This is a genomic window from Roseobacter sp. TSBP12, assembly GCF_009129705.1.
In the GTDB taxonomy this organism is placed as follows: domain Bacteria; phylum Pseudomonadota; class Alphaproteobacteria; order Rhodobacterales; family Rhodobacteraceae; genus Celeribacter; species Celeribacter baekdonensis_A.
Genome location: NZ_PYIB01000053.1, coordinates 1 through 52,301, shown reverse-complemented (window position 1 = coordinate 52,301; position 52,301 = coordinate 1). Strand labels below are relative to the sequence as shown.

Genomic DNA, 52,301 nt, shown 5'->3' with positions numbered 1-52,301 from the left:
ACCTACTGATTACAAATCAGTAGTGTCCCTAGTAAAGTCAAAGACTTGAATAAGATAAAGTTGCGAAAAACGCAAAAACGCGTTGACAGCACACCAAATAAGGTAGTAAAAAGTAAGCGCTGCACACTAGGTTGAGGATTTTTTCTCCCGTTGTGCCTTTTCTCTATTGACGCACAATAACTTGTACAGCATCCTCCATTTGTCATTTGGGTTTATAAGTTGCGCCGCCTCGGTCTGCAAACCAAGACGGCGCCTTAGAAGCTCAATCCGCCACCTGTCTGAAAGGCTGCGGTGGAAGTTCTCTGATAATCCGATCTGAATCAGTTCGGTGGAATTTGTCAAGCGGCCTTTCGCATTTTGCTAATCGGAGGGCTGAAACTTGCCCAATTTCAAAGTAAACAACCACGCACAGGCAAATGGTGATCATGAAGTTCATCAAGAAGGCTGTCGCTGGTTGGCTCTGACTTCATCGACAACAGACCTTGGCCACCACACAACTTGCTCAGGGGCCGTTGCTAAGGCAAAGACCATTTACAGACAGTCAAATGGTTGTGCTACCTGCGCGCCCGCGTGCCACACGCAATAAGGAGTGGAAACAATGGCTACAAACCCTCCCTCTGGCGACGGACATCGCAATGGTGCCGTTAAAGGACGCTCACAAACCAAAACCCCATCGGGGCATTACGTAAAGCGCGATACGAAAACGGGACAGTTCATGGACGTGAAAACATCCAGCAAGACACCGTTTAAGGGCGTCCGCAAAGAGAAATAATTAAGGCCGCCTTCGGGCGGCCTTTTTACAAACGATCGCCAAAATTAAACCCATCACCCAAGCTCCACGGAGTGGGTACGCGCATTTTGTTCCAAAATACACTGCCACCCACCGCCTCTTAAAATGAACGACCTTAGTCGTCCATTTTAAGAGCATTAATAAACGCTTCCTGTGGAATCTCCACTTTCCCGAACTGGCGCATCTTCTTCTTACCCGCCTTCTGCTTCTCCAGAAGTTTCTTCTTCCGGGTCGCATCGCCGCCGTAACATTTCGCGGTCACGTCTTTGCGCATCGCGGAGAGGGTTTCACGGGCGATGACTTTGCCGCCGATGGCCGCTTGGATCGGGATTTTGAACATGTGGCGCGGGATCAGGTCTTTGAGTTTTTCACACATCGCGCGGCCACGGGCATCGGCGCGGTCGCGGTGGACCATTGTGGACAGCGCATCCACCGGTTCGTCGTTCACAAGGATCGACATTTTGACAAGGTTATCCTCGCGGTAGCCCATCATTTGATAGTCGAAGGACGCATAGCCTTTGGTGATGGATTTCAGGCGATCGTAGAAATCAAACACCACCTCGTTGAGCGGCAGGTCATAGACGACCATGGCGCGCGAGCCCGCATAGGTCAGGTCCATCTGGATGCCCCGGCGGTCTTGGCAGAGTTTCAACACATCACCCAGATACTCGTCCGGCACCATGATCGTCGCCTTGATGCGCGGCTCTTCGATGTGATCGAGGAAGGTCAGATCGGGCATGTCGGCGGGGTTGTGCAGCTCTTGGATCGAGCCATCGCGCATGTGGAGTTTGTAGATCACCGAAGGCGCGGTGGTGATCAGGTTGATGTCATATTCGCGCTCAAGCCGGTCGCGGATCACTTCGAGGTGCAAAAGCCCCAAGAAGCCGCAGCGAAAACCAAAGCCCAAAGCGGCGGATGTTTCCATTTCAGACGAGAAGGAGGCATCGTTGAGTTGCAGTTTCTCAATGGCATTGCGCAGATCGTCAAAGTCGTTGGCATCGACCGGGAAAAGGCCACAGAACACCACAGGGATCGAGGGTTTAAAGCCCGGAAGTGCTGTGGCACAGGGCTTTTTCTCATGGGTGATGGTGTCGCCGACCTTGGTGTCGCGGACCTGTTTGATCGAGGCGGTGAAAATACCGATCTCACCCGGGCCAAGCTCGGCGATATCGACCATCTGCGGTTTGAGCACCGAGAGCTTGTCGACGCCATATGCGGCACCGGTTTTCATCATCTTGATCTTGTCGCCCTTTTTGATCACGCCGTCGATGACGCGGATCAGAACGACAACGCCGAGGTAGCTGTCATACCAACTGTCGACCAGCATCGCTTTGAGCGGCGCATCGCGAGTGCCTTTGGGCGCGGGCAGACGGGTGACGATGGCTTCCAAAACGTCGGGGATGCCGATGCCGGTCTTGGCGGAAATCTCAATCGCCTCAGAGGCGTCAATGCCGATCACATCCTCGATCTGCTCACAGACGCGTTCCGGCTCGGCGGCCGGCAGGTCGATTTTATTCAACACCGGGACGATTTCGTGATCCGCATCAATGGCTTGATACACGTTGGCCAAGGTTTGCGCCTCAACGCCCTGAGTGGCGTCCACGACCAACAAAGACCCCTCAACGGCCTGCATCGAGCGCGACACTTCGTAGGCGAAATCGACGTGACCGGGGGTGTCGATCAGGTTGAGGATATACAGCTCACCGTCTTTGGCGGTGTATTCGATACGCACCGAGTTGGCCTTGATCGTGATCCCGCGCTCGCGTTCGATGTCCATACTGTCCAACATCTGCGCCTTCATATCCCGGTCCGCCACCGTGTGGGTGGACTGGATCAGCCGGTCAGCAAGGGTCGATTTCCCGTGGTCGATGTGAGCGACGATGGAGAAGTTACGGATGTTTTTCAGCTCGGTCATGGAAGGCCTGCGCAGGTTGAGAATTAGCCTGTTTCTATGGGGGGAAATGGGAGGAATGGCAATAGGGAACGGCCTTCTGCCTTACCCCATTTGCCCGGCAATCATCGCATGGACCCGAACAGCATACCGATCCGTCATCCCGGATACGAAATCAGCCAGGCTGTGGAGCGCAGTGTATTCATCCACCACATCGCGCAGGTCGATATCGGCAGCTGCAGCCAGTTGACGATGATAGGCCGAAAGCGCCAAGACATCCCAATTCTGCGCACCCAGCTCTTCGTAAATGGGCAGCAACCCCGTCAGCACAGCATGCAAAATATTGCGCCCCGTCACTTCGAGTTTGGTTTTGCGCGGTGCCGTGAAAATTTGACTGTGCGCAGTGGCTTCGATTTTTGCGAATTGAGCGGACACATCAGATTTCGAGATCAAAGAGGCCGAAAAATGCCCCGTCATGATCGCTTCGTAGTTTTGCTTAAACGCCGCGACACAGGCATGAATCGCGGCCCCAATCGCGCGGGCTCGGTAATAGGTGACGTCCTTGCCAGACAGGTCCTGATTGTCGCCCGCAAAAAGTGCGCCAAGCAACTCTTTGACCCGCATTTCAGACAAATCGCCCGTCACATAGGCATCTTCAAGGTCCAGAATATTATAGCAAATATCATCGGCGGCTTCGACAAGGAACACAGCCGGGTGACGTCGCCACCACCGACCCTCATCGCCTTGCTCTACGAGCAAACCACACCGCTCTGCAACACGTTCAAAAAGGTCATATTCAGACCGAAACAGACCGAACTTCGTCAAGCCTTTGTAGGTTTTCTCCTTGTCACGCGCCTTCGCCTTCTCGCTGACCTCAGCCAGTGCGGGATATTTTGTGAAGGCTCCAAGCACAGCATGACTCAATCGCATACCGCCCTCGTTTCGATACATTTCCAATCTGGAAATCAAGCGAAAGCCCTGTGCGTTGCCCTCAAATTTCTCAAATTCTGTCCGATCCGCGACTTGGACCGCATCGAAAAATGAATGCCCCTCGGTAAACCGCGCAGCGAACCAAGCCCCCATCGCGTCTTCGCCAGAGTGACCGAAAGGGGGATTCCCTATATCGTGAGCAATGCAGGCAGCCTGAACCACACCAGACAGAACATGTCTCTGCCCTTCTGCGATCTCGCCCTGTGTCTCAAGCCAATGCCCGACTTCGATGCCAAGCGAACGGCCAACACTGCTTGTTTCTATACTGTGAATCAGCCGATGATGAATGTGATCATGTGCATAGAGCGGATGCACCTGCGTCTTGTTCGCAAGCCGCCGAAACGGCAAGGAAAACACAAGTCGGTCGTAATCCTGAGCGTAATTGGGGCGGTTCGGATTGATCTCGCGCACTTCATCATGGAGCAATGACATCTCCAAAAGATTTTCCCAATTCATCCGCATCTAAAATATCCTCTCAATCTCAGTCCTGATCATATCCAGCAGCATGACAAGATGCTACTCCCCCTCAGCAACCCTCCGCCTCCCTTCTCCCACGCGACAAACTCTGCAATTGCGCAAAACGACAGACTCAGGATAGTCTTATGTCATTATTCACCAAGACGGCGGACCCTGCGGGCGTGTGGCAGTGCCATGAAAGCGCAAAAAGACGGGGCCTCGTGGTTTGGATTGAGAGGCAGGACTATGAAAAAAACCGTCAAGAAAACCGCAATCGCAGTCGCAACTTTTGCCACGATCAGCAGTGCAACCTTTGCTCCGATCCCGGCGCAAGCGGGTGCGATTGAGCGGGCGTGCATGTCGTCGGATCGGGCCGCGAACAACCGCAATCTTTGCGGCTGTATTCAACAGGTAGCCGATATGACCCTGACAAACGGGGATCAGCGCCAAGCCGCGAAGTTCTTTAAGAACCCGCAAAAGGCGCAGGATGTACGCCAGTCGGACAACAGTTCGCACGAAAGTTTCTGGCAGCGCTACAAAGCCTTTGGCGCGGCGGCAGAACAATACTGTGGCTGAACAGAAGCTTTACGAACCGCTGAACACACTCAAACCTGTCGGCCCCGAGATATGGATCGCGGACGGGCCGCCTGTGCCGTTTTATGGCATCGGGTTTCCGACTCGCATGACGGTGGTGCGCATCAACGGGCGGCTTTGGGTGCATTCGCCGATTACACTTGATGAAGGCCTGTTGAATGAACTGGCGGATTTGGGGCCGATCGGCTGGTTGATCGCGCCTAATCCGATCCATTATGTTTCAGTGCATCTGTGGCACGAACGCTTTCCGCAAGCGCAGGTTCTGGCCGCGCCCGGCGTCAAAGAGCGCGCAGCGAAATACAACATTCCCTTTCCGAAACATGATGTTATGGGCGATGACGTACCCGAAGGCACCGAAGATGTCCTGCGCCAAAGACTTGTGAAAGGGCATCGGTTCTTGCACGAGGTGGTGTTTTATCACATCCCATCCAAGACCCTGATCCTCACCGATTTGATCGAGAATTTCGAGGCCGAAAAGGTCGGGCGATTTAAGGCTATTTTGATGCGTCTGGCGGGGATTTTGGACCCGGATGGCAAGGCCCCGGCTGATATGCGCGGCACATTCAAATCCAAGGCCAAAGCGCGCAAAGCGATCCGCGAAGTGATCGGATGGGCGCCCGAAAAGGTGATCCTAAGCCACGGGCGTTGGTATGATCACAACGGCACGGCGGAGTTGAAACGCGCCTTTCGCTGGCTACGGATCGAGAACGGCAAGTAGCCCTTCGGCGGCAACTTCGATCAGGTCCAAAGCCTCGTCAAAATTGCGGGTGTAATAGGGGTCCGGCACGGCGGTAACGCCGATGTCGGGCACATAGGACATCATCAGGCGCACGGGCGTTGTGTTGCCTTGGGGGCGGAGCGTCTCGACAGCGCGCTGGTTGGCCTCATCCATCACCACAATCACATCGAAGGCCTCGAAATCCCCGGCGGAGACTTGACGCGCGCGCAAGCCTGAAAGGTCATAGCCGCGCCGGGCAGCGGCGGTTTGCATCGGACCGTAGGGCGGCTCACCGACATGCCAATCACCGGTTCCGGCGCTATCGACCAGAATCGCCTGAGACCTCGCGCGCGCCTTGGTGGCCACGACCGCCTCGGCGGTGGGAGAACGGCAGATATTACCGAGACAGACAAAGACGATTTTCTGCATGTGGACCTCCTGTGCGTTCAGGCTACCCTTGTCAGGCCGGGCGGAGCAAGGCAGGGTTTGGAAAAAGGAGAGGCGTCGAATGGCGGGTGGAATTTTTATACTCTCAGGCGCAGGTCTGTCGGCAGAAAGCGGATTGCGGACCTTTCGTGCGGCGGACGGGTTGTGGGAAGATCATCGGGTGGAAGACGTGGCCACACCTGAGGCCTTTGAGCGCGACCCAGAGTTGGTGCAACGGTTTTACAATATGCGCCGGGCACAGGCCGCAGCCGCAATGCCGAACGCAGCCCACGAGGCGCTAGCAAAGTTGCAGGCCGATTATGACGGCCCGGTTACTTTGGTGACGCAAAATGTCGATGACCTGTTGGAACGCAGCGGAGCGCGCGAGGTGATCCATATGCATGGCTCGGTCATGGGCGCCCTCTGTAGCGCCTGCGACCATCGTTGGGCGGCCCCGATGGAGATGCGCGTCTCTGATCCCTGCCCGTCCTGCGGCATGTCCCACACCCGCCCCGACATCGTGTGGTTTGGCGAAATTCCCTATCACATGGACGCGATCCAGAACGCCTTGGAAAACAGCGATCTGTTCGTCTCCATCGGCACCTCGGGCATGGTCTACCCGGCGGCGGGATTTTCGCAAATGGCACGGCAATTGGGACTCAAAACGTTGGAACTGAACCTCGAAGCCTCCGGCGCAATGTTTGATGCGGTGATCGAGGGTCCCGCGACACAGGTGGTGCCCGATTGGGTATCACGAGTGTTAAGTGGCAAAGAAATTTGAGTATTTTTGCCAAAAAGAAACGGGCACATCTATGATAACCGCATATTAACTTTCAGCCCAGTAGGATTGTGTTGCGGTACAGGCGGGAGCGCCGATGACCGCCCAAGAAGAAGACGCGCCGGTCCGTGGGACACCCCCTTCCGAAGGTCCGTCACAGAGCGGAGGATCGGCGACCGGCGCGCGCCCCTTTGTTTCTTCTTGGAGAAATACTCAAAGCCACCCTACCGGAACGCCGGGCCATGCACCCATGTGGTGAGGGAATAGCGTTCGCCTTGTGTGACCGGAGTGACCCGATGCAGCACGAAGGACGGAAACAACACGGCCGAACCTCGCGCGCGATCTGAGGGGCGTAGGTTGGCATCGGCTTGCAGCTCGAGCACGCCGCCCAGATAGTCCGCCGCCTCAGACAATTGCACCACAAGCGTCAGTTTGCGCCGGGAGGCAAGTGGACCTTCGCCAATATCGGAATGCCAGACGAAATGCCCCTCGCGCTCGGCCCCATAACGGGCGACCTGCGGGCTCTCGCCAAACTCAGTGAGGGCAAAATCGAAATGCGCCCGGTTGGCCTCCGCCACAAGCGCCATGATCCGATCCATCACCCAGCCACCACCATCGCGGTCATCCAGCCAGGCGAGTTCAGCACGGCGCAGGTTGTGGTCAGAGCGATTTCCGACCAACCCCGCATCCGCGAGGTCTTTTTCATGAGACAGGGCAATGATCGCATCACATTCGGCAGGCGAGAAGGCCTCCGGGACCGCATAAGCGCTCAGCATGATCCGGGGTTCACTTTCAAAAGGGGGAAGGCGCGGCCCAAAATTTGCCGCGTCCATACCCGCCATTTAACCTCTTTTGAAAACGGATCAAGAGGGATCAGAGCCCCCACCGAAACGGAGGCTCTGAGAGGCGATCAATTGCCCATTTTACCGTTCTGCATCCCGGTGCCATCCATCGGCATGGTCATGGCGGCTGGGGCGTCTTGGCGCTCCAGATCGACAGGGATTTCAACGGTGATGTCGCCCGCTTGTTCAAAGGTCAGGGTCACTGTGACCACATCGCCCTGCCCCATCGGTTTGAGCAGCCCCATCATCATGACGTGATCGCCGCCCCGCGCCAAAGCATGGGTGCCTTGCGCCGGGACCGGAAAGCCCTCGTCCACGCGCATCATTTTCATCACGCCATCAGCCATGGCTTTGTGAGTATGCAACTCGGTGAGCTTGGCGATGTCAGAGGTCGCCGCGATCAAACGATCATCGGTGTCACCCGTGTTGTGGATGACAAAAAACGCCGCACCGGATTTGGCCGTCATACCGGAGGAGCGCGCATAGGCGTCCTCAATGGTGATGTCGGCCATGGCCGGAAGCGCGAAAGACAGGGCGGCTGCGCCCGCGAGAAGGGTGGTTTTGAAAAACATGATTTTATCCTTGGTCTGAGTGTTTGAAAGAGAAACAGATTAGACCAAAGGCGGATCGCGGGCCTTGCGGTTGGGCAGGGAGATCGCGGTCATGTGGTGCGCCACAGATGCGGGCGCAAAGCGCAACACAGTGTGGTCCGGCGCAGACAGCACGAAAGGCTCGGCCAGCCCGGCAATGACACTGAGCGCGCAATCGGGACAGATGTGGCGTGGCCCAATAGGTTCGCCATTCTCGTCCATCAAAACGGTGATCGGCCCGGTGCCCGTACACAGCACCATCGTTCCGGTCGCGTCAACCATAGTGCCCCGTGCCACGGCCATGGATTGGGACGTAACGATCAGCATAAAGGCCAGCACAAAGGCCGCGATGGGACGGGTCAAACGCATGAACGGCACTTTAGCCGGACCGCAGCGGAAGGCAAGCGCAACACAGCGCGACACCGGCACTGCGACGTGCCGCCACATGCCTTTGTCGCAACGACCGCCCATCACCGCCCCTCACTCACGGCCCAAGCTCGGAGAGGTAAAAGGCAAAATCAGCAAAGCCGCCCGACCGCGTGCGGGCTTCGGCGTGACAGCCCAGACAACTCCCCTCTCGCGCATCTTGCAGGTAGCTTTCCATCGTCACATTGGACACGAAACGCGGCACTTCGCCATGCTCAAACAACGGGCTTTTATTGGCACCGCGCCATTGATTGGTGATCAAACGGTACTGCGCCAAAGGGGTGTCGGCCAGACGCGCCTGCCAGCGGGCATTGGTGTCTTGGGTCGGGTCAAAGATTTGCCAACATCGCGTGATCCGACTGGGCGCAAGGGGGCTCCCATCGCGGGCACGGGCCAAGGGCGGGGCCTGTGACCAAAACGGCATGGGCGGCGGCGCATTGGTGGCGCAACTCGGGCAAGACGGATCAAACAACAGGTACGATTGCGCCGCCTTCGGCGCGGGACAGCCATTTGGAAACAAGTCCTTGGAATAAATCGAATTGATCCGGCGCGCGACCGGAGAGAGCGGTGCCGTGTCTTGATGCTCAAACGTGGCCCAGAGCCACTCGTCGCCATTGCCGGACCCGACCTTGGTGACAATATGCATCCCGACCATGCCAAACAGCCCCTCAAGACACAAAGGTTGACCCGAAAGGCTCTGCTCCGCCGGAACCCGCACAACCCCACGTTCGGTGACAAATCGGGGATCGTCGTCATCCAGCCACATCCACGCCGTTTTGACATGAACGCTGGGCGGGGCCTTGGCGCTCTGCCCCCTTGGGAAATTGGCATCCTGCGAGGTCAACCCCGCAACATAGGCGGCGGCAGGGGCATTGATCCGCGTTTCATACACCAACGGATTGCCGTTTTGGTCAATCACGGCGGCCCCATCCGCTTGTACCAGATCGCTCAACACCAATGGGCCGGACGTGTCGCCTGAACCACGACAGGCTACGGCCATGTCTTGACCGACCACGGCGTCTTTTCGTGGCATGGATTGCCAGGCATCGGGTGCGGGTTCCGAAGGCGCAACATCGCGCCAATTCAAGGCCGTGAAGGCGCGCCAAGCGAACATATCAAAGGGTGTCTGCACCGCCTTGTTCACCACCATATATTCCAAACTTGAGGAAAAAGATGTCAAATCAAAGGGGTAATTGGCGCAAAGGCGGATGTCATCCGCGTCGCCGGGGGGCAAGGCACAAAACGGATCATCCGCCTGCGCAGCAGAGGCGATCCCCAAAGTGGCCACCAACACAACAGTGGCCGCGACGCACATAAACCGCCCAGCCCAGCGGAGTATGGCCCACCACCCGATCGTTTGTTTCAAAGCCCAAACCATAGGGTATCAGGCCAGAGCCTACGGTCCCTTGTCAATCGCTCATAGAAAAACCCCCGAAAGCGCCAGGCCATTCGAGGGTTTCACCATCTCAACCAAAAAGAACTTAAGCGGTGGCTTGAGCTTTTTTGATTTCTTTTTTGATTTTCAGCGCGCTATCGGACAGCTCTTCGTCCTTGGCTTTCGCCAGGAAAGCGTCCAGACCACCACGGTGGTCAACAGTACGCAACGCAGCAGCAGAAATACGCAGCTTGAACGAGCGACCGAGTGTTTCCGAAATCAGCGACATTTCGTTGAGATTCGGAAGAAAACGGCGGCGGGTTCTGTTTTTGGCGTGGCTGACATTGTTGCCAGACATCGGGCCTTTACCGGTCAGTTCGCAACGACGCGACATGGGTTTATCCTCGTTTCACTGGCGAAAGCGTCACCCGCCCCGCACTTCTTAAGACTCAGTTCTGTCTTGTTCGCGCTCTCTTTGACGCTCAAGTGTCCAAGGTGCAACCCCGAAATCACATGAAACTGTCACAGAAGTCTGTTTATCGACAGAAAAAGGCACCGCCCGAGGGAAGCGCCCGAAATTCAGTTCGCGGTGCATAGGCGATCATCGGAGAATCGTCAAGCCCCACAACCGAGATGGGCCGTGGGGAATGCGCCTTAGCCGTGCTGAAGCGCGTTCAAAACATCCGCCGCCGCATGGCCCGGCGTCAACTGCCCCGCAGCAACCTGTTTGGCCAGATCGGAAATCATGGATTTGAGCGGCTCTTTTTGCAGCTGTGCCAAAAGGCCCTGACGAATCTCCTGACCAAACCAATATTCGGCCTGCTCGGCGCGACGTTGATCAAAATGCCCCGTCTCGCGCCGCCATTCGGTGAGGTTTTGGATTTCGCCCCACGCCTCTTTCAGACCATCGACCTGAAGGGCCGAGACGGTCATCGCCTTGGGGAAGCCTTCCGGGTCTTGTGGCCGTTTGCGCAACAGGCGCAGGGCGCCTGCGTAATCCGCACAGGTGCGATTGGCGGCGGGTTTGAGATCGCCGTCAGCCTTGTTCACCAGGATAATATCGGCCATTTCCATAATACCGCGCTTGACGCCCTGAAGCTCATCCCCGCCTCCAGGGGCCAGCAGCAGCAAGAACAGATCGGACATCTCGGAGACCACGGTCTCGGACTGCCCGACCCCCACGGTTTCGATCAGGATCAAATCATAGCCCGCCGCCTCACACAGAGCGACCGCCTCGCGGGTGCGCCGTGCCACGCCGCCCAATTCGGTTTGCGACGGCGACGGCCGGATAAAGGCGTTTGGTTCGCGCGACAATTCCTCCATCCGGGTTTTGTCGCCCAAAATGGACCCGCCTGAGCGCGCCGAAGACGGGTCCACCGCCAAAACGGCGACCTTTTTGCCCTCGCGGATCATCATCATGCCAAAACTTTCGATAAAGGTGGATTTGCCCACCCCCGGAGTCCCCGACAATCCAAGTCGAAGCGCCTGACGCCCGGATTTACCGACCTCTTCCATCAGTAAAATCGCCTGCGCGCGGTGATCGGCGCGGGCAGATTCGACCAAGGTGATGGCACGGGCCAAAGCCCGACGGTTGCCCGAAACCACCCCGTCAGCAAGTTGTTTTATATCCATTACAGTCTTCCGGCAGATTAAGCGCATGTCGCCTTTCGTTTTGCCCCGTCCATCGGGGCGATGTCCACCCCTGTCCGGCCTGTACCTGTCCGGTCTGTAAGAGTGCCCCATATGCTCCAGGTTTTCCCAATTTTGCGCCGCTATACACGCGCCCTTGTCTGGGGGCCTTTGGTGTTTGCGCTCACATCCCCACCGCTGATGGCTCAGGACACGCACATGCGGTTTGACATCCGCCTTGGCGCTCTCAAGGTCGGCCATTTGGGCGTGGCCGCCAACGAAACGGATCAAACCTATGCGGTGCGAGCACAGTTTCAGGACACAGGATTGATCGGCATTTTAGTGGGCATACGATTTGATGCCCATGCCCAAGGCACCCGCCTTGGAACATCCCTCATTCCGCGCAAATATGAAGAAAACGTCGACACAGGCCGCCGCCAAAGCCTCACCCGTTTACAGTATGACGCCGGTCTGCCGCAGGTGCTCGACGACACGCCAACCTCACCACTTTTGATCGCGCTCGAAGATCAACGTGGCACCATCGACCCCCTCACCGCGCTCTACACCCTTCTGCGCTCGGGCCCCGCGCCATGCGGTCAAAACATTCCCGTCTTTGACGGACGACGGCGCAGCCAAGTGACGCTTGGGCCAATGCGTGACGGTCAGTGTTCAGGCAACTACCGCCGTATTGCGGGCTATTCTGACGCCGAGATGCGCGAACGGGTGAGCTTTCCGCTGACGCTGCGCTTTGCAGGGGCGGAGGGAAAGTCGCATTTGGTCGAGGCCAAAGTCGACACACTATGGGGTTCGGCAACGCTCACCCGGCAATAAGGTTCACCCTCAAGCGCAGCCCCTCTTTTCGCCCGCCCCGCTTTGGCTCATAACGGGGCCATGTTTGAACCGAAACTCCCGATTGATGATGTGCTGGATGCGCTGACCTGTGCCGTGCGCGACACGGGCCGCGCGGTGTTGATGGCCCCGCCCGGCGCGGGCAAAACCACCCGCGTGCCCTTGGCGCTTTTACCGCATATCACGGGACGGATCGTGATGTTGGAACCGCGTCGATTGGCGGCCCGCTCCGCCGCCGAACGCATGGCGCAAACGCTGGGGGAGGCTGTTGGGCAAACGGTCGGCTACAGGATGCGCGGCGACACCAAACTGTCGAAATCCACCCGGATCGAAGTCGTCACCGAAGGCATTCTGACCCGGATGTTGCAAAGTGACCCGGAACTGACCGGCGTCGGCGCGGTGATTTTTGATGAATATCACGAACGCTCGCTCAATGCCGATCTGGGCTTGGCGCTGACTTGGGAATTGCGTCAAGTGTTGCGCGACGATCTTGTGGTCATCGTCATGTCGGCTACCTTGGACGCTGATCCCGTGGCCGCGCTTTTGGACGATGCCCCGGTGATCCGCTCCGAAGGCCGGGCCTTTCCGGTCGACACCCGCTGGTTGGACGCTCCGACGCCCAAAGCACGCCGCTTTGAAGACGCGATGGCGGATTTGGTGATTGAGGCGGTCACACAGGAGAGCGGATCGGCCTTGGTGTTTATACCGGGTGAAAGCGAGATCCGCCGGGTTGAGGCACGGCTCACAGGGCGCGTCCCCACCGATTGCGCGGTCCGTCCTCTGTTTGGCGCGATGAAATTTGCCGACCAGCGCGCCGCAATTGCTCCCTGTGCGACGGGTCGCAAGATCGTGTTGGCCACCTCCATCGCCGAGACCTCTTTGACCATCGAAGATGTGCGCATCGTCGTGGACGCAGGCCGGGCGCGGCGGGCACGGTTTGATCCGGCCTCGGGCATGTCGCGGCTGATCACCGAACGCGCCTCAAAGGCCGAGGCCGAGCAACGCCGGGGCCGTGCCGGACGGGTTGCCGAGGGCGTGTGCTTCCGATTCTGGACCAAGGGCGAAGAAGGCGCAATGCCCGCCTTTGCCCCGGCCGAAATTGAAACGGCAGACCTCACGGGATTGGCCTTGGAACTGGCGCTTTGGGGGGCGTTTGAATCGGACCTATCGTTTTTGACGCCCCCACCACCGGGGCCTTTGGCGGAGGCGCGTGCCTTGCTGCATGGGCTGGGCGCGCTGGATGAAACGGGACGGATTACGGCGCATGGCAAGGCTCTATCGACCAAACCGCTGCACCCGAGACTTGCACATATGCTGCAATTGGCGGGGGCGCAGGCGGCAGATTTGGCGGCTTTGTTGAACGAACGCGATCCTTTGCGTGGCGCAGGCGTTGATTTGGCGCTGCGCATCCGCGCGCTGCGTACGCCGGGTCAGGGGACACCGGGCACGATGGATCGCGGCGTGATCGAGCGGGTGAAACAGGAGGCCAAACGGTTGCGTGCGGGCGCGAGTGAAGGCCCCAAAATGAGTCTGGGTGAGATGGCCGCATTGGCCTACCCGGACCGCATTGGCCTGCGTCGCAAAGGCGATCAGGCGCGCTATATCCTGTCGGGCGGCAAGGGCGCGGTGATGGACGATGGTGATCAAATGGCTGGCGTCCGGTTGATCGTCGTCACCGACACAGACGGCGCGCCGCGTGAGGCAAAAATCCGGCAAGCCGTGGAACTCACTGAGGCAGAGCTGCGCGCGCTTTATGGCGAGCAAATCATGTGGCGCGAGATATGCCAATGGGACAAGCGTGAAAAACGGGTGGTGGCGCGCAAACAGGAGTGTTTTGGCGCGCTGGTCTTGGAGGATCGTCAGTGGAAAGAGGCCCCGCCTGAGGCGATGGCCCTCGGGGCGCTCGACGGGCTACGCCAGATCGGATTGCCATGGAGTGACGCTGCCAAACGCTTTGCCGCACGGGTGCGTTTGATGGGAGATGATTTTCCCGATGTCTCTGAGGCGGCTTTGATGGAGACGCTTGAGACATGGCTTTTGCCGCATCTCAAAGGCGCGCGCTCCGAAACGCAATTGCGGTCTCTGGACATCACCGAGGCGCTCCGCGCAATGTTGGATTGGAGCCAAATGCAGCGGCTGGACACAGAAGTGCCCGGACAGTTCGTCAGCCCGGTCGGGCGCAAATTACCGATTGATTATTCCGGCGAGCACCCCGAGGTGACGGGCCGCATTCAAGAGTTTTTTGGCACCACCACCCACCCGACGGTCGGGCCAAACCGCGTGCCGCTCAAGGTGGTTTTAACCTCCCCCGCGCATCGTCCGGTGCAGGTCACGATGGATTTGCCTGGGTTTTGGAAAAGCTCCTACGCCGATGTGCGCAAGGATATGCGCGGGCAATATCCGCGCCACCCCTGGCCCGAAGACCCGACCGAAGCCGATCCGACTCTGCGGGCAAAACGGCGCGGAACTTAGGCACCCCGCCTTTGCTGCACTGCATCATTTCTAAGCGAGACGGCATATCCCTCCGGATTTGGTGCTGAAAATCCGGGCACTCTATAATTTTGCCCCAAAACTCTGGCCAATCTTCGGATTCTGAATTGCTTAATTCAAGGACCGCTTCCAAAAGCAAAGCGTGAAGCTGTTTCACAGGCGATCGCAGAGTGGCGATCCGACCTTTTGTCCCAAAGACCGGGACGCGCGGCAATGGCGCTGCATTCTCACTGAAACGAAACTGGGCTCGCATGATGCGACCCGCGTTCTGAGATGGAGTGCCATTATGTCGAAGAAACACCTAGTGATCGTTGGAAATGGGATGGCGCCTGGGCGGATGTTGGAACATCTGTTTGAGGTGACAGACGCCTATGACGTGACGATTTTCAACGCCGAGCCGCGCGTCAACTATGACCGGATCATGCTGTCGCCGGTGCTGTCGGGCGAAAAAACCTATGCCGATATCATCATCCATGGCGAAGGCTGGTATGAGGAACACGGGATCACGCTCCATCAGGGCGAAAAGATCACCGAAATTCACCGCAACGAGCGTAAAGTCGTCTCTGAGACCGGGCGCGAAGTGGCCTATGACAAGTTGGTGATCGCCACCGGGTCGAACCCGTTTATCATTCCTTTGCCGGGGCATGACCTGCCGGGCGTTTTGGCCTATCGCGATCTGGACGACACCGGCGCGATGATCGAAGCCTCCGACAAAGGCGGGCGCGCGGTTGTGATTGGCGGCGGGCTTTTGGGACTGGAAGCGGCGGCGGGCTTAAAACAGCGCGGCATGGAGGTGACGGTCATTCACCTGATGCCGACGTTGATGGAACGCCAACTCGACACGGCGGCTGGCTACCTGTTGCAAAAGGAATTGGAAGGCCGCGGGATCGAAGTCCTGTGCGAGGCCAACACCAAACAGATTTTGGGCCAAGACCGGGTTGAGGGCGTGGAACTGGCCGATGGCCGGGTGATCGACGCCTCGCTCGTGGTCATGGCCGTGGGCATCCGCCCGAATGTGCAAGTGGCGCAAGAGGCCGGGCTTGAGGTCAACCGCGGTATTGTGACGGATGCGACGATGAAAACCTCTGATCCGAACATCTATTCGGTCGGCGAATGTGTTGAGGTCGGCGGCTTGGTCTATGGCCTTGTCGCACCGCTTTACCGTATGGCGAAAGTGGCAGCGGATCATTTGGCGGGACCGTCCGAACTGGCCTTTGCCCACGCCGAAACACCGACAAAACTCAAGGTCACCGGTTGTGATCTCTACTCCGTTGGCGATTTTGCCGAGGGCGAAGGCCGCGAGGACATCGTGCTGCGCGATGCGATGCGCGGGACGTATAAGCGCGTGATCCTCAAGGACAATAAGATCATCGGCGCGGTGCTTTATGGCGATGTCGCCGATGGTGGCTGGTACAACGAGCTGTTGAAATCCGGCGAAGACATCTCCGAGATGCGCGAGACATTGATCTTTGGTCAGGCTTATCAGGGCGGCGCGGGGGCTGACCCTTTGGCCGCGGTCGCGAATCTCTCGGATGATGCGGAGATTTGCGGCTGTAACGGCATCACCAAAGGCACAATTGTGACCGCGATCCAAGCCAAAGGTCTGACCTCGCTGACCGAAGTGCGCGCCCATACCAAAGCCTCGGCGTCTTGCGGCACCTGCACCGGGTTGGTTGAAAATGTCATGGCGCTCACCTTGGGCGATGCGTTTCAATTGCCCGCCTCCGAGGGCATGTGTCCCTGTACCCCCCACAGCCACGGCCATGTCCGCCGCCTGATCAAAGCCAAGGGCCTCAAATCCATCCCGGCGGTGATGCAAGCCTTGGAATGGACCACGCCCGAAGGCTGTGCCAAATGCCGCCCGGCATTGAATTATTACCTCGTGGCCGATTGGCCGGGCGAGTATGCCGATGATCAACAGTCGCGGTTCATCAACGAACGCGTCCACGCCAACATCCAAAAGGACGGCACCTATTCGGTCGTGCCCCGGATGTTCGGCGGCATCACCACGCCGGACGAGCTGCGCGCGATTGCCGATGTGGCGGACAAATATGAAATTCCGACCGTGAAGGTAACAGGCGGGCAAAGGATCGACCTTTTGGGCGTCAAAAAGGAGGATTTGATCCCGGTTTGGGCCGATCTCAATGCCGCAGGAATGATCTCCGGGGCCGCTTATGCCAAGGGCCTGCGCACAGTGAAAACCTGTGTCGGTTCCGATTGGTGCCGCTTTGGCACCCAGGACTCCACCGGCTTGGGCATCAAACTTGAGCACTATCTCTGGGGCGCATGGACCCCGGCAAAACTTAAACTCGCCGTGTCGGGTTGCCCGCGCAACTGTGCGGAAAGCACCTGTAAGGACATCGGCATCGTCTGTGTCGATAGCGGTTATGAGGTGCTCTACGGCGGGGCCGCCGGGCTTCACATCCAAGGTACGACCAAACTCGGCACCGTGCCGACCGAAGACGACGTGATCGAGGTGGTCGGCGCATTGACGCAATATTATCGCGAAACCGGGTTTTATCTGGAACGGATTTACAAATGGGCGGATCGGCTGGGCTATGACCACATCCGCGAGGTGATTCTGGACGATCCGGAACAGCGCAAAGCCTATAATGCACGCTTTGCCCATGCCCAGAGTTTCGCGCAAGTGGACCCATGGGCCGAATTTGTCGGCGGCAAAGATGCGCATGAATTCAACCCGATCAACATCAGAAAACTGGAGGCGGCGGAATGAACGTCCAGACCAAAACCTGGGTCAGCATCGGCCCGCTCACCGAGATTCCGCGCCAAGGCGCGCGCTGTGTCAAAAACGGCGACATGAGCATCGCGGTGTTTCGCACCTCACACGATCAGATATTTGCCCTCGAAGACAAATGCCCGCACAAGAACGGCCCCCTGAGCCAAGGGATCGTACATGACGGCTGCGTCACCTGCCCCTTGCACAATTGGGTGATCTCGCTTGAGACCGGCGCGGCTCAAGGCGCAGATGTTGGTCAGACCACCACATTCGAGATCAAGATCGAAGACGGCAACGTGCTTTTGGCGCTGTGACCTTTTCAGGTCGGGCGCCTCTTACCGAGACGACACCAGTTCGCGCCAAAACAGTGGCGCGAACAGGGCGTAGACTGTGGCCATTTCGAGCCGCCCCAAATACATGCCAAAGGTCAAAACCAGCTTTGACGGCGTGTTGAGCGTGGCGAAATTACCCGCAGGTCCGATGATATCCCCCACCCCCGGCCCGACATTGGCCAAGGCCGTCAGCGAGCCGGAAATGGCGGTGGACATGTCTTGGCCGAAGAAACTCAACAGGATCGCCATCACGCCAAACGTGGCGGAATAGAGCACAAAAAACGCAATCACACCAGAAAGCGCATCGGGGGCGACAGGGCGGCCTTCGTATTTGACAAAAGTGACCCGGTGCGGCGCGTAGCTTTTGCGGATTTGTGCAATCAACGCCCGCCCCGCCACCAACCAGCGCATCGCCTTGGCCCCGCCTGCAGTGGACCCGGTGGCCCCGCCCACAGCGGTCAAAACGAAAAAGGCGGCAACGGCAAAAGGTCCCCAAAGCGTATAATCCGTGGTGGCGTAGCCAGTGGTGGTGACGATGGAGACGACATTGAACGCGACAAGGCGGAGCGCATCAAACAGGGTTTCACCCCGCACCATCATGAGCCAAAGCGACAGGCCGGATATGGTCAACGCAAGGGTCGTCAACATGGCGGAAACCTGTTCAGACTGCCAAACGCCGCGTCGGACCCCTCTGATATACCACGCAAAAGGCAAAGCGCCCGCGAGCATGAATGCGGTGCACACCCATTGCAGGAAGGCGCTGTCGAAATGGCCAAAAGACGCATCATAGCCGGAATAGCCCCCCGTTGAGAGCGTGGTCATCGCGTGGGTGACCGCGTCAAAGGGTGACATGCCGCCGATCAGATAGAGCAAGCCGCAAAGGAAAATCAAAGCGAAATAGATTTGCAGCGTCGCAGAGGCAAACATCGTGGCATTGCGCAGTTCTTTGCCGCCTTGTTCCGAGCTTTCAGAGCGAAACAATTGCATCCCACCGACTTTCAAGATCGGCAAAAGCGCGATGCCGGTGACGATAAAACCGACACCGCCAACGGCCTGAAGCATGGCGCGCCACAAGATAATGCCCCTCGGCGTGGCATCCAGACCCGACATGACGGTGGAGCCAGTGGTGGTGATGCCCGACATCGCCTCGAAAAATGCATCCACAAAGGACAGATCGAACAGGTACAGCGGCCCCGCGCCACACAGAGCGGCGACCATCCAGACCGACGAGGTCATCAAAAACGTGTGCAGCGGCCGCAGCCCGGTGGCGTCCGGCGACGTGGCCAGCGCAAGCGCTCCGCCGAGAAAGCCAAACAAAAGGGCGGGCACTTCAAACAGGCTTGCGGTGTCAGGAAAAAGCAGCGCCACAACGCCCATGAGAGCGGCGAAAAACACCATCACCAACCCATTGATGAAGACGACGAAACTCATGTGCCACTTGCCTTGCTGTGGGCCGCCGTGGCCTCAATCTGGAGGCTCAAGCGATCATGCTTCTGAAAACCACGAAGCCCCTCTCCATGCAAGGGGTGGCATGGAGAGGGGCGGATTTCGCATGGGCGTTGTGTCGGGCGGGTCGCTGCGCGCCTAGATTTATCTCACGAAATTTGCCTCAACTGTGGGACACGGTTCCAGCCCATGGCCCGTGCTGCCCCGCGCCGCCATCGACCCGCTCAAACCCGTGCGCGCCAAAGAAATCGCGTTGTGCCTGGACCAGATCGGTGGTGCCGCGGCCCTGACGCATGGTGTCGAAGTAGGCCAAGGCATTGGCAAAGGCCGGGATTGGCAGACCTTTGAGCGCAGCATAGGCGACCACACGGCGCAGCGCGGGGGCGCCCTCGCGGATCATATCCGCAAAGGTCGGCGCAAAGATCAGTTGATCATGGGGCAGGCCCGCGCGGATCGCTTGCGCCATGTCGTCAAGCAACGCCGAGCGGATGATACAGCCTTCGCGCCACACTTCGGCAGCGGCGGCAAGATCAATGCCCCAATCATAGGTCGAGGAGGCGGCAATGAGGATTTTGAAGCCTTGATCATAGGCAATGAGCTTGGCCGCCAAGAGCGCTTTTTCAAGCGTGGCATCAGAGGGCATCGGCATGGTTTCAACCGCATCATCGCCAAACAGCGCCTGCCCCGCCTCGCGCGTGGCTTTTTCCGAAGACCACGACCGCGCGGCCACGGCGGCCTCGATGGTAGAGGGCGATTGACCCAGGGTGATTGCCTCAATCGCGGTCCAACGCCCGGTGCCTTTTTGGCCCGCCGTATCGACGATCACATCGACCATCGGCTGGCCGGTTTTGGGATCAGCGGTCTGAAGCACCTTACCGGAGATTTCGACCAGATAGGATTTGAGCGGGCCTTTGTCCCAGGCTTCAAACAGCGCGCCGATCTCGGATGGGGTACGCCCCGCCCCATCGCGCAACACCCCGTAGACCTCGGCAATCATTTGCATATCGGCATATTCAATCCCGTTGTGGACGGTTTTGACGAAATGCCCGGCCCCATCCGGGCCAAAATGCGCCGCACAGGGCTGACCATCATGTTTGGCGGAAATCGCTTCGATGATGTCGCGGATGACCTCATAGGAGGCTTTGTTGCCGCCAACCATGATCGATGGCCCATGACGCGCGCCCTCTTCGCCGCCCGACACGCCCATGCCGATAAAGTTCAAACCCTTTTCTCGCAGCGCCGCCTCGCGACGGCGAGTGTCGTGAAAATTGGCGTTGCCCGCATCAATAATCATATCGCCCTCATCCAGCAGCGGCCCCAGGTCTGCGATCACCGCATCCACTGGCCCGCCCGCCTTGACCATGATGATGATCGCACGCGGCTTGGACAGCGAGGCCACGAAGTCCTCATAGGTCTGCGCCGGCACAAGCCGCTCGGCCAAATCGCCTGCAGAGGCCACAAACGCATCTGTGACCGCGCCAGTACGATTGTAAACAGCGATGGGAAAGCCGTGATCGGCAATGTTGAGCGACAGGTTTGCGCCCATGACGCCAAGGCCAACGAGGCCGATACGCGCGTGTGACATGATAAGGTCCTTTTGACGTTCGAGAATGTGGCAAGGGCACAGATGCGCGGGGTTTTCAGAACCTCAGGCCGCCCAGCTCCCCTTTCAGATATAGCGCTATCATTCAGGAACAAGACATTTTCCAAGAAAACTTGAAATCCTCTGCGCCTTGCTCTATGTATATACAACAAACAAAAACACAGGCACGTTTCTCACCGATGGTTATGCTTTTCAAATCCGCTCTAACGGGGGTCTTGGACCCCCTTTTGCGCCGCCCTGACCGGGTTCAGGCGGCGGCTTTGTGTTGGCGTAAGGGTAAGAAAGGCAAAGAGGTGCTTTTGATCACCTCGCGCGACACTGGTCGTTGGATCATCCCCAAAGGTTGGCCGATCGAGGGGTTGGACGGCGCGGGCACGGCGGCGCAGGAGGCTTGGGAAGAGGCCGGGGTCAAACCCGGCAAGATCAAGCGTCAGCCGCTTGGTCTCTACCACTATGTCAAACGCCTCTCCAACGGTATCCCTGCCCCGATCGAGGCCTCGGTCTACCCGATCGAAGTGGCGCGTTTGGCGGATAAATTCCCCGAATGCCGTGAACGCAAACGCAGTTGGATGTCGCCCGAACAGGCGGCCATGCTGGTGGACGAACCTGAGCTGCAGGACCTGCTGCGCGCGTTTTAAGGCACCCCTGCGCAGGCTTGCACCCCAAGGCCAAGTCCGGTCGGTGGCCACAGGTCCCGGTTTGCATGCTTCACTTTGTCATGAAACCCTTGAAATACGGTGGCGGGCGCGGTAGCGCTGCGCCGCTTGTAACAGTTTTATGACGACCCTCAGGGGGAGGGAAAGCCATGAGGGATCAACATGAGTGACCAAGACGGCAAACAGTGGACCACACTGGACAAAGACCTCAACCGCATCAGCCAGCTTGAACATGCGACGCTGTACATCGGGCGACCGATGGTGGGCTTGGGTGTGGCGCTGGCCTTTATCATCGTAGCCGGGCTTGGTGCGGCTGTGGTGTTTGGCGGGCAACCGGGGTCGGCCCTGGTGATCGCTGCGGCGGCTTTGGGCGCCTATATGGCGATCAATATTGGTGCCAATGACGTGGCCAACAATATGGGCCCTGCGGTGGGTGCGAATGCATTGACCATGGGCGGCGCGATTGTGATTGCGGCGCTGTGTGAAAGTGCGGGGGCGTTGTTGGCGGGTGGCGATGTGGTCTCGACGATCTCAAAGGGGATCATCGACCCATCCGCCATGGCAAACACCCAGGTGTTCATCTGGGCCATGCTCGCGGCGCTGTTGTCCTCGGCCCTTTGGGTCAATTTGGCGACATGGATCGGCGCGCCGGTCTCCACCACCCATGCCGTTGTCGGCGGTGTCATGGGCGCGGGCATCACGGCGGCGGGCTTTGCCTCCGTCAACTGGGCCTCAATGGGATTGATCGCCGCGTCTTGGGTGATTTCGCCACTGTTGGGCGGGGTGATTGCCGCCGGATTCTTGTGGTTCATCAAAGCCCAGATCATGTACCAGGACGACAAAATCGCAGCGGCGCGCCGTTGGGTTCCGGTTCTGATCGGCATCATGATGGGCGCGTTTGCGACCTATCTGGCGATTAAAGGGCTTAAGAAACTGATCAGCATTGACCTGACAACCGCGCTCCTGATTGGTGCGGCGGTTGGCGGGTTGTCCTATGTGATTTCCGCGCCTTTGGTGCGCCGTCAATCCGAGGGGCTTGAAAACCGAAACAAATCATTGAAGGCGCTGTTTGCCCTGCCCTTGGTAATCTCGGCAGCCCTTTTGTCCTTTGCCCATGGCGCCAATGATGTGGCCAATGCGGTCGGTCCGCTGGCCGCGATTGTGCATGCCAACGCCTTTGGCGAATTCGCCGGCAAGGTCAATATCCCGCATTGGGTGATGGTGATCGGCGCGCTTGGGATTTCTTTTGGTCTGGTGCTGTTTGGGCCGAAACTGATCAAAATGGTCGGCTCACAGATCACCAAACTCAACCCGATGCGCGCCTTTTGCGTCGCACTCTCTGCCGCGATCACGGTGATTGTCGCAAGTTGGCTGGGCCTGCCCGTATCCTCCACCCATATCGCCGTGGGCGCGGTGTTTGGCGTTGGATTTTTCCGTGAATGGTATCATGATAAACGTCTGCGCGAGACTGTGGTCAAAGAGGCGGTGCGCGTGGCAGATGAAGAGCGGAGGCGGCGCAAACTGGTACGTCGCAGCCATTTCATGACCATTGTCGCGGCTTGGATCATCACCGTCCCGGCCTCGGCGGCCCTTTCTGCGGCGGTGTTTTTTGTCCTGTCGCATTTCACAAACTGAGCCGGACCAGACCGCAGCCAACACAAAACGCGCCCAGAGTGTCCTCGGGCGCGTTTTCTTTTGCAAAGCCTGACCTCGGTTAAAACCCGACACACCAGCGCATGATCGCCTTTTGCGCGTGAAGCCGGTTTTCCGCCTCGTCGAAAATCACCGATTGCGGCCCGTCCATCACATTGTTGGTCACCTCATCACCGCGGTGCGCGGGCAGGCAGTGCATGAACAGCGCATCGGGGTTGGCATGTGACATCAGCTTGCGATCGACCCGGTAAGGGCGCAGTTGATTGTGCCGACGCTCCCGCGCCGATTGCGGATCATGCATCGACACCCAGGTGTCGGTGACCACAAGATCGGCACCTTTGACCGCCTCTTCCGCGTCGCGCACGATCTCGATCTTTGACCCTTTGGCGCGCGCCTCTTCGATAAAGCCCATTTCGGGATCAAGCGGCTCTGGCCCGGCGAAGGTGAAATCAAACCCAAACTGACCGGCGGCATGAATGAACGAGGCGCAAACATTGTTGCCATCGCCACACCACACCACCTTTTTACCTTTGATCGGGCCGTTATGTTCCTCGAATGTGAGGATATCGGCCATGATCTGACAGGGATGGGTGCGGTTGGTCAGGCCGTTGATCACCGGGACGGTGGCGTATTCGGCCATCTCCAACAGGGTCTGTTCCTCAAAGGTGCGGATCATGATCATGTCAACATAGCGCGACAAGACGCGAGCGGTGTCGGCGATGGTTTCGCCATGACCCAGTTGCATATCCGCGCCCGAAAGCACCATGGTCTGGCCGCCCATTTGGCGCACACCCACGTCAAAAGACACGCGGGTCCGGGTCGAAGGCTTTTCAAAGATCAGCGCGACCATTTTGTCTTTGAGTGGCAGCTCGGCATCCAGCGCGCCTTTGGGTTGGCCCAAACGCGCCTGTTTGGTGGATTTCGCGCTTGCGATGATCTGATGAAGATCTTTGGCGTCTGTCGTGTGAATATCTAGAAAGTGGTTCATTTTACTATCTTTTCTTATCTCAGAGCGCCTTGGCGGCGGCATCAATCCGCGCCACGGCGTCGGAAATGTCATCGTCGGAAATGTTCAGCGCGGGCAACAGCCGCACCACATTGTCGGCGGCGGGTACGGTCAAAATGCCCGCCTCATAGCCCTTCGCAACCAGATCACCCGGCGCGACTTTGCATTTGAGGCCCAGCATAAGCCCCTGCCCGCGCACGCTTTCAAAAACGTCCGGGTGGGCGGCGACAAGACCTTCGAGCTTTTGACGCATCAGGCTCGCCTTGCGGTTCACCTCGGCCAAAAACGCCGGATCGGACACGATTTCAAGCACTTTGGCTCCAATGGCACAGCCCAAAGGGTTGCCGCCATAGGTCGAGCCATGGGTGCCCGCCGTCATGCCCGACGCAGCCTCTTCGGTGGCCAAAACCGCGCCCAGAGGGAAACCGCCGCCGATGCCTTTGGCAATCATCATGATGTCCGGCGTTACGCCAGCGTATTCATGGGCGAACAATTTACCGGTCCGGGCCACACCGCATTGGACCTCGTCAAAAATCAACAAGATGCCTTTTTCATCGCACAGATCGCGCAGGCCTTTGAGACACTGATCGGGCACAACGCGAATGCCGCCCTCGCCCTGAATCGGTTCGATCATGATCGCCGCGGTTTTGTCAGAGACGGCTGCGGTCAGCGCCTCGTGATCGCCAAAGGGCAGATGCACAAATCCGGGCATCAGTGGCCCAAAACCTTTGACCATTTTCTCAGCGCCCGAGGCGGCGATGGCCCCGGTCGAGCGGCCATGGAAACAGCCGTCAAAGGTGATGATCTCGATCTTATCCGGCTGGCCCTTGGTGTACCAATATTTGCGCGCCATTTTGATCGCCAGTTCGGCGGCCTCGGTGCCCGAGTTGGTAAAGAAACAGGTGTCGGCAAAGGTCAGATCGACCAGCATATCCGCCAGCTTTTCCTGCGCCGGGATTTTATAGAGGTTGGAAACATGCCACAGCGTATCGGCCTGATCCTTGAGGGTCTGCGCCAGGTCCGGGTTGGCATGGCCCAGCGTGTTGACCGCGATCCCCGCGCCCAAGTCCAAAAAGCGTCGTCCATCCGCCTCAATCAGCCAAGAGCCTTCGCCTTTGACGAAAGACAGCGGAGCCCGGTTATAGGTCGGCAAAACGGAAGAGATCATGGGGTTTACCCTTTTGAATGAACAGGCCCCATGGGTGGCGCTATGCCTTGGGGCTGTCAACGGTTTCGGAGTGATTTATGAGGCAGATGCGCCAGTTTGGCGCGAAAATGTGCCGGATTGGGCACGGATGAACGGACGTCAGAGAGGCGTTAGCGTCGACGTCGGGGCGTGGAGATATATGTGGTCGCGGTGTTCATGCGCCGGGTTTTCCGGCAAATCGCCCGCCAAGTCAAAGCAATTCTCATGTGGCAGGTTTATTTCGCGGGCAGGAATTTGGAATTGCCCAAGCTTTGCGTGCCGCCGCCGCCCACAGAAATGCGTTTGGCCACCACGGGTTTGGCCGCAACTTGCGCCGCGCCCAAGGCAATTTGGCGTTTGAGCGCCGCAACCCTGTCACTCAAGGCCATGCCAAACCCGACTTTGCGCCCATCGCGCAGCCCCATGGAGGAGACGACAGAAACAATCGCGGGCCGCACCCCGTCATAGGCAAAGACCGGCGCGCCAGAGGAGCCAAAGGTGATGTCACAATCGAATCTGTAAATATCTTGCGAAAAATCAATCACATGGCATTCGCGCTGAATCGAAAGCGCGTCATTGCGACCCCGCCCGTAAGAGGCGACCATAAGTTCTCCACGGGGTTTCGAGGTTCGGTGAATGGGAAACGGGGCGGCTTGGGCGCGGGCAATCGGCGAGGCCAGTTTGATCAGCGCCACATCGCGGCGAATATTGCCAGCCGTCACGCTATCGGTGATGTCATAGCCGGGCGTCACGGCCACGGCGATTCCGCGCGAGGCGGCGACATAGTCGCCATTGCGCAGCCCGGCGCGAAAGGTGATTTGATCTGCCGCATAGGGGCGGTTTTTGCCATCCACCACACAATGCGCCGCCGTCAGAACCAGATCCGGCGCAATCAACGCGCCGGAACAGGTCGAGCGACGCGCCACATCCAGCCGTCCAACGCCCTCCCAGCCAATCAATTCGGCACGGCGATCGGCGCTGTCCAATTCGCTGGGCAGGCTGTCGGCGGCAAAGGCCGCAAGCGGGACGAGCAGGAACAGAATAACGGCAGAAAGGAAGCGGACCATGGCACACCTAAAAAAGACAATGCCATGGTATATAAATGGTGAATTAGGCCAAAATTTGGCGCTTAGGATTTCAACTTGGTGCCGCGTTTGAACAAGACCCAACAGGTGAAAATCAGTGCCGCCGTCACGACGCCCATCACCACAAGGCCAAGCCATGGCGAGCTGTCCGAACGGCCAATGATGCCAAAACGCACCCCGTCAATCAGGTAAAACACCGGATTGAGATGGGTGATGACGCGGAACCACTGCGGCAGGCTTTCGACCGAATAGAAGGTGCCGGAGAGGAAGGAGAGCGGCGTGATGATGAAATTGGTGATCGCGGCCATTTGGTCGAATTTCTGCGACACGACCCCGGCCAAAATGCCCAAAGCCCCCAAAAACAGCGCCCCCAACGCGATAAAGGCGAGCGCAAAAAACGGATGTGCCAGACCAAGCCCGACAACAAGCGCCATGCCCAACCAGATTGCCACGGCGACGAACAGCCCCCGCGCCAATCCCCCGGCCAGATAGCCCAGGACCAATTCAATCGGCGAGAGCGGCGGCATCAAGGTGTCGACAATGTTGCCCTGAACCTTTGAGATCACAATCGAGGAAGAGGTGTTGGCAAAGGCGTTTTGGATCACGGTCATGGTCAAGATGCCCGGCGCAAGGAAATGCACGAAGGGCACCCCCATGACGTCCCCGCGCGACGGGCCGATGGCGAGGGAGAAAATCGTCAAGAACAGCGCAGCCGTGACCAAAGGCGCCAAAAGCGTTTGGGTCCAGACGGTGGCAAAGCGGCGCACTTCGCGCATCGCCAGTGTGTAAAGGCCAAGCCAATTGACCCGACCAAACCGCCGCACCCCCATTTGCACCTCATTATGTGCCATTTCCATTGCCGCTCTCCCTTGCTATAACCCGTTTTGCCCCAAAGGACGCCGCGTGTGGAAACCCGTATTACGATTTCCGCCCGCGCCCGCTTGTAACCGCAAGCGGTGTGTTTAAAATAGGGGTCAACACGAATTCTCAAGCGGTCCTGCCTGCAAACGGGTTGTGCAGGGGCGCTTTTCGCGGTTTGGCTGAGCCGAAAGGCCACCATATGCCGCAAGACAACCGAAGGAAGCATCATGTCCTGGACCGATGAGCGCGTCGAAACTTTGAAAAAAATGTGGGGGGAGGGTCAATCCGCCTCACAAATCGCCAAGGAGCTTGGCGGTGTGACGCGCAACGCGGTGATCGGCAAGGTCCACCGTTTGGGCCTCTCGAACCGTGCGGGCACGACGGGTGCTGCGGCCAAACCGGCGGCGGCAAGCCCGGCCCCCAAACCCAAACCCGCCCCCAAACCCAAACCCGAACTCAAAACCAAGGCGGACGCGCCTGTGGAAAAAGAGATCGAGCCCGCAGCAGAGCCCGCACCTAAACCGATGAGTGCGGCGCGCCGCCAGATCATTCCGGCGGGGCAGCCCTTGCCGCCACAACCCTCGGCCAATGAAATTCCGGCTGAGGCGCTGGCAAAGGTCAGCGAAGTCGAGAAAAAGGCCAAACGGATTTCCGTGATGGAACTGACCGAGAAAACCTGCAAGTGGCCGATCGGCGATCCGGCAACCGAGGATTTTTGGTTCTGCGGCCTACCTTCTCAGGCGGGTAAACCCTATTGCGAGGCGCATGTGGGCGTGGCGTTTCAACCGATGTCATCGCGCCGAGACCGCCGTCGCTAACGCGACGCAACCTCTTGAAACACGTTATTAAAGCGTCACGCCTTTAACCTGAAACGGGGGAAAGGCCTGACGCTGCCAGACTAATCAATGTTGTGGGCGTTCCGCCATAAGCCCGTGAAATCGGGTTTATGGCGGAACGCTTTAAAGGGCCGTTTTTAACAAGCGGCTCTATATGTTTATGTGGTAAAGGTTGCCCGACTTTTCGACCTGTGCGCGGCGCCCAACGATCATGGCTGTGCATTTTAGACCACCGCACCCTGCCACTCTGCGCGCTTGCTTCACTGAAAACACCCCCTATTTAGAGAGCACCCCAATAAAGAGGACCGACATGGCAGCCATCATCTCCATTCGCGATCTGAAGAAATCCTATGACAACGGCTTTGAAGCGCTCAAAGGCGTGTCTTTAGACATTGAAAAAGGCGAAATCATTGCCCTGCTCGGCCCCAATGGCGCGGGCAAAACCACGCTGATCGGCGCGGTCTGTGGGCTGGTCACGATCTCTTCGGGACAGGCCTTGGTCGGCGGGTTTGACGTGGCCAAAGAGCCGCGTCGCGCCCGCCGTTTGATCGGATTGGTGCCGCAAGAACTGGCGCTCGATCTGTTTGAGACGGTGTGGAATTCGGTGCGGTTTACACGCGGGTTGTTTGGCCTGCCCCGCGACGATGCCCATATCGAAAATGTGCTCAAATCCCTGTCGCTTTGGGATAAAAAAGACAATCAATGCAAAGAGTTGTCTGGCGGGATGAAACGCCGGGTGATGATCGCCAAGGCGCTCAGTCACAATCCCGAAGTGTTGTTTTTGGACGAACCGACGGCAGGCGTTGACGTCAATCTGCGCCGCGACATGTGGAAAGTGGTCGGCGATCTGCGCAACACTGGCGTGACAGTGATTTTGACTACGCATTATATCGAAGAGGCCGAAGAAATGGCCGACCGCGTGGCGGTGATCAACAAAGGGTCGATTCTTTTGGTCGAGGACAAAACCCAGTTGATGCAAAGCTTTGGCCGCAAGGTTTTGACACTGGATTTGGGCGCACCGCTCGCAACTCTGCCCGAAAGCCTCGCCGATTATGATCTGAGCCGCTCCGAAGACGGAAAACAGCTGTCCTATGCCTATGACACCCGCGAGGCGCGCACCGGGATCACCCGGTTGATCACCGATCTGGCCGCCGAGGGCATTCATGTGCGCGATCTCGACAGCACAAAAAGCAGCCTTGAGGATGTGTTCCTTGATCTGGTGGAGGAAAAGGCATGAACTGGCGCGCGATTGGTGCAATTTACCGCTTTGAAATGACGCGGTTTTTCCGCACCATCTATCAATCCATTCTCAGCCCGGTTCTGTCCACCGTGCTCTATTTCGTGGTCTTTGGCGCGGCCATCGGCGGGCGGATCGACACGGTCGAAGGCATCGCTTATGGCGCTTTTATCGTCCCCGGCCTGGTGATGTTGTCGGTGCTACAACAATCCATTGCCAACGCCTCTTTCGGCATTTATTTCCCGAAATTCACCGGCACGATCTTTGAACTTTTCTCTGCCCCCGTGTCATTTTTCGAAATCGTCATGGGTTTTGTCGGCGCGGCAGCGACCAAGAGCCTGTTCGTGGCGGTGCTGATCATCGCCACTTCCTTTGTCTTTGTCGATCTCCACATCGTCCATCCAATCTGGGCCATGGTGTTTTTGATTCTGACGGCGCTGAGTTTCTCGCTTTTGGGCTTTATCTTGGGCATCTGGGCGAAAAGTTTTGAACAGCTCAACATCGTGCCAATGTTGGTGGTCACGCCTTTGGTCTTCCTCGGCGGCGCGTTTTATTCCGCCGCGATGTTGCCGGGGATTTGGCAGGTCGTGGTGAAATTCAATCCGGTTCTGTACCTGATCTCAGGCTTCCGCTGGGCGTTTTTTGACGTCGCAGATGTGCCTGTGACCCTCTCCTTGGCGGCGATCACGGTGTTTTTGGCACTCTGCCTTGCGGTGATCGGGTGGATTTTCAAAACCGGATGGCGGCTTAAATCCTAAATTCAGCGGGCAGTTGGTTGGTATTTGCACAGCTATCCGCAAATACCCGCCGATGATCGTTCGTCTGTGCACAAATTCTGTTTGACCCTGTGGAATTGTGTAAACTCCACGGGCGCTTAGATTTGTTGCATCGCAACACAAACAACCCCTTATCAAAGAGAGTTTCGTATGAAATCTATCCTGTTGTCCTCCGCCCTGATCCTTGGCCTTGGCGCTGCGGCTTCCGCAGAGCCGGTGAAATACGTGCTCGACGCCTCGCACAGCCAAATCGTGTTCACCTATGAGCACTTGGGCTTTTCGACCACCACCGGCGTGTTTTCGGGCTTTGACGGCGAAATCATGTTTGACGCCGCAGACGCCGCCGCCTCCTCTGTCACCGTCGCCTTCCCGACCGACAGCCTTTACACCGGTTGGGCCGAACGCACTGCGCACTTCCTGACCGACGATTTCTTTGGCGCAGAGGCCAACCCGACGATTTCCTTCACCTCCACCGGCATCGAAGTGACCGGCGAAACCGAAGGCAAAATCACCGGCGATCTGACCATCAACGGCATCACCAAATCGGTGGTTTTGGATGCGGAAATGACCCAGATGGGCGATCACCCGATGGCCGGCAAACCTTGGGTTGCTTTGACGCCGAGACCTCCGTGCTGCGCTCCGACTTCGACATGGGCATGTACACGCCCTATATCTCTGACGAGGTTCAGATCGAAATTTCCATCGAGGCGATGCAGGCTGAATAAGCCCCCTCCCGACGCCACAGACATAAAGAAGGCCGCTGGATCACTCCAGCGGCCTTTTCTATTGCGCCGAAACGCCCCGCTCAGGCGCACGGGTCGCGGTCAGACTGACATCCACGGTGACAGAATAGCCCACGGTTGATTCGTCCGCATACCCCGCGCCCATGCCGAAATCACGGCGATCCAAGGTGGCTTGTCCTGCCATCGTCGCCGTATCCCCTGCAAGATCCAGGGTGAAATCGAGCGTCACAGGCACTGTTTGCCCGACCAAGGTCAGCATGCCCGCCACCTGATGGTCTGGCCCAGCCCCCGTGCGGGTGATCGGACCGGCAAAGGTGGCGGAGGCATAGGTCGCGGTGTTGAAAAACTCCGGCCCCTGCGCCTGTGCGGTGACCGACCCAAGAGTGAGCGAGGTCGTGTCGATGGTCACCGACACCTCCCCCGTGCCCGCGCCCGGGTCATAGGCAATGGCGGCGGACCAAGTGGCAAAGCGGCCCTCGACACCCGCCCCCATTTGCATGACGGTGATCCCCAGACTGCCCTCTTGTACGGTCCAAGCGGGCAGGTCAGAGGTGGGAACTGCGGCGGTTGCGACGGGCGCGCTGGTCGGCATTTGTGCGGCTTCGGCTTCCGGCATCGGCGGCTTCGGCCCAAAGACCGCAAAGCCAATCACCCCAGCCCAAAGCACGATCGCAACCAGCGGCGGCACGGCATGGGGCGTGGTGGCCCTTTGACCCGGCGTTCCGGCATCGCGCCCCTGGAGCATCCGCGCCAAAACACCATCGCGTTCGAACACCGCATGTTTGAGCGCCCCCGCGATGTGCAGACCAACGGTCAGGTAGATCACCAAAGCCGACAGCCCATGCACCGCGCCCGCCGTCTGGGCAAGGGTTTCGGATTTAACGACGAAAGGCAGGTTTTGGCCAAAGGGCCAAAGGATCGGCGCAAAGCCACTTTCCGCCGAATGCAGCACCCAACCGGACAGCGGCATGACGATGATCGCACCATAAAGCGCCCAATGGATGACCTCGGCCAAAAGCGTCTCAGCCCGGCGCGCAGGATGCACCGGCACCGGGCGCGGCTGGGTCAGCGCCCAAAGGATGCGCAACACGGCGAGAAACAGAACACTGACGCCGATGGTTTTATGTACGGAATAGAGAGTTTTAAGGAACTCGGCCGTGTCCGCCGTGCGCGGAGTATTTTCGCCGATCAGGCCCAGCGCCAGATCGGTCAGGATCAAAAGCGCGATGACCCAGTGAAACAGACGGGCGATCAGCCCGTAGCGAGTGTCGGTGTTGGCCAGCATTGTGAAACCTTACGTTGGGGAGGGAACGTTTGGTCCACTCTACGCCAAGCGGCGCATCAAGGCACCCGATTTGGCCGCACAGAATTTGTGCGGGGACGCGCGAGTGGAGCCTGCATAACGCAGCCCCATGACGCAGCAAAAAGGGCGCCCCAACGGACGCCCTTCTCTCGGGGTGTGGCAAAAATCAGAAGGTGCGAGTCCAGCCGATCGAAGCGGAGATTTGGCTCATGTTCAAATCAACCGTGCCGCCCGTTGGTCCCAATGGGGTCATTTCCGGGCCGGAGACGGTGTTTTCCGGTACATAAGAGAGCGAAAAATCAATCCGGTCGCGTGCATTTATCTGACGCGATCCGCCAACCGTAAAATGATCTTCGACCACACCGGGAGCCAGGATGCCAAAGGTCACATCATCCGCGCCCACCGGGTTCGCCGCATGGGCATAGCCCACACGCCATGTCATATCCGGCGAGGCCTTCCATTCCGCTCCCAAACGGATCACCTCGACATCCTCCCAACCAAAACCCGCGCCGCCATCGGCACCAAGCGCGCCTGAGGACATGGGATTGGCCACGGCGGGCGCATCGGAGTAAAAGATTTTCTGGTAATCCAGCAGCAAGGCCAGATCAGAGGTCGGTTGATACGCCAGACCAATGGTGACCGAGGGCGGGATGTCAAAATCGCCCCCGCCCTCAAACAGCCCGGCGTATTTATCAAACTCGGACATATTGAATTTCGTTTGCGCCGAAAGACCGAGGGTCAGTTGATCACTCAGCTCATATTGCAGACCAACGCGCAGGCCGAGGCCGGTGGAATAATCATAGCCATTGTCGGTGAGCGCGGTTGGATCGACGGAAATGCCGGAAAACGCCGCCAGCCCTTTGGCCTCAAACGCCTGCACTGCCAAAGTCGGTGCGATGCCATAAGACAGCCGCCCGAGTTTTTGCGCATAGGTGACCGAGACAAAAAGCTGAGTCAGATCCACCCCCGAAGCCCCGCCGCAAAACACCCCCGTACCGCCGCCACAATTGGCATTGGGCACAGCATCATAGCTTGTGTTCATTCCGCCATTGCCATAGGCGGCAAAGTTGACCACCGCGCCGTTCGACAACGGCAGGTTATAGGCGGCGTTGGGGACGGGGAAAAACGATTTGCCGCTGTCGATGGTGCCGGAGGGGACAAAGCCCGTGCTGTCACCCGTAAATCCACGGCTTGGCGAAAATGCCTGAAGGCCAAGGCTCATTTCCCGGCCCACATTGGCGACACTCGCCGGGTTGATCGCGCCGGACATGGCGTCTTGAGAATAGGCCACCCCGGCGCCCCCAACACCGCGTTGGGCGGGGCCATAGCCCAGCGCAAAATAACCTTCGGTCGCGCTGGCGGTTTGGGGCAAAGCGCCAGCCATCAGGCACAGCACGACGGGTCCCGCAAAACGGGTTTGATCTTTGACGAACATTCTTTCCCTCCATTGTTTTCGGGGATGCGACCGCACTCCTCCTTGCGGCGTGATCGCGCCCGAATTCGCGTCACGCGAACATCCCGCGACGCTGTGCATATTATTTATGGGATCACAGTGCCGTGATCTCCATAAACTTATGCGAATATTTATAACCATGCGACAAAATTTTCCGCCGCGTAGCAGCGCAAGGCACGCCGCAACGCAACAGGGCTTTTCCGATCATCCCGTTCGGAGTATATCGCGAGGATGAGTCAGAACCCGCCCAACCTCCGCCCCGATCTTGCGCCCAAAGCGCAGTTTGACACTGTCGCTCGCCCCGAGGACCGCAATGGCCAGCCCACGATTGGGATGGTCTCTTTGGGCTGCCCCAAAGCCTTGGTCGACAGCGAACGCATCCTGACGCGCCTGCGCGCCGAAGGCTATCAAATCAGCGCCGATTATGCCGGGGCCGATGCGGTCATCGTGAACACTTGCGGGTTCCTGGATTCGGCGAAAGCGAGAGTTTGGAGGCCATCGGCGAGGCCTTGCAGGAAAACGGCAAGGTCATCGTCACCGGCTGTTTGGGGGCTGAGCCCGACTACATCACCGGGGTCCACCCGAAAGTTTTGGCGGTCACCGGTCCGCATCAATATGAGCAGGTTTTGGATGCCGTCCACGGCGCCGTGCCGCCCTCCCCCGATCCGTTCATCGACCTTCTGCCCGCCTCTGGTGTCAGCCTGACCCCGCGTCATTTCAGCTATCTGAAAATTTCCGAAGGCTGCAACCACGCCTGCAAATTCTGCATCATCCCGGACATGCGCGGCAAATTGGCCTCGCGTCCGGTTCATGCGGTGTTGCGCGAGGCGGAAAAACTGGTCGAGGCAGGTGTCAAAGAACTCTTGGTGATCTCGCAAGACACTTCTGCCTATGGCTTGGATCGTCGCTATTCGACCCATCCGTGGAAAGACCGCGAGGTGCGCAGCCACATCACCGATCTGGCGCGCGAGTTGGGCCAATTGGCCTCCGCCGATGAGCTTTGGGTCCGGCTACATTACGTCTACCCCTACCCGCATGTGCGCGAGTTGATCCCTTTGATGGCGGATGCGGGCAACGCGGTGCTGCCCTACCTCGACATCCCGTTCCAACACGGCCACCCGGATGTTTTGAAACGCATGGCGCGGCCTGCGGCCTCGGCCAAGGTTCTGGACGAAATCGCCGCCTGGCGCGGCATGTGCCCGGACATCACCCTGCGCTCGACGTTCATCGTCGGCTACCCCGGCGAGACCGAGGCGGAGTTTGAATATCTGCTGGATTGGTTGGACGAGGCGCAATTGGACCGGGTCGGATGTTTTCAATACGAAAACGTCGCGGGGGCGCGCTCGAACGCCCTGCCCGATCATGTGGCCCCCGAGGTCAAACAAGAGCGCTGGGACCGGTTCATGGAACGCGCCCAAGCGATTTCCGAGGCCAAATTGACGGCCAAAGTCGGGCAGCGGATGCAGGTCATCGTGGACGACATCGACGAAGACGGCATCGCCACCTGCCGCACCAAGGCCGACGCGCCGGAGATTGACGGCAACCTGTTTATTGACGCGAGGACTGAGGGGCTGAGTGTTGGGGATTTGGTGACTGTGGAGGTGGATGAGGCCGGGGAGTATGATTTGTGGGCGAAAATGATAAAGTAGACCTAAACCCTTCCTTTCTCGGTTTTGCGACTGCATTTGAGAATGCTCTCGAAGAACAAAGAGCAGAAATCGCAAAGGGCTTTGAAGCGCGCAACAAACTTCTCAATTCGGCTCATACCGCTTTATTCGCATGCATCGCATCGGTTCACTCAAGAGACGACCGAGAATTCCCCCTTAACAAAGCTACCGAAAAAGCTCACCGCTTTGCCATCCACGCAGCTACAATTCAGGGCATTCACCTAATCAAAGCGGCCATTGCGACAGCTAGTTACGCTCAAGCAGCCTCCTTAATTCGACAAGAAATAGAAGCTGTTGAAGCATGCAGAGGGTTGCGTCAAGAGAAGCAGAAAGAAGGCTACACTCCTCGCGTAAAGGCACTACGACACTTGGGCGCTGATTACGGTCGATTAAGCGAAATTGCACACTATTCGAAATCGAAAATCTTGTTGGACTTTACAGATGCACTTGGATCTGGAGTAGATCACAAACTGAATGAAAATTTAGAAAAGCGCCTGATGGGTCTCCACATTGTAGCGCTGCTTGGAATTTGCCTAGACGCTGCGGAACTCCGCCCCTTCTCGAATGAAGAAATGATGTCGCCAGATGAACATGCATGGCTTACATCGGTTTGTGGCATACTCGCAGATCATGGCATATTGTCGCCAAGCGCCTGACCCGAGGGTGGGCGTGTCAGCGCCCGCCCTGTGGGGCGGGGCAGGCGCTGAGCGATGACTGCGTCATCGCTTGGTGCGAACTGGGAGCGACCACGACACCTTGACCTCACTCCCTCTGATCGGTTGAAGTCTCCCCAAACGGAGGACCCCCATGCTCAAAAACTACAAAGACCTGCTCGGCGCGGCGCTGGCGATGATTGAGACGATCCCGACAGAAGAGGCGATCAAGCTCGTCAAAGACGACTCCATCGTGTTTGTCGATCTCAGAGACCGCCGCGAGTTGGAGCGCGAGGGTCGCATTCCCGGCGCGTTTCATTGTCCGCGGGGCATGTTGGAATTCTGGATTGACCCCGAAAGCCCCTACCACAAACCGATTTTTGCCGAGGGCAAGAAATACGTGTTTTACTGCGCCTCGGCGTGGCGGTCTGCCTTGGCGACGAAAACCTGTGTCGAGATGGGGTTGGAGCCGGTGGCGCATGTCGGCGGCGGGTTTACGGCGTGGAAATTGCACGGCGGGCCTGTCGAAGAGGTCGAAAAGCACTAAGACACTCTCAAAGCCGGTCCAAATAATAGCGCACCGCATCCTGGACATGGCGAAACCGATCGCCGCCCAAATGTTTGCCGCCATACCAACGGGTGACGACGATGAGGTGATCGGTCAGGCCTTCACGTTCCAACATCCGCAGGATCACCATTCCCGCGCCGCTTTCGCCGTCATCGTTTTTGACGGGCGTGCCATCCGCGAGCAAAAGTCCCCATGTGTTGTGGGTGGCCTTGGCGAATTTCTTTTGCTTGCAGAGGGTCTTGATCAGGACCTTTGCGGCCTCCGCGTTGGCACAGGGCGCGCCTGAGACGGCGTATTTGGAGCCGCGATCCGAGATGATGCCATCGAAAATCTGCATAGGCCCGGTATAAATCCCCCGCGCGCCGGGCACCACAGCAATCCGACCCCGCCAAGCCGGGGTCATATCAACGACAGCGTGAAAATTCATGATATTATGGCGGGGCTTCGCGACGGATTGGCACGCCTGTCGCGTAAAATGTGAAAGCACCGTAAAGGAAAGACCATGTCCACCCTCCGTAAATTCGCCACACCGCTGACCATCGGTACATTTTTGATCGTCGGGATCACCGGCACGTTTTGGTATTTCCATATCGTCACCGATTTGGGACGCTGGCTACATGAGATCATCGGATTGGCGATGATGGCCGTGGTGGTCTTTCATGTGGTGCTGAACTGGCGACCGTTTAAACTCTATTTCAAACGCCCGATTGCCTTGGTTTTGATTTTGGCCAGCGTGGCAGTCACCGGCTACGCCTTTGTAGGCGTGGGCGAGACCGAAGGCGCAGGCGGGCCGCCAAACTTTGCCGCGTTCTCGGCGTTTTCGGATGAAAGCCTGACCACGCTGGGGCCGATCTTTGACACCACAGGTGAGATTTTGGTCACGCGCTTGACCGATGCAGGCTATAGCGGCGTCTCCCCCACCTCCACCATCGCGGATGTGGCGGGCAGCAATGTCCGCGCGCAGATGACCGCGTTTTCGGCGCTGGCGGTTGATGGGTCGGGCTTTGGCGGCCAAGCCCGCGGCGCCGCAGCACGCGATTGATGTTGTCACCATCAATCATGCGAAAGGGGCCGATCTGGCCCCTTTTTGCTGCGTCGAAAGACCCGGTCAATTCGCGCTGATCTGGCCCTGAACCGCACGCACATAGTGGAGTTCTTGCGTGTTCAGGCAGTACTCGGGCGGTAAAACTTGCGGCCCCTGATGGTCCAAAAGCCAAATGATACACGCGTCATGTTGAGTGCAATCACCGCATCGGCTCACCATATCAGACAGTTCTTGCAGTGAAATGTCGCCCGAGGCCGCCGCACGTTCGACATCGGCACCAAGGCGCTCGGCCATCCCATGCATCAGGCAGGCGTTGCCCGGACGTGGGTATGTCAGTTGAAAGGGGGCTGTCTGTGACATCATTCGTCCTCCATAGGGCTTGGGTTACCGTACCGCGAGGCGTTCAAGATCGGCTTTATTGCGGCAATAGCCCGGAGCCTGTCGTGCGGTCGTTTCCATCTCTGCATGGGCGTCGAGAAATTTGACGCAGAGATCGGGGCAGGTGCAGCTCAGGCAGCGATAAACGCGGTTATGGCCTTCGACCTCTGTCGGTCCTTCGCCACGCTGCGCGATCTCGGTCAAATCCACGCCTAACGTTTCCGCCATCCGATCCACCAAAAGAGCATGCGTGTCATAGTGTCCAAATTTGGTCATAGCGGCCTCCGATCCACGGTTGAGATGCGTTAAATATCCGCAGCAAACCAACCACGAGGCGGCGCACAGACTCTTTGATCCGTGTCAAAAACGGGGGCTGAGGGCCGCTATCGCCGGGATTGCCGCAAACATGCATAAAATTAAGGCGCTCATTGCCGATTTTTGAAACTGTTGTGGGCACGATCTGAACACGTGTCCAATTCGAATCTCAACCCTCAGGCCATGGTCGGCATGTGAGGATCGAACCTGTCGCGGTTTTGGGTCGCACAGGGCAATATGGTTGGCGCAGATTCCAGAAACCAACGGTCATGGGGTCGGCTTTGAGTGTCTGAAGACATCCCCGCCGCTCAAAGAACCAGCACACCCAACCCGTGCAACAACTCTGTTGCTTGGTTTTTCGAAATGATCGCGCCTTTAAAGCAAGTCGCCGTCGAGAAGGTCAGAACGCCAAGGTCCGCTGCCCGCAGGTCTGCACCTTCAAAGCGCGCGGTCGCAAGATGCGCATTTTGCAGGCGGCAATTGTCAAAGGTCGCATCACGAAAATCACACCCGGCCAGATCAGCCTCGGTAAAATCGATGCCATCCAAGTGACATTTTCGAAAATTCATTTCGCGCAAAAATGCACTCGATAGAAGGGAGCCGTTGAAGTCTATTCCAAGTGCACGCGTATCCTTAAAGTCTGCGCCTGTGAGCTTACAATCGTGAAACTTGGCGCTGGACACATCCGCTCCCGTCCAGTTTGCAAGAGACAGGTTGCAGGCCTGAAAATGCGCATCCGACAGGCGCGCGTAACTGAAATCAGCTTTGATCGCTCTGCACGTCAAGAATGTGCACTCTTCCATGAGTGCGCTTCTAAAGCTGCAATCTTCGAAAACGCATCCCTCAAATCGAAACTGTGACAGGTCCATCCCATCAAAACGCTGCGCACGAAACTCGCATGAGATAAAATCCGTCCTGTCGAGATTGCTGATGTCCTCAATGATCTCCATTGGTGGCCAAGCGTCCTTTCCACGACGTTACATCGTGGGTCATGCAATGTGTTTGGATTGTGCGCCCTTCGGCACGGACCTACAGCGTCGCCATGGTCCGGCGCACGGTTTCGATCCGTTGCGTGTTCGGCGGGTGCGAGCCAAGGAAGCGATCGCCCGGATCGGGAATGCGGGTAAAATATTCAGCTCCGCGCACCGGGTTATATCCGGCACGATAGGCGATCACCGTGCCCAATTGATCGGCCTCCAACTCATAGGATTTCGAATAGCTCCGCGCGCCCACCGTGGCACCGATGTTTTGCGCGGTCTCAATCGTCGAGGCATCCCCCCCAATCGCCGCAATCAACACGCCGCCCAAAAGCGCGCCCGTGATGGCCGTCTGCTCCGTGCGTGCCAAGTGACCCGCGATGTGATGCGAGGCCTCATGCCCCATCACAAAGGCCAATTCGTCGGTGTTTTGCACATCCGCGATCAAAGCGACGGTAAAGGTCAGGACAGGCCGACCGTTTGCGTCCAGAGATTGCCACGCGTTCGAAGGGGCTTTGGGATCGGTTTCGACCACAATTTTGAAATCGCAATTCGCCCCAGCGGTGCGGGCGCGACATTCGCGTTCGGCCACGGGTTCGACCCGAGCGACGACCGCGGCAAAATCACTGACCGAGACGGAGCCAGATCGCGACACAGGCGGGGACATAGATTGGGATTGCGGGCGGCTGTCCACAGGCGGTGTCGTGGTCATGTCGACACAGCCGGACAATAGCCCCGCGATCATCACAGTTGCGAACATGTGTTTCACGTTAAAGACAGTCCTTTTTCATCACACCCGAAAGACATGACATCACAGAGATATGCGCCTTAGAAATAGGCGCATGTTGCGCCCCTGGCCAGTCACACAAATGTGCGCACTTGCATTCGGCCATGGGCAGAGTAGCATCGGGACATGTTTACCATTGAACACGACTTCGACGCCACCGTTGTGACCCTTATGGACGAAGGTGAATTCGTCCTGCAAGAGGATGTCATCATCAATGCCTTTTCCGAATGCGTGACGATCGAGCAGCTTGATCCACGCACGGATCGGGTCCAGAAAATCACCCTGTCGATGCGGCAATTGCATGATCTGGGTGCGGCTTTGGACCTCCCCGAGGGGGCGTATCGGTTGACGCCCGTCAAAGACTAGACATCAAAATCAGCTCCGGCGAAACACCTTGTCGCGCGAGGTTTCGCCGCGCACCAGTTCGAGCGTGGATTTGGCAATGCCCAAAGATTTGGCCAAGAGTTTCACCACGTCTTTCGTCGCCTTGCCGCCTTCGGGTACGGTTGTGACATAGACCCGGACTTGCCCGTCCTCCACCGTCACAACATTGCGTGAGGCTTTCGGCGTGACGCGCACGGATAACATATCGCCGTCAAACGCCGCCTCAATCGCCTGTTTCAACGCCTCTTTGTCCATCTTACTCGTCTGTAATTGCTCGGCTTATCGGCCTAATTGCATTTGCCCGGTTGAATCTGACTGTAAAACCTCCGACATGAAACATCAAACGCGCAACCAAAAGGCCAGACATGCCCAACCCCAATTCTGCCGCCCTCGATTTTTTGCTCACCCGTCGCTCTCGCCCGGCCAAAACATTGGTCGCACCGGTGCCGGACAAATACGCGCTCAAACCGATCCTGACGGCCGCCCTGCGCACACCGGATCATGGGAAACTGGAGCCTTGGCGGCTGATTGTGTTGGAAAAAGCGGCGCTGACGCGACTGGCCGGGATGATCGCGCCTTTGGGGCACAGCCTCGGGATCGACCCGGAAAAGATCGAAAAAGCCCGCCACCAATTTGCCGATGCCGATCTGGCCGTGACGGTGGTGTTTTCGCCAAAAGACAGCGAAAAAGTCCCCCATATCGAACAGCTTTATTCCGCAGGCGCTGTCTGCCTGTCGCTTTTAAACGCGGCTTTGGCGGCGGGTTGGGGGGCCAATTGGCTGTCGGGTTGGGCCTCGCATGATCGGTCTTTCGTGGAAAACGGTCTTGGCCTTTTACCGCACGAAAGCATCGCAGGCTTCATCCACATCGGCACAGAATCCTGTGCCCCGCCCGAACGCCCCCGCCCCGAGTTGGATCAGGTTGTAAGCTGGGTGGATCAGTGATGTTTGGCGATTTTTCCAAGGCCTTAGGGCAACTGAGCGACAAACGCTTTCAGGCCGTGTTGCTCAAAGGATTGGGCCTGACCGTGGCGCTTTTGGTTGCAATCTATCTGGCCTTTGTCTGGGTCATCGGGGTGTTTGTGCCGGACACATTCTCCCTGCCCTTCATCGGTGAGGTGCATTGGATCGACAATGCGCTCTCAATCGGCTCGTTCTTCTTTATGATCCTGCTGTCGATGTTCTTGATGGTGCCGGTGGCCTCGGCCTTTACCGGGATTTTCCTCGAAGAGGTGTCGGAGGCCGTCGAAGACCGGCATTTCCCCGGCCTGCCGCCCGTGCCCCGTCAAACGATCTCTGATTTGGTGATCGACAGCTTGGGCTTCCTCGGTGTGATCGTCGCGGCCAACCTTGTGGCACTAGTGCTGTACCTGTTGCTCAACATCGCCGCCCCGGTGATCTTTTGGGCCTTAAACGGCTTTCTGTTGGGACGGGAGTATTTTCAAATGGTTGCGATGCGTCGCCTTGGCCGCGAGGGCGCAAAAGCGGCGCGCAAACGCCATATGCCGGAGATTTGGCTGGCCGGCGCTTTGATGGCCGTGCCTTTGTCGATCCCCGTGGTCAACCTGTTGATCCCGGTGCTGGGGGCCGCCACATTCACCCATATGTTCATGCGGCTTGAGGGCAAACAGATCCGTTAGGCTTAGCTGTCGGCCACGGACGGCAGATTTGCCGTCCAGTCCATATCGTGCCAGGTGATGCCGCTGTAGCTGATCAACCCGACAAGGACGATCCAGATCGCTGTGGCAAACACCGTCACCCAGATCGCTTTGCGTTTGGGATTGTAATTGGCCGGGGCACCGTCATGGGTTCCGGCCACTTTTTCACCCATGTCCCCTTGGGTTTTCAACCCGATGGGCAAAGCGATGAACATGGTCATGAACCATGTCACGGCATAAAGCACGATTGCAGAGGTGATCGCCATGACGCGCTCCTTTTCGGTTCAACCGACTTAGACTTGTTCCAACTCGACCAGACAGCCGTTGAAATCTTTCGGGTGCAAAAACAACACCGGCTTGCCATGCGCGCCGATTTTCGGTTCGCCCGTGCCCAAAACCCGTGCGCCCGCCTCTTTCAACTTATCGCGCGCGGCCAAAATGTCATCGACCTCATAGCAAATGTGATGAATGCCACCCGCCGGGTTCTTTTCCAAAAACCCGTTGATCGGGGAGTTTTCACCGAGCGGGTACAACAGCTCGATCTTGGTGTTGGGCAATTCGATAAACACCACGGTCACACCATGATCCGGCTCGTCTTGCGGCGGATTGACCTTAGCGCCCAGCGTGTTGGCATATTGCGCCGCAGCGGCGTCCAGGTCAGGCACGGCGATGGCGACGTGGTTGAGGCGTCCGATCATGATGTTTCCTCCAAAAGGCAGCTCTTTGGCCCCAGCTTATCACCCGCAGCGGGGTGCCTCGCAAGGGCAAAGCGGCAACGTTTTGCGCAACCATTGTCCAGCTTGTCTCTCGGTTAACCGCTCATTCACCAGTTTTGCGGTTAACTCTGAGTCGCACTGGATGGAGCTGTGACCAATGACCGATGATCTTGAAAGCCTGTTGGCGCCCCAAAGCCCAACTCCCGAACGCCCTCTTTTGGGTCTGACTGTTCTTGTTGTCGAGGACAGCCGGTTTGCCTCTGAGGCGATGCGGCTTTTGTGTTTGCGCTCGGGCGCGCGTATTCGCCGCGCCGACAGCCTTCAGTCCGCACGTAAACATTTGCGGGTCTACCGCCCAAATGTTGTGATCGTGGATCTTGGCCTGCCCGACGGATCGGGCGCGGAATTGATTGACGAATTGAGCCACGCCCGCCCCGGCGTTGACGTTATTCTGGGCATGTCGGGTGACAGTGGTGCTGAGGCACTGGCTTCGGCGGCCGGGGCCAATGGGTTTATCGAAAAACCGATTTCCTCGCTGGGCGCGTTCCAGGAAAAGGTTCTCTCTTGCTTGCCGACGGGCACGCGCCCCACCGGGCTTCATGTTATCACTGACGAAGAAATTTGGCCGGACAAGATCGCGTTGCAGGATGACTTTGTCCATATCGCCGATCTTCTGACCACCGATGGTGGCGAAGATATGTTGGATTACATTGCACAATTCCTGTCGGGCGTGGCACGCACGGCAGGCGATGCGGAAATGGAAACGGCGGCGCATAGCTTGGCCGATCACCGCGAACAGGGGCTGCCCTATGGCTCTGATCTGGCGCGGATTGCCGGGCTGGTTCAGGCCCGGATCGAACCGCGCAAAGTGGTGTGATCCACGCGCTTTGGAGGCTGTGACGGCGATACCCATCCAAAAGCGGTGCCGCCTCACATCCCAAAAGCAAAAGGCGCGAAGGATGCCCTCGCGCCTTTTCTCGGTTTCAAATTTCACAGCCCTGAGACTGCGCCGCGGCCCCGCCTGTTCAGCACTGAAACAGCCCATTGGGCCGTTGTCCGAGCCGCCTCACTCTTGTGGAATGACCCGGATGTTCAACTCGCGCAGCTGTTCATTGGTCGGCTCGTTCGGAGCGCCCATCATCAGGTCTTCGGCGCGCTGGTTCATCGGGAAGAGAATGACTTCGCGGATGTTGTCCTCATCGGCCAAAATCATCACGGCCCGATCAATCCCAAGGGCACAACCGCCGTGCGGCGGCGCGCCGTATTGGAACGCGTTGACCATGCCGCCAAAGCGTTTTTCGACCTCATCCTTACCGTAACCGGCCAGTTCAAACGCCTTGAACATGATCTCCGGCTTGTGGTTGCGGATCGCGCCGGACACCAATTCATAGCCGTTACAGGCCAGGTCATACTGCCAACCCAGCACCTTAAGGGGGTCACCCTCAAGCGCGTCCATCCCACCTTGCGGCATGGAGAACGGGTTGTGTTCAAAGTCGATCTTGCCGGTTTCTTCATCCTGCTCGTAGATCGGGAAATCGACGATCCAGGCGAATTTGAACGCATCGCGCCAATTTTCATCCTCGGGAGCTTTCGGCGTCTCTTCCCAGATCACGGTGCGGGCTTTGCCAGCGACACGTTGGAAAGATTTCGGTTTACCGCCCAAGAAAAAGGCCGCATCACCGATCTCAAGACCAAGCTGTTGACGGATCGCTTCGGTGCGTTCCGGGCCGATGTTTTTGGCCAAGGGACCGGCGGCTTCCATCTGTCCGTCGGTTTCCCGCCAGAAGATATACCCCATCCCCGGCAGGCCCTCTTGTTGAGCGAACTTGTTCATCCGGTCGCAGAATTTGCGCGAGCCGCCTTTCGGGGCCGGAATGGCGCGGACTTCGTTGCCCTCTTGCTCCAAAAGCGAAGCAAAAATGGCAAAGCCAGAACCGCGGAAATGCTCGGACACGTCCTGCATCTTGATCGGGTTGCGCAGGTCGGGCTTGTCGGTGCCGTACCATAGTGCGGAATCGCGATAGGAGATTTGCGGCCAATCGCGGTTCGACAAACGGCCTTTGCCGAATGTGTCGAACATCCCGGCAATCACCGGCTCCATGACATCAAAAATATCCTGTTGGCTGACAAAGGACATTTCCATATCGAGCTGATAGAAATCGGTCGGCGAGCGGTCGGCGCGCGGGTCTTCGTCGCGGAAACACGGCGCGATCTGGAAATATTTGTCAAAGCCCGACACCATCAACAGCTGTTTGAACTGTTGCGGCGCTTGCGGCAGGGCATAGAATTTGCCCGGATGCAGGCGAGACGGCACGAGGAAGTCGCGCGCGCCTTCGGGGGAGGACGCGGTGATGATCGGCGTTTGGAATTCGTTGAACCCGTTGCCCCACATACGCTGACGCAGATCTTTGACCACGTTGGAGCGCAGGATCATGTTTTGTTGCATCGCCTCACGACGCAGATCGAGGTAGCGATATTTCAGGCGGGTCTCTTCCGGGTATTCCTGATCACCAAAGACCATCAAAGGCAATTCTGCCGATGCGCCCAGCACTTCGATATCGCGGACAAACACTTCAATCTCGCCGGTGGGGAGTTTGGTATTTACAAGGCTCTCATCGCGGGCCTTCACGGTGCCATCAATGCGGATACACCATTCCGAGCGGACCTTTTCCATGGCGGAAAACGCCGGGCTGTCGGGATCGCACAGCACCTGAGTGACACCATAGTGATCGCGCAGATCGACGAAGAGGATACCACCGTGATCACGGATGCGATGCACCCAACCAGACAGGCGGACAGTGTCGCCCACATTGGATGTGTTCAAATCGGCGCAGGTATGGCTGCGATAGACATGCATTGACTTTGGCCCTTTGGGTATACGGATGGTTCCTGCCGATACACCCGTCCGAGGCCGGAAAGTCAAGGGCGGGCACACGTGAAAAGCCCCGCCCCCTTGTCGGGCGCATGTCTAAAAGGTTAAGCAAACGCGACCACCCGTTATAAAACAAAACATATTATACTGAATTTTCGTTACTAGGTGACGCGTTCAAGAGGTAGGCAGATGACTGAATTTTGGCGCAGGGTTCTGACCGGCAACGACTGGCTTGGTTTGGCCTTGATCGGTGCCTTTGCCCATATGTGCTACATCACCCTGCTTTTGAAAGGATATTTTGCCACCGATCTGAGCGCCTTCTACGCGGCGGGACTTGCCATCGCCAATGGCACACCGGACATCATGTTTGACACCGTGCCAACGGGGTTGGTGATTGGAACCCCTGAACGGATTCAATCCCTGATGGCCGACGCCGGTCTGCCGATCGACCAAACCCCGCCCTATCTCTACCCGCCGATTTGGGCCTATCTTCTGGCGCCTCTCACCCGCGTTTTGTCAATACATACGTTTTTTGATGTGATGATGGGGGTCCAGTCCTTCATGCTGGCGATGATGCCCTGGATCGGTTATCGAATCGCACGTCCCCGTACGCTCAAAGCCCCGATCTGGCTGCTCTGCGGCTTTTTTCTGTTGTTTGTTTCAACGACCAATCTCACAGCCGTTGCCCAAAACCAGTTACAGATCACAGTCACCTTTATCACCATGCTCGGCCTCTTGGCCCTGACCCGAGGCAAAAGCAAAACCGCAGGCGTGCTCATCGGAGTTGCCGCAGCACTCAAAATCGCACCTGCCGCCTTTGGGCTTTTGTTGCTGATCCGACGCGATTGGCGCGCGCTTGCGGCAATGGCCGTGACGGGGCTGGGTCTCTTGGCCATCAGCCTGATGTTTGGCGGGCTGCCACTGCACCTGACGATGCTTGAACGTCTTCAGGACATCAATGCGGCCACGATCCTCTCAAGAGCCAATCTTTCGCCGGAAATGGTGCTCTATGAGTTACGCCGTGTGGTTTTGAGCATCCCGCCCAATGTCACGCGCATGGGGACGAGCGCGGTTTTTGATGCGCCAGCTTGGATTCAAATCCTCCCGAAACTGTGTGTCCTCGGTGCGCTCATCTGGATTGTGATCATTCATTTGCGCCATCACACCACCGTAGGTCTTGACGCGCTGGTGTTGTCGCTGGCGGTCGCTTTGTTTGGACCGCTGTCCTGGATGCATTATTTTGTCCTACCGCTCGCCCTGACCCCCATATTGTTCACCGTGTTCACGCCCCGCACCAGTTGGCTCTGGGTCATCGCGGGGGGATTTTTGACATCCGTTGCACTGACCGTCAGGCTCAGCGACCTGAACCAAGATGTGATGTGGTCGCCCATGCCCGCAACCGGGTATTACCTCGCTTTATTCGTGGCATTGCTCATCCATGCTGCGGTCATGCCACGGTGCAAAACCGCCAACGGTGAAATTTCGGCAATATCCGCCACCTAAAGCCTTGCACCCACGGTCTCCATAGCTATAACCCACGACAATTTGCGCGCACCCTGTTAGAGGGTACGCAAAAGCTGCTCAAACATCCGGGGTCCGCCATGCCGAAGAGAACCGATATTTCCTCCATCATGATCATTGGTGCGGGGCCGATCATCATCGGGCAGGCCTGTGAATTTGATTACTCCGGGGCGCAGGCGTGTAAGGCGCTCAAAGAAGAGGGCTACCGGGTCATTCTGGTGAACTCCAACCCGGCGACCATCATGACCGACCCGGACATGGCGGATGCAACCTATATCGAACCGATCACCCCCGAAGTGGTCGCCAAGATCATCGAAAAAGAGCGCCCTGATGCGCTTTTGCCCACCATGGGCGGACAGACAGGTTTGAACACCGCGCTGGCGCTGGCGGATCTGGGCGTGTTGGACAAATTCAACGTCGAACTCATTGGTGCGAAACGCGAAGCCATTGAAATGGCAGAAGATCGCAAATTGTTCCGCGAAGCGATGGATCGTCTTGGCATCGAGAACCCGAAAGCCACGATCATTGCCGCGCCGAAAAAAGACAATGGCAAATATGACATCGCGGCGGGTCTGGCCGAGGCGATGGACGCGCTCGAAGACATTGGCCTTCCGGCGATCATCCGCCCCGCCTTCACCTTGGGCGGCACCGGCGGCGGCGTGGCCTATAACCGCGACGATTACGAATTGATCTGCCGCTCTGGCCTTGAAGCCTCGCCGATGGCGCAAATCCTCGTGGACGAGTCGCTTTTGGGTTGGAAGGAATATGAGATGGAGGTGGTGCGCGACACCGCCGACAACGCCATCATCGTCTGTTCGATTGAAAACGTCGACCCGATGGGGGTCCACACAGGCGATTCCGTCACCGTGGCCCCGGCGCTGACGCTGACCGACAAAGAATACCAACTGATGCGCACCCATTCGATCAATGTGCTGCGCGAGATAGGCGTCGAAACCGGTGGGTCCAACGTGCAATGGGCGGTGAACCCGGTCGATGGCCGCATGGTTGTGATCGAAATGAACCCGCGCGTGTCGCGTTCCTCGGCGCTGGCCTCGAAAGCCACGGGTTTCCCGATTGCCAAAATCGCCGCAAAACTGGCCGTCGGCTACACACTGGACGAGTTGGACAACGACATCACCAAAGTCACGCCCGCCTCGTTTGAACCGACCATCGACTATGTCGTCACCAAAATCCCGCGCTTTGCCTTTGAAAAATTCCCCGGCGCTGTGCCCGAACTCACCACCGCAATGAAATCCGTGGGCGAGGTGATGGCGATTGGCCGGACCTTCCACGAATCAATGCAAAAAGCACTGGCCTCGATGGAAACGGGCCTCACCGGCTTTGACGAAATCGACCTGCCGGACATGCCGACGCCTGCGCAAATCATTGAGGCGGATGGCGAAGACGACACGCTGTCGCGGATTTTCTTGGGCGTGGATGCCACAGCGCAACAGATGATCGACAAAACCATCACCCGCGAACTGGCCCGCGCCACGCCGGACCGTCTGCGCGTGATCGCCCAAGCCATGCGCTTTGGCTTTACCGATGAAGAAATCAAAGAGATCAACAGCTTTGATCCATGGTTCCTGGCCCGGATTCGCGAGATCCTTGAGGCCGAAGCTGGTGTGCGCAAAGAGGGTCTTCCGGTGACCGAAGCGGGCCTGCGCAAACTCAAGATGTTGGGTTTCACCGACGCGCGTTTGGCGACATTGACCGGACGCGACGAGGCCAATGTCCGCCGCGCCCGCCGCAATCTCGGCGTCAACGCCGTGTTCAAACGCATTGACACCTGCGCCGCCGAATTCGAGGCTCAGACCCCCTATATGTATTCGACCTACGAATCCCCGATGATGGGTGAAGTCGAATGCGAAGCGCGCCCCTCTGATCGCAAGAAAGTGGTTATTCTGGGCGGCGGTCCGAACCGCATCGGCCAGGGCATCGAGTTCGATTATTGCTGCTGTCATGCCTGTTATTCGCTCACCGAGCAGGGCTATGAGACGATCATGATCAACTGCAACCCCGAGACCGTGTCGACCGATTACGACACTTCGGATCGGTTGTATTTTGAACCGCTGACCTTTGAGCATGTGATGGAAATCCTGCGCGTTGAGCAAGACAACGGCACATTGCATGGTGTGATTGTTCAGTTCGGCGGTCAGACGCCTTTGAAACTCGCGAAAGCGCTTGAGGCGGAGGGCATTCCGATCCTCGGCACCTCGCCGGACGCGATTGATCTGGCCGAGGACCGCGAGCGGTTCCAGGACCTCGTCACCCGTCTGGGCCTGAAACAGCCGCATAACGGGATCGCATCCACCGACGCGCAAGCCCTTGCGATTGCAGAGGATATTGGCTTCCCTCTGGTCATTCGCCCGTCTTACGTTTTGGGCGGTCGCGCGATGGAAATCGTGCGCGATATGGATCAGTTGAACCGCTATATCTCCTCCGCCGTGGTGGTGTCGGGCGACAGCCCGGTGTTGTTGGATCACTACCTGTCGGGCGCCACCGAGATCGACGTCGACGCCCTGTGCGACGGCACAGAGGTGCATGTCGCCGGCATCATGCAGCACATCGAAGAAGCTGGCGTTCACTCCGGCGATTCCGCCTGTTCGCTGCCGCCCTACTCGCTCAAACCCGAGATCATCGAAGAGCTGAAGGTCCAGACCAAAGCTCTGGCACTGGCGCTCAACGTGGTTGGCCTGATGAACATTCAGTTCGCGGTCAAAGACGATGAGATTTTCCTCATTGAGGTCAACCCGCGCGCCTCGCGCACCGTGCCGTTTGTCGCCAAGGCCGTGAACAGCCCGATCGCCTCGATCGCCGCGCGCCTTATGGCGGGTGAGAAACTAAGCGATTTCACTTTGGTTGACCCAAGCAAAACCGGGCGTTTTGCGGTGAAAGAAGCCGTTTTGCCCTTCGCCCGCTTCCCCGGTGTCGATACGATCTTGGGGCCAGAGATGCGCTCCACCGGCGAAGTCATGGGCACTGACGCGACCTTCGCGCGCGCCTTCCTGAAGGCGCAAATGGGTGCGGGCACCGACCTGCCAAGCGAGGGCAAAGTGTTCATGTCGGTGAAAAACTACGACAAGAAACCAAAGATGGTGGAAGCCGCGCAGACCTTGGTCGAGCATGGTTTCGAGATCATCGCCACCCGCGGCACAGCGAAGTTTTTGCATGAAAACGGCGTGGCCTCGACCGTTGTAAACAAGGTCTACGAGGGCCGCCCAAACATCGTTGACATGATGAAAAACGGCGAGATCGCTTTGGTCCTCAATACGACCGAGGGCACACAAGCTATTGATGACTCGCGCGAAATCCGCAAAGTCGCGCTCTACGACAAAATCCCCTACTTCACCACAGCCGCCGCATCCCACGCCGCCGCCATGGCGATCAAATCGCGCACCGAAGGGGAGATCGAGGTCTGTAGCTTGCAGGATATGTAAGCCCCCCAAACGCACGAACACATCCCCAAACGCCCTGCTTTTTTGCGGGGCGTTTGGGGTCGGTTTTGCAGCGCAGCGATAAACCTTGACTTATCCCCCAAACTATCGCATCTGTCGCCCATCGACACCCAATGCTGCCGCGTGAGCAGCCGCGTTCATGTGAAACGCCTCAGGTGGTCGGTGACGGGCGGAACACGCCCACAAGGTTCCCAAATCACGCAGGGGTCCGGCGGAAAGACGGGGCGGGCATGTGGCCCTCACCGGAGACCTTTTCCGCGACCATTCAAGCCGTCCCATTTTGGGGCGCGTTTCGCGTGTGGGTTGCCGCCCACCCAAAGGATATACATGACTGATTTTTCCACGCTCGGCCTCAAGCCGCGCCTTCTGACGACCTTGGCCGAAATGGGCCTGACCGAGGCCACCCCGATCCAATCCCGCGCCATCCCCGAAGTGATGAATGGCCGCGACGTGATGGGTTTGGCTCAAACCGGCACCGGCAAAACATTGGCCTTTGGCCTGCCGCTTTTGGACATGGCGCTGAGTTCGGGCGACAAACCCGCGGACCGCACCGTGCGCGCGCTGGTTTTGGCACCGACCCGCGAGTTGGTGAACCAAATCGCCGACAGCCTGTTCCCCTTCATGAAGGGCACCCACCTCAAGCTCAACCGTGTTGTCGGTGGCGTGTCGATCAACACCCAAATCAACCGTTTGCAACGTGGCACGGACATTTTGATCGCCACTCCCGGTCGTTTGATGGACCTGATCGACCGCAAAGCGGTGCGCCTGAATGAGACCAATTTCTTGGTGCTCGACGAGGCCGACCAGATGCTCGACATGGGCTTTATCCATGCGCTGCGCAAACTAGTGCCGATGTTGGCCAAAGAACGCCAGACCATGCTGTTTTCGGCCACCATGTCGAAACAGATGAACGAGATTGCCCAAAGCTACCTCACCTCCCCGATCCGCATCGAAGTCTCGCCTGCGGGTAAAGTGGCCGATAAAATCGACCAAGAGGTTCACTTTATCCCGCAACCCGAAAAACTTGACCTGCTCAAAAAACTTCTGGGCGAGCATAAAGACGAACTGGCCTTGGTGTTTTCGCGTACCAAACATGGCGCGGAACGGATGAGCAAACAACTGACCGCCGCGGGCTTTGTCGCCGGGTCAATCCACGGCAACAAATCCCAGGGCCAACGCGAGCGCACCCTCAAAGAGGCACGCACCGGCAAGATCCAGGTGCTGGTCGCGACCGATGTGGCCGCGCGTGGCATCGACATCCCCGAAGTGCGCCACGTCTACAACTACGAGTTGCCGAACGTGCCGGAGAATTTTGTGCACCGAATTGGTCGGACCGCGCGGGCGGGCCGCGCCGGCAAAGCGATTGCGTTTTGTGCGCCTGACGAGCTTGGCGATTTCCGCGCGATTGAAAAAGTGATGAAACTGTCGATCCCGATTGCCACGGCGGCCTCTTGGGCCCATGCCGACGCGAAAGCCCCGGCAAAGGCCAAACAAGGCGGCGGTCGTCGTCGGGGTGGTCCCGGTGGCGGCGGCGGCTTTGGCGGCG

48 protein-coding genes and 2 pseudogenes are annotated in these 52,301 nt (G+C 58.0%); 24 read left to right on the top strand and 26 right to left on the bottom strand.

Annotated features, from left to right (window positions below; translation table 11 throughout):
- Nucleotides 1-905 precede the first annotated feature (905 nt).
- Entirely contained in the window at nucleotides 906-2,705 is a 1,800-nt protein-coding gene (lepA, locus tag C8029_RS16325; RefSeq protein ID WP_009573063.1) for a translation elongation factor 4, read from the bottom strand.
- Between the two features lie 81 nt (nucleotides 2,706-2,786).
- Nucleotides 2,787-4,133 carry a dGTP triphosphohydrolase gene (dgt, locus tag C8029_RS16320; RefSeq protein ID WP_226946371.1) on the bottom strand — a complete coding sequence of 449 codons (1,347 nt, stop codon included), beginning with the start codon at nucleotides 4,131-4,133 and terminating at the stop codon, nucleotides 2,787-2,789.
- Nucleotides 4,134-4,373: 240 nt separating this feature from the next.
- Between dgt and C8029_RS16315 the strand changes: the two genes are divergently transcribed.
- Together C8029_RS16315 and C8029_RS16310 are read left to right on the top strand one after the other, a co-directional pair.
- Complete coding sequence (locus C8029_RS16315) at nucleotides 4,374-4,703, top strand: hypothetical protein (protein ID WP_009573061.1); 330 nt, start codon at nucleotides 4,374-4,376, stop codon at nucleotides 4,701-4,703.
- A complete protein-coding gene (locus tag C8029_RS16310; RefSeq protein ID WP_009573060.1) occupies nucleotides 4,696-5,439 on the top strand; it encodes a DUF4336 domain-containing protein in 744 nt (247 codons plus the stop codon). Before C8029_RS16315 ends, C8029_RS16310 begins: the two co-directional genes overlap by 8 nt.
- Here the strand turns inward: C8029_RS16310 and C8029_RS16305 are convergent.
- Nucleotides 5,416-5,868: a low molecular weight protein-tyrosine-phosphatase gene (locus C8029_RS16305; RefSeq protein WP_009573059.1), complete on the bottom strand. Its 453-nt coding sequence runs from the start codon at nucleotides 5,866-5,868 to the stop codon at nucleotides 5,416-5,418. The genes C8029_RS16310 and C8029_RS16305 overlap by 24 nt on opposite strands.
- A gap of 79 nt (nucleotides 5,869-5,947) precedes the next feature.
- On the opposite strand from C8029_RS16305, the gene C8029_RS16300 reads away from it, so the two are divergent.
- The gene (locus tag C8029_RS16300) at nucleotides 5,948-6,646 is read left to right on the top strand and encodes an NAD-dependent deacylase (protein WP_009573058.1); all 699 of its coding nucleotides are present in this window, start codon (nucleotides 5,948-5,950) and stop codon (nucleotides 6,644-6,646) included.
- Nucleotides 6,647-6,867: 221 nt separating this feature from the next.
- Here C8029_RS16300 and C8029_RS16295 read toward each other — a convergent pair whose 3' ends face one another.
- The 6 genes from C8029_RS16295 to meaB form a co-directional block, all read right to left on the bottom strand.
- Nucleotides 6,868-7,485 (bottom strand): 2OG-Fe(II) oxygenase, encoded by a 618-nt coding sequence (locus C8029_RS16295; protein ID WP_009573057.1) that lies wholly within the window; start codon nucleotides 7,483-7,485, stop codon nucleotides 6,868-6,870.
- Between the two features lie 68 nt (nucleotides 7,486-7,553).
- Nucleotides 7,554-8,057: a copper chaperone PCu(A)C gene (locus C8029_RS16290; RefSeq protein WP_152003303.1), complete on the bottom strand. Its 504-nt coding sequence runs from the start codon at nucleotides 8,055-8,057 to the stop codon at nucleotides 7,554-7,556.
- A 39-nt stretch (nucleotides 8,058-8,096) separates the two neighbouring features.
- Complete coding sequence (locus tag C8029_RS16285) at nucleotides 8,097-8,546, bottom strand: hypothetical protein (protein ID WP_152003302.1); 450 nt, start codon at nucleotides 8,544-8,546, stop codon at nucleotides 8,097-8,099.
- Nucleotides 8,547-8,559: 13 nt separating this feature from the next.
- Nucleotides 8,560-9,867: a hypothetical protein gene (locus C8029_RS16280; protein ID WP_152003301.1), complete on the bottom strand. Its 1,308-nt coding sequence runs from the start codon at nucleotides 9,865-9,867 to the stop codon at nucleotides 8,560-8,562.
- A gap of 115 nt (nucleotides 9,868-9,982) precedes the next feature.
- Nucleotides 9,983-10,270, bottom strand: a complete 288-nt coding sequence (gene rpmB, locus C8029_RS16275; RefSeq protein WP_009573053.1) for a 50S ribosomal protein L28 — start codon at nucleotides 10,268-10,270, stop codon at nucleotides 9,983-9,985.
- Nucleotides 10,271-10,530: 260 nt separating this feature from the next.
- A complete protein-coding gene (gene meaB / locus C8029_RS16270) occupies nucleotides 10,531-11,508 on the bottom strand; it encodes a methylmalonyl Co-A mutase-associated GTPase MeaB (RefSeq protein WP_009573052.1) in 978 nt (325 codons plus the stop codon).
- 111 nt (nucleotides 11,509-11,619) lie between these two features.
- On the opposite strand from meaB, the gene C8029_RS16265 reads away from it, so the two are divergent.
- From C8029_RS16265 to nirD, 4 genes are all read left to right on the top strand, one after another.
- Nucleotides 11,620-12,336 (top strand): DUF3108 domain-containing protein, encoded by a 717-nt coding sequence (locus C8029_RS16265; RefSeq protein ID WP_009573051.1) that lies wholly within the window; start codon nucleotides 11,620-11,622, stop codon nucleotides 12,334-12,336.
- Nucleotides 12,337-12,396: 60 nt separating this feature from the next.
- Entirely contained in the window at nucleotides 12,397-14,826 is a 2,430-nt protein-coding gene (gene hrpB / locus C8029_RS16260; protein ID WP_009573049.1) for an ATP-dependent helicase HrpB, read from the top strand.
- A gap of 304 nt (nucleotides 14,827-15,130) precedes the next feature.
- On the top strand, nucleotides 15,131-17,578 hold the full coding sequence (nirB, locus tag C8029_RS16255) for a nitrite reductase large subunit NirB (RefSeq protein ID WP_152003300.1): 2,448 nt from the start codon (nucleotides 15,131-15,133) through the stop codon (nucleotides 17,576-17,578).
- A complete protein-coding gene (gene nirD, locus C8029_RS16250; RefSeq protein WP_009573046.1) occupies nucleotides 17,575-17,895 on the top strand; it encodes a nitrite reductase small subunit NirD in 321 nt (106 codons plus the stop codon). Before nirB ends, nirD begins: the two co-directional genes overlap by 4 nt.
- 21 nt (nucleotides 17,896-17,916) lie before the next feature.
- Here the strand turns inward: nirD and C8029_RS16245 are convergent, their stop codons facing one another.
- Both C8029_RS16245 and gnd read right to left on the bottom strand, forming a co-directional pair.
- Nucleotides 17,917-19,344 (bottom strand): TrkH family potassium uptake protein, encoded by a 1,428-nt coding sequence (locus C8029_RS16245; RefSeq protein WP_009573044.1) that lies wholly within the window; start codon nucleotides 19,342-19,344, stop codon nucleotides 17,917-17,919.
- Between the two features lie 178 nt (nucleotides 19,345-19,522).
- Nucleotides 19,523-20,944, bottom strand: coding sequence for an NADP-dependent phosphogluconate dehydrogenase (gene gnd, locus C8029_RS16240; RefSeq protein ID WP_009573043.1), 1,422 nt, complete (start codon nucleotides 20,942-20,944; stop codon nucleotides 19,523-19,525).
- A gap of 197 nt (nucleotides 20,945-21,141) precedes the next feature.
- Here gnd and C8029_RS16235 point away from each other — a divergent pair, with 197 nt between their 5' ends.
- Nucleotides 21,142-21,600, top strand: coding sequence for an NUDIX hydrolase (locus tag C8029_RS16235; RefSeq protein ID WP_009573042.1), 459 nt, complete (start codon nucleotides 21,142-21,144; stop codon nucleotides 21,598-21,600).
- Between the two features lie 180 nt (nucleotides 21,601-21,780).
- On the top strand, nucleotides 21,781-23,253 hold the full coding sequence (locus C8029_RS16230; protein ID WP_009573041.1) for an inorganic phosphate transporter: 1,473 nt from the start codon (nucleotides 21,781-21,783) through the stop codon (nucleotides 23,251-23,253).
- 79 nt (nucleotides 23,254-23,332) lie between these two features.
- Here C8029_RS16230 and argF read toward each other — a convergent pair whose 3' ends face one another.
- From argF to C8029_RS16210, 4 genes are all read right to left on the bottom strand, one after another.
- The gene (gene argF, locus C8029_RS16225) at nucleotides 23,333-24,259 is read right to left on the bottom strand and encodes an ornithine carbamoyltransferase (RefSeq protein WP_152003299.1); all 927 of its coding nucleotides are present in this window, start codon (nucleotides 24,257-24,259) and stop codon (nucleotides 23,333-23,335) included.
- Nucleotides 24,260-24,278: 19 nt separating this feature from the next.
- A complete protein-coding gene (locus C8029_RS16220; RefSeq protein ID WP_152003298.1) occupies nucleotides 24,279-25,445 on the bottom strand; it encodes an aspartate aminotransferase family protein in 1,167 nt (388 codons plus the stop codon).
- 254 nt (nucleotides 25,446-25,699) lie between these two features.
- Entirely contained in the window at nucleotides 25,700-26,530 is an 831-nt protein-coding gene (locus C8029_RS16215) for a trypsin-like serine peptidase (RefSeq protein WP_193217670.1), read from the bottom strand.
- Nucleotides 26,531-26,592: 62 nt separating this feature from the next.
- Complete coding sequence (locus C8029_RS16210; protein WP_152003296.1) at nucleotides 26,593-27,405, bottom strand: ABC transporter permease; 813 nt, start codon at nucleotides 27,403-27,405, stop codon at nucleotides 26,593-26,595.
- Between the two features lie 231 nt (nucleotides 27,406-27,636).
- Here C8029_RS16210 and C8029_RS16205 point away from each other — a divergent pair, with 231 nt between their 5' ends.
- The 4 genes and pseudogenes from C8029_RS16205 (at nucleotide 27,637) to C8029_RS16190 (ending at nucleotide 30,983) form a co-directional block, all read left to right on the top strand.
- On the top strand, nucleotides 27,637-28,227 hold the full coding sequence (locus C8029_RS16205) for a GcrA family cell cycle regulator (RefSeq protein ID WP_009573036.1): 591 nt from the start codon (nucleotides 27,637-27,639) through the stop codon (nucleotides 28,225-28,227).
- Nucleotides 28,228-28,555: 328 nt separating this feature from the next.
- Complete coding sequence (locus C8029_RS16200; RefSeq protein ID WP_009573035.1) at nucleotides 28,556-29,482, top strand: ABC transporter ATP-binding protein; 927 nt, start codon at nucleotides 28,556-28,558, stop codon at nucleotides 29,480-29,482.
- Nucleotides 29,479-30,240 (top strand): ABC transporter permease, encoded by a 762-nt coding sequence (locus C8029_RS16195; RefSeq protein WP_009573034.1) that lies wholly within the window; start codon nucleotides 29,479-29,481, stop codon nucleotides 30,238-30,240. The genes C8029_RS16200 and C8029_RS16195 overlap by 4 nt, the downstream gene beginning before the upstream one ends.
- Before the next feature lie 168 nt (nucleotides 30,241-30,408).
- Nucleotides 30,409-30,983 (top strand): annotated as a pseudogene (locus tag C8029_RS16190) (YceI family protein).
- A gap of 58 nt (nucleotides 30,984-31,041) precedes the next feature.
- On the opposite strand, the gene C8029_RS16185 reads toward C8029_RS16190, so the two are convergent.
- The gene (locus C8029_RS16185) at nucleotides 31,042-32,286 is read right to left on the bottom strand and encodes a cytochrome b/b6 domain-containing protein (protein WP_152003295.1); all 1,245 of its coding nucleotides are present in this window, start codon (nucleotides 32,284-32,286) and stop codon (nucleotides 31,042-31,044) included.
- Between the two features lie 184 nt (nucleotides 32,287-32,470).
- On the bottom strand, nucleotides 32,471-33,739 hold the full coding sequence (locus tag C8029_RS16180; protein WP_152003294.1) for an OmpP1/FadL family transporter: 1,269 nt from the start codon (nucleotides 33,737-33,739) through the stop codon (nucleotides 32,471-32,473).
- A gap of 249 nt (nucleotides 33,740-33,988) precedes the next feature.
- Between C8029_RS16180 and rimO the strand changes: the two are divergent.
- The 3 genes and pseudogenes from rimO (at nucleotide 33,989) to C8029_RS16165 (ending at nucleotide 36,624) form a co-directional block, all read left to right on the top strand.
- Nucleotides 33,989-35,406: pseudogene (rimO, locus tag C8029_RS16175) on the top strand (30S ribosomal protein S12 methylthiotransferase RimO).
- Nucleotides 35,385-36,080, top strand: a complete 696-nt coding sequence (locus tag C8029_RS16170) for a hypothetical protein (protein ID WP_152003293.1) — start codon at nucleotides 35,385-35,387, stop codon at nucleotides 36,078-36,080. Before rimO ends, C8029_RS16170 begins: the two are co-directional and overlap by 22 nt.
- Before the next feature lie 151 nt (nucleotides 36,081-36,231).
- A complete protein-coding gene (locus C8029_RS16165; RefSeq protein ID WP_152003292.1) occupies nucleotides 36,232-36,624 on the top strand; it encodes a rhodanese-like domain-containing protein in 393 nt (130 codons plus the stop codon).
- A gap of 7 nt (nucleotides 36,625-36,631) precedes the next feature.
- Here C8029_RS16165 and C8029_RS16160 read toward each other — a convergent pair whose 3' ends face one another.
- Nucleotides 36,632-36,982 carry a YigZ family protein gene (locus C8029_RS16160; RefSeq protein WP_040402715.1) on the bottom strand — a complete coding sequence of 117 codons (351 nt, stop codon included), beginning with the start codon at nucleotides 36,980-36,982 and terminating at the stop codon, nucleotides 36,632-36,634.
- 165 nt (nucleotides 36,983-37,147) lie between these two features.
- Here C8029_RS16160 and C8029_RS16155 point away from each other — a divergent pair, with 165 nt between their 5' ends.
- Nucleotides 37,148-37,687 (top strand): DUF4405 domain-containing protein, encoded by a 540-nt coding sequence (locus C8029_RS16155; protein ID WP_009573026.1) that lies wholly within the window; start codon nucleotides 37,148-37,150, stop codon nucleotides 37,685-37,687.
- Between the two features lie 66 nt (nucleotides 37,688-37,753).
- On the opposite strand, the gene C8029_RS16150 is transcribed toward C8029_RS16155, so the two are convergent.
- The 4 genes from C8029_RS16150 to C8029_RS16135 form a co-directional block, all read right to left on the bottom strand.
- Nucleotides 37,754-38,053, bottom strand: a complete 300-nt coding sequence (locus tag C8029_RS16150; RefSeq protein ID WP_009573025.1) for a DUF6455 family protein — start codon at nucleotides 38,051-38,053, stop codon at nucleotides 37,754-37,756.
- Nucleotides 38,054-38,074: 21 nt separating this feature from the next.
- On the bottom strand, nucleotides 38,075-38,344 hold the full coding sequence (locus tag C8029_RS16145) for a DUF6455 family protein (RefSeq protein WP_009573024.1): 270 nt from the start codon (nucleotides 38,342-38,344) through the stop codon (nucleotides 38,075-38,077).
- Nucleotides 38,345-38,691: 347 nt separating this feature from the next.
- Nucleotides 38,692-39,333: a pentapeptide repeat-containing protein gene (locus tag C8029_RS16140; protein ID WP_009573023.1), complete on the bottom strand. Its 642-nt coding sequence runs from the start codon at nucleotides 39,331-39,333 to the stop codon at nucleotides 38,692-38,694.
- A 79-nt stretch (nucleotides 39,334-39,412) separates the two neighbouring features.
- The gene (locus C8029_RS16135; RefSeq protein ID WP_009573022.1) at nucleotides 39,413-40,120 is read right to left on the bottom strand and encodes a M48 family metalloprotease; all 708 of its coding nucleotides are present in this window, start codon (nucleotides 40,118-40,120) and stop codon (nucleotides 39,413-39,415) included.
- 153 nt (nucleotides 40,121-40,273) lie between these two features.
- Here C8029_RS16135 and C8029_RS16130 point away from each other — a divergent pair, with 153 nt between their 5' ends.
- The gene (locus C8029_RS16130) at nucleotides 40,274-40,513 is read left to right on the top strand and encodes a DUF8831 family protein (RefSeq protein ID WP_009573021.1); all 240 of its coding nucleotides are present in this window, start codon (nucleotides 40,274-40,276) and stop codon (nucleotides 40,511-40,513) included.
- Nucleotides 40,514-40,522: 9 nt separating this feature from the next.
- Here the strand turns inward: C8029_RS16130 and C8029_RS16125 are convergent, their stop codons facing one another.
- Nucleotides 40,523-40,786, bottom strand: coding sequence for a DUF167 domain-containing protein (locus C8029_RS16125; protein WP_009573020.1), 264 nt, complete (start codon nucleotides 40,784-40,786; stop codon nucleotides 40,523-40,525).
- A gap of 110 nt (nucleotides 40,787-40,896) precedes the next feature.
- Here C8029_RS16125 and C8029_RS16120 point away from each other — a divergent pair, with 110 nt between their 5' ends.
- Together C8029_RS16120 and C8029_RS16115 are read left to right on the top strand one after the other, a co-directional pair.
- Nucleotides 40,897-41,475 carry a nitroreductase family protein gene (locus tag C8029_RS16120; protein ID WP_009573019.1) on the top strand — a complete coding sequence of 193 codons (579 nt, stop codon included), beginning with the start codon at nucleotides 40,897-40,899 and terminating at the stop codon, nucleotides 41,473-41,475.
- Complete coding sequence (locus C8029_RS16115; RefSeq protein WP_009573018.1) at nucleotides 41,475-42,170, top strand: EI24 domain-containing protein; 696 nt, start codon at nucleotides 41,475-41,477, stop codon at nucleotides 42,168-42,170. Before C8029_RS16120 ends, C8029_RS16115 begins: the two co-directional genes overlap by 1 nt.
- 2 nt (nucleotides 42,171-42,172) lie before the next feature.
- On the opposite strand, the gene C8029_RS16110 is transcribed toward C8029_RS16115, so the two are convergent.
- Together C8029_RS16110 and mce are read right to left on the bottom strand one after the other, a co-directional pair.
- Nucleotides 42,173-42,454, bottom strand: a complete 282-nt coding sequence (locus C8029_RS16110; RefSeq protein WP_009573017.1) for a DUF1467 family protein — start codon at nucleotides 42,452-42,454, stop codon at nucleotides 42,173-42,175.
- Nucleotides 42,455-42,481: 27 nt separating this feature from the next.
- Nucleotides 42,482-42,886, bottom strand: coding sequence for a methylmalonyl-CoA epimerase (gene mce / locus C8029_RS16105; protein WP_009573016.1), 405 nt, complete (start codon nucleotides 42,884-42,886; stop codon nucleotides 42,482-42,484).
- A gap of 175 nt (nucleotides 42,887-43,061) precedes the next feature.
- Between mce and C8029_RS16100 the strand changes: the two genes are divergently transcribed.
- The gene (locus C8029_RS16100) at nucleotides 43,062-43,781 is read left to right on the top strand and encodes a response regulator (RefSeq protein WP_009573015.1); all 720 of its coding nucleotides are present in this window, start codon (nucleotides 43,062-43,064) and stop codon (nucleotides 43,779-43,781) included.
- A 189-nt stretch (nucleotides 43,782-43,970) separates the two neighbouring features.
- Here the strand turns inward: C8029_RS16100 and aspS are convergent, their stop codons facing one another.
- A complete protein-coding gene (gene aspS / locus C8029_RS16095; protein WP_009573014.1) occupies nucleotides 43,971-45,761 on the bottom strand; it encodes an aspartate--tRNA ligase in 1,791 nt (596 codons plus the stop codon).
- A 204-nt stretch (nucleotides 45,762-45,965) separates the two neighbouring features.
- On the opposite strand from aspS, the gene C8029_RS16090 reads away from it, so the two are divergent.
- The 3 genes from C8029_RS16090 to C8029_RS16080 all read left to right on the top strand — a co-directional run.
- Nucleotides 45,966-47,279: a glycosyltransferase family 87 protein gene (locus C8029_RS16090; RefSeq protein WP_009573013.1), complete on the top strand. Its 1,314-nt coding sequence runs from the start codon at nucleotides 45,966-45,968 to the stop codon at nucleotides 47,277-47,279.
- A 98-nt stretch (nucleotides 47,280-47,377) separates the two neighbouring features.
- A complete protein-coding gene (carB, locus tag C8029_RS16085) occupies nucleotides 47,378-50,737 on the top strand; it encodes a carbamoyl-phosphate synthase large subunit (RefSeq protein ID WP_152003291.1) in 3,360 nt (1,119 codons plus the stop codon).
- 345 nt (nucleotides 50,738-51,082) lie between these two features.
- Nucleotides 51,083-52,301 (top strand): DEAD/DEAH box helicase (locus C8029_RS16080; RefSeq protein ID WP_152003290.1); only part of this gene is annotated, 1,219 nt, incomplete at its 3' end.

What these genes read in the sequence shown, in the direction of transcription:
- lepA (WP_009573063.1), bottom strand. Translation starts at nt 2,705, where the DNA reads ATGACCGAGCTGAAAAACATCCGTAACTTCTCCATCGTCGCTCACATC.
- dgt (WP_226946371.1), bottom strand. Translation starts at nt 4,133, where the DNA reads ATGCGGATGAATTGGGAAAATCTTTTGGAGATGTCATTGCTCCATGAT.
- C8029_RS16315 (WP_009573061.1), top strand. Translation starts at nt 4,374, where the DNA reads ATGAAAAAAACCGTCAAGAAAACCGCAATCGCAGTCGCAACTTTTGCC.
- C8029_RS16305 (WP_009573059.1), bottom strand. Translation starts at nt 5,868, where the DNA reads ATGCAGAAAATCGTCTTTGTCTGTCTCGGTAATATCTGCCGTTCTCCC.
- C8029_RS16300 (WP_009573058.1), top strand. Translation starts at nt 5,948, where the DNA reads ATGGCGGGTGGAATTTTTATACTCTCAGGCGCAGGTCTGTCGGCAGAA.
- C8029_RS16295 (WP_009573057.1), bottom strand. Translation starts at nt 7,485, where the DNA reads ATGGCGGGTATGGACGCGGCAAATTTTGGGCCGCGCCTTCCCCCTTTT.
- C8029_RS16290 (WP_152003303.1), bottom strand. Translation starts at nt 8,057, where the DNA reads ATGTTTTTCAAAACCACCCTTCTCGCGGGCGCAGCCGCCCTGTCTTTC.
- C8029_RS16285 (WP_152003302.1), bottom strand. Translation starts at nt 8,546, where the DNA reads ATGGGCGGTCGTTGCGACAAAGGCATGTGGCGGCACGTCGCAGTGCCG.
- rpmB (WP_009573053.1), bottom strand. Translation starts at nt 10,270, where the DNA reads ATGTCGCGTCGTTGCGAACTGACCGGTAAAGGCCCGATGTCTGGCAAC.
- meaB (WP_009573052.1), bottom strand. Translation starts at nt 11,508, where the DNA reads ATGGATATAAAACAACTTGCTGACGGGGTGGTTTCGGGCAACCGTCGG.
- C8029_RS16265 (WP_009573051.1), top strand. Translation starts at nt 11,620, where the DNA reads ATGCTCCAGGTTTTCCCAATTTTGCGCCGCTATACACGCGCCCTTGTC.
- hrpB (WP_009573049.1), top strand. Translation starts at nt 12,397, where the DNA reads ATGTTTGAACCGAAACTCCCGATTGATGATGTGCTGGATGCGCTGACC.
- nirB (WP_152003300.1), top strand. Translation starts at nt 15,131, where the DNA reads ATGTCGAAGAAACACCTAGTGATCGTTGGAAATGGGATGGCGCCTGGG.
- nirD (WP_009573046.1), top strand. Translation starts at nt 17,575, where the DNA reads ATGAACGTCCAGACCAAAACCTGGGTCAGCATCGGCCCGCTCACCGAG.
- C8029_RS16245 (WP_009573044.1), bottom strand. Translation starts at nt 19,344, where the DNA reads ATGAGTTTCGTCGTCTTCATCAATGGGTTGGTGATGGTGTTTTTCGCC.
- gnd (WP_009573043.1), bottom strand. Translation starts at nt 20,944, where the DNA reads ATGTCACACGCGCGTATCGGCCTCGTTGGCCTTGGCGTCATGGGCGCA.
- C8029_RS16235 (WP_009573042.1), top strand. Translation starts at nt 21,142, where the DNA reads ATGGTTATGCTTTTCAAATCCGCTCTAACGGGGGTCTTGGACCCCCTT.
- C8029_RS16230 (WP_009573041.1), top strand. Translation starts at nt 21,781, where the DNA reads ATGAGTGACCAAGACGGCAAACAGTGGACCACACTGGACAAAGACCTC.
- argF (WP_152003299.1), bottom strand. Translation starts at nt 24,259, where the DNA reads ATGAACCACTTTCTAGATATTCACACGACAGACGCCAAAGATCTTCAT.
- C8029_RS16220 (WP_152003298.1), bottom strand. Translation starts at nt 25,445, where the DNA reads ATGATCTCTTCCGTTTTGCCGACCTATAACCGGGCTCCGCTGTCTTTC.
- C8029_RS16215 (WP_193217670.1), bottom strand. Translation starts at nt 26,530, where the DNA reads ATGGTCCGCTTCCTTTCTGCCGTTATTCTGTTCCTGCTCGTCCCGCTT.
- C8029_RS16210 (WP_152003296.1), bottom strand. Translation starts at nt 27,405, where the DNA reads ATGGAAATGGCACATAATGAGGTGCAAATGGGGGTGCGGCGGTTTGGT.
- C8029_RS16205 (WP_009573036.1), top strand. Translation starts at nt 27,637, where the DNA reads ATGTCCTGGACCGATGAGCGCGTCGAAACTTTGAAAAAAATGTGGGGG.
- C8029_RS16200 (WP_009573035.1), top strand. Translation starts at nt 28,556, where the DNA reads ATGGCAGCCATCATCTCCATTCGCGATCTGAAGAAATCCTATGACAAC.
- C8029_RS16195 (WP_009573034.1), top strand. Translation starts at nt 29,479, where the DNA reads ATGAACTGGCGCGCGATTGGTGCAATTTACCGCTTTGAAATGACGCGG.
- C8029_RS16185 (WP_152003295.1), bottom strand. Translation starts at nt 32,286, where the DNA reads ATGCTGGCCAACACCGACACTCGCTACGGGCTGATCGCCCGTCTGTTT.
- C8029_RS16180 (WP_152003294.1), bottom strand. Translation starts at nt 33,739, where the DNA reads ATGTTCGTCAAAGATCAAACCCGTTTTGCGGGACCCGTCGTGCTGTGC.
- C8029_RS16165 (WP_152003292.1), top strand. Translation starts at nt 36,232, where the DNA reads ATGCTCAAAAACTACAAAGACCTGCTCGGCGCGGCGCTGGCGATGATT.
- C8029_RS16160 (WP_040402715.1), bottom strand. Translation starts at nt 36,982, where the DNA reads ATGCAGATTTTCGATGGCATCATCTCGGATCGCGGCTCCAAATACGCC.
- C8029_RS16155 (WP_009573026.1), top strand. Translation starts at nt 37,148, where the DNA reads ATGTCCACCCTCCGTAAATTCGCCACACCGCTGACCATCGGTACATTT.
- C8029_RS16150 (WP_009573025.1), bottom strand. Translation starts at nt 38,053, where the DNA reads ATGATGTCACAGACAGCCCCCTTTCAACTGACATACCCACGTCCGGGC.
- C8029_RS16145 (WP_009573024.1), bottom strand. Translation starts at nt 38,344, where the DNA reads ATGACCAAATTTGGACACTATGACACGCATGCTCTTTTGGTGGATCGG.
- C8029_RS16140 (WP_009573023.1), bottom strand. Translation starts at nt 39,333, where the DNA reads ATGGAGATCATTGAGGACATCAGCAATCTCGACAGGACGGATTTTATC.
- C8029_RS16135 (WP_009573022.1), bottom strand. Translation starts at nt 40,120, where the DNA reads ATGTTCGCAACTGTGATGATCGCGGGGCTATTGTCCGGCTGTGTCGAC.
- C8029_RS16130 (WP_009573021.1), top strand. Translation starts at nt 40,274, where the DNA reads ATGTTTACCATTGAACACGACTTCGACGCCACCGTTGTGACCCTTATG.
- C8029_RS16125 (WP_009573020.1), bottom strand. Translation starts at nt 40,786, where the DNA reads ATGGACAAAGAGGCGTTGAAACAGGCGATTGAGGCGGCGTTTGACGGC.
- C8029_RS16120 (WP_009573019.1), top strand. Translation starts at nt 40,897, where the DNA reads ATGCCCAACCCCAATTCTGCCGCCCTCGATTTTTTGCTCACCCGTCGC.
- C8029_RS16115 (WP_009573018.1), top strand. Translation starts at nt 41,475, where the DNA reads ATGTTTGGCGATTTTTCCAAGGCCTTAGGGCAACTGAGCGACAAACGC.
- C8029_RS16110 (WP_009573017.1), bottom strand. Translation starts at nt 42,454, where the DNA reads ATGGCGATCACCTCTGCAATCGTGCTTTATGCCGTGACATGGTTCATG.
- mce (WP_009573016.1), bottom strand. Translation starts at nt 42,886, where the DNA reads ATGATCGGACGCCTCAACCACGTCGCCATCGCCGTGCCTGACCTGGAC.
- C8029_RS16100 (WP_009573015.1), top strand. Translation starts at nt 43,062, where the DNA reads ATGACCGATGATCTTGAAAGCCTGTTGGCGCCCCAAAGCCCAACTCCC.
- aspS (WP_009573014.1), bottom strand. Translation starts at nt 45,761, where the DNA reads ATGCATGTCTATCGCAGCCATACCTGCGCCGATTTGAACACATCCAAT.
- C8029_RS16090 (WP_009573013.1), top strand. Translation starts at nt 45,966, where the DNA reads ATGACTGAATTTTGGCGCAGGGTTCTGACCGGCAACGACTGGCTTGGT.
- carB (WP_152003291.1), top strand. Translation starts at nt 47,378, where the DNA reads ATGCCGAAGAGAACCGATATTTCCTCCATCATGATCATTGGTGCGGGG.